Source organism: Marinicrinis lubricantis (assembly GCF_042658665.1).
Taxonomy (GTDB): domain Bacteria; phylum Bacillota; class Bacilli; order Paenibacillales; family KCTC-33676; genus Marinicrinis; species Marinicrinis lubricantis.
Window position 1 is genome coordinate 1 of the sequence record NZ_JBHSQV010000027.1, and the last position, 57,671, is coordinate 57,671.

A 57,671-nucleotide genomic window follows, 5' to 3' on the forward strand; every position below is an offset into this window, starting at 1 on the left:
GAAGCCCCCCTCAAGATGAGATTTCCCAGTATGTAAGACCCCTTGTAGACGACGAGGTAGATAGGTTCGGGGTGGAAGTGCAGCAATGCATGGAGCTGACGAATACTAATCGGTCGAGGGCTTATCCTACAATACCCAAAAAAGTGACGTGAAGCGCTGTAGCTTATTCAGATACTTTTTCGGGGCCCAACAAGAAATTTGATTTCTACCTTAACGTCACAACAAATACGAATCACATTTGATGTGACAATAGTTCAGAGAAATCAAAAGATACACCTTAATATGACCCTAAAAAGTGATTGTTAGACTTTGTAGTTTAATCAGGTACTTTTCGGGGCCCATACAAAGATTCCATCAGAAATCAAAAGATCGACAACATGTTGATCAACAAGCAACCTTACACTTTCGCATTCAGTTTTGAAGGAGCAAAAAAACGTACCCCACAAAGTGAAGAGAAATCTTCGAGGTGAACAGCCGATTACTTTACGGGGACCCCGAAAAGCTTCTTTAACGAAATATGGTTTGGTAACAATGGCGGAGGGGAACCACGCGTACCCATCCCGAACACGACCGTTAAGCCCTCCAGCGCCNAGAGGAAGAAACTGATGCCGACCTCGAAGTGAAGCGAAGATGGTAATGCTGGGTGCGGAAGGACGCCATCAAGCCAACCAAAGACCTGTGCATCTGCACAGGTCTTTTTTTAATTATTTTATTTTTTATTGAAGTCAGTTAGATTCCGTAATTTACAGTTGATACATAAATCTAATGAAGCACACAATAATTACACGATTTTGATAACTGAAAATCGATTCATTTATGACATCGTCTTTAACAACAAGGATTGTTCTTGACATGAAAAATACCCGTTTGATAAGATTGCAATAATATATAGCAGGGAAACGGTTTTATATATCAAGCAAGGAGGACATTTTCGTGTGGGAGTCTAAGTTTGTAAAGGAAGGGTTAACCTTCGATGACGTACTGCTTGTTCCAAGAAAATCTGAGGTTTTCGGTAAACAAATTGATATTTCGACGAAGCTGGGTGAGACGCTGCAGCTAAATATTCCACTGATCAGTTCAGCGATGGATACGGTAACGGAATCCAAGCTGGCGATCGCGATTGCTCGTGAAGGTGGAGTCGGTATTATTCACAAAAACATGTCCATTGAGCAGCAAGCGGAAGAAGTGGACCGCGTTAAACGTTCGGAGAGCGGAGTTATTACAAATCCATTTTCCTTAACGCCGAATCATCATGTATATGATGCTGAAGAATTAATGGGCAAATATCGAATTTCCGGTGTTCCTATTGTGGACGAGCAAAACAAGTTGGTTGGCATCATTACAAACCGTGATCTTCGCTTTGTTCATGATTTTTCGATCAAAATTAGCGATGTCATGACTAAGGAAAATCTAGTTACAGCACCTGTTGGAACTACACTGCAGCAGGCAGAAGTCATCCTTCAGCAGCATAAAATTGAAAAGCTGCCCCTTGTGGATGAGAATAACGAATTAAAAGGACTCATTACCATTAAAGATATTGAGAAAGCTATTCAATTCCCGAATGCAGCGAAGGATAAACACGGTAGATTGCTTGTGGGCGCAGCTGTCGGCGTATCGAAGGATGCACATGAACGTGCAGCAGCGCTGGTTGATGCAAGCGTAGATGTGATTACCGTCGATTCTGCACATGGTCATCATATTAACATCTTGAACCTTGTGAAGGAATTAAGGGATAAATATCCGGATCTTCCGATCATCGCGGGCAACGTTGCAACAGCAGAAGCAACAGAGGATTTGATCAAAGCAGGTGCTTCGATCGTAAAGGTTGGTATTGGTCCAGGATCTATCTGTACCACTCGTGTCATTGCAGGAATTGGGGTACCGCAAATTACGGCGATTTACGATTGCGCCACGGTCGGTCGGAAGTACGGTGTGCCAGTCATCGCCGATGGAGGTATTAAATACTCCGGTGATGTGACCAAGGCGATTGCAGCAGGCGCCAGTGCGGTAATGATCGGCAGCTTGTTTGCAGGTACAGAGGAAAGTCCGGGCGAGTCGGAAATTTACCAAGGCCGCCGGTTCAAAGTATATCGCGGTATGGGTTCATTAGGCGCGATGAAGGAAGGAAGTAAAGACCGTTACTTCCAAGAAAATGAAAGCAAGCTTGTTCCAGAAGGAATTGAAGGACGGGTACCGTATAAAGGACCTCTGGCAGATACGATTTATCAATTAATCGGCGGACTTCGTTCGGGGATGGGTTACACCGGTTCACATACGATTGAAGAGCTGAAGAACGATACGCAGTTCATTCGTATTACGAACGCAGGTCTCAGAGAGAGCCATCCGCATGACGTTCAAATTACGAAGGAAGCCCCAAACTACTCGATGTAATCAATAACTGCATACCTAAGACAGGGAATGTTTCCCTGTCTTTTTTTGCATCTTTGCATATGGTACAATTAGACCGTTGCAACCGAAAGGCCGTGAATGTCGTTATATTAGAGAGAGAATCGTTCAAGCTATGGCCACATGAACAGAACAGACGACACTGACAACACACAGCACATGGGCTTTCTTGGGACAAGCGTCACGGAAGACAATAATAATGCATAGGGAGAGGAAAAGGTTGTTACGAAAATTAAAAAAAGTAACGGTATCGATTTGCTTGTTGATCATGATTCAATTAATGGGACTGAGTATCTTGTCGCCGAGTACAAGCTTTGCAGCGGAAATTCCTACACCGAGTTTGCAGGTGAAATCGGCTATATTGATTGAAGCAAGTACGGGACAAGTTTTATATAGTTTGAACGCAGATGAAGCTAGACCGCCTGCCTCGATGGCAAAAATGATGACGGAGTATGTTGTCATGACGGCAATTAAGGAAGGCCGAATTACACCAGAAGATCAAGTGACGATAAGCCATTATGCTGCGGAGGTTATCGGTTCAGGACAGCAGCTAGCAGAAGGAAAACAGTTTACCGTTCGTGATTTGCTTCGTAATATGATTATTTATTCCGGTAATGACGCAGCGGTTGCTTTAGCTGAATATGTTGGAAATGGCAGCGAAACGAATTTCGTTCAGATGATGAATGAAGCGGCCAAAGAAATGGGTCTGTCGGATACGGCATACTTCGCAAATGCGACGGGGCTAAGCAACGCTGAGGATTTAGGACAATTTGCTCCTGATGTACCGGGTGAAACGATGATTTCCGCAGAAGACGTTGCAAAGCTCGCACGCAGATTGATAACGGACTTCCCAGAGTCTTTGGAGTTTTCCAGTATTCCAAGAACCACGCTTCATGAAGATGATCCGAATTCTACGCAAATTGACAACTGGAACTGGATGCTTGAGGGCTGGAAGGAATATAACAATAATTTCTCTGCTTATGCGTACGATGGCATGGATGGCCTTAAGACAGGTCACACCGATGAGGCGGGATACTGCTTCACAGGTACGGCAGAAAGAGACGGTATGCGTCTAATCAGCGTCGTGATGGGTGCAGCGAATGAACCAGAGCGATTTAATCAAACCCGTGTGCTGATGGACTATGGTTTTAATAACTTTGAAATGAAGACGATTCTTGCCGCAAAATCAAAAGTTGAAGCGTTGGAAACCGTACATGTGAAAAAAGCAAAAGATACCGATGTACCGGTTGTCGTTTCTGAAGGGGTTGTATTCGCAGTTCGTAAAGGTGAGGTAGATGACGCCTTTAAACTGGAAGCAAGCCCTATGGATGAAAAGGAATTAGTCGCCCCGATTAAAGAAGGGGATAAGGTCGGCCAGGTTACCGTAACCTATAATGGACCGAATGGTGAAGTAAAACAAACCGTAGACTTGCTGGCGGCTGAGGATGCCGATAAAGCGAACTGGTTTATTCTGCTGATGAGAGCCATTAAGGAGTTTTTCGTCAATTTGATTGACAGCATCAAAAATTTATTTTAAGAACTGACCGTTATTCCTAGCGAACAGGTTGTATAATTATACCTGTTGCTGTAAAATTTCATGTTAGTAGTTTATTCGAGATGGACATAGATCCGGATAAAAATCGGGAGGAAATGAACATGGAAACAGGTACATCCGTCGTTAAAAAAGGTATGGCCGAAATGCAAAAAGGCGGCGTCATCATGGACGTTATGAATGCGGAGCAAGCAAAAATTGCAGAGGCAGCCGGTGCCTCAGCGGTTATGGCATTAGAGAAGATCCCTTCAGAAATTAGAGCAACGGGCGGCGTAGCCCGCATGGCTGATCCTCGGATCGTAGAAGAGGTCATGAAGGTCGTTTCGATTCCCGTCATGGCGAAGGCTAGAATTGGACATTATGTAGAAGCTAAAGTTCTGGAAAGCCTGGGTGTGGACTACATCGATGAAAGTGAAGTTTTGACTCCAGCCGATGAAGTGTATCATATTGAAAAGTCCAAATTCACGGTACCGTTTGTATGCGGAGCGAAAGATATCGGCGAAGCACTGCGCAGAATTGGTGAAGGGGCTTCGATGCTTCGTACGAAGGGTGAGCCTGGAACAGGCAACGTCGTTGAAGCGGTCCGCCACCTGCGTATCATTAATTCGCAAATTCGCAAAATCCAAGGTCTTTCCAAGGATGAATTAATGGTTGAAGCGAAAAACCTGGCTGCTCCATACGATTTAGTATTGTATGTGCATGAGCACGGCAAGCTTCCTGTCGTGAACTTTGCTGCTGGTGGAGTTGCGACTCCGGCTGATGCTGCATTAATGATGCATTTAGGAGCAGACGGCGTATTTGTAGGATCGGGTATCTTTAACTCCGAGAACCCAGAGAAATTCGCTAAAGCGATCGTTGAAGCTACAACGCACTATGAAGACTATGAACTGATCGCAAGAGTATCCACGGATTTGGGTACACCCATGAAAGGAATTGAAATCTCCAGCTTGCAGGCTTCCGAACGGATGCAGGATCGCGGTTGGTAATCAAAGGACACAACGGTTTGACCAGGAAGAAGGAACAGCGATGAAGATAGGCGTATTGGCGCTTCAGGGCGCAGTTGCTGAACATATTCGTATGATCGAGCAGGCCGGTGCTGAAGGCGTTGTCGTGAAGAAGACGTCCCAATTGGACGATATTCAAGGGATCATTGTCCCGGGTGGAGAAAGCACGACCATCGGCAAATTAATGCGGACCTATGGATTTATTGATGCACTCAAAAGCTTCTCCGAGCAAAAAAAGCCGATTTTCGGTACATGCGCAGGCTTAATTGTGCTTGCAAAAGAGATCGCGGGCGGTGAAGAGCCTCATCTTGGCCTGATGGATATGACGGTTCAGCGCAATGCCTTCGGAAGGCAGCGGGAAAGCTTTGAGACGGATTTGGATATCAAAGGCATTGACCACCCTGTGCGGGCCGTATTTATTAGGGCACCGCTTGTACTGGATGTGAAATCGGAAGTAGATGTGCTTTCGATATACAAAGAACAGATGGTCGCGGTTCGTCAAGAACATTTGCTGGCCTCTTCGTTCCATCCCGAACTCACACAGGATGCTTCGATGCATCAATACTTCGTAGACATGGTTCGTCAGTATCAGACTTAAACGCTGGACGTACAGCATTTTAAGCGAAGCCATTTTTAAATATAGTTCGATGAAAGCACCTTGCAGATAAGGTGCTTTCTCGGTACATAGTTCTATTAAGATATAGATCAGTCGAAAAACATTGACCGTAAAGAGTCTCCTTGCAGGAGGGAACAATCGTGCTTGACGTAAAAAAAATTAGAAATGAGACCGAGGCGGTCGAGCAAGCCTTAGCCAATCGCGGGGCGTCGCTGGATGATATTCATCGATTTGTTGAACTGGACCGTCAAAGAAGAGAAATGCTTCAAGAAGTAGAGCAATTAAAAAGCCGCAGAAACTCAGTGTCTCAGGAAATTGCCCAAAAGAAAAAGGCAAAGGAAGATGCGGAAGATCTCATTACCGAGATGCGGGAAGTTTCGGATCGCATTAAAGCGATGGATGATGAAGTACGTACCATCGAAGAGCAGCTTGAACCGATCGTATTGTCGATTCCCAATATCCCTCATGAATCTGTGCCCGTCGGTGCATCAGAGGATGACAATGAGGAAATTCGGAAATGGGGCGAGCCGCTGGACTATGCTTTCGAACCGAAGCCGCATTGGGATATCGCAGAGGCGTCCGGAATATTGGATTTTGAAGCGGCTGCCAAAGTAACGGGATCTCGCTTTGTCTTTTACAAAGGACTGGGTGCCAGACTGGAAAGAGCGCTGATCAATTTTATGATGGATCTGCACAGCACCGAACACGGATATACCGAGATGCTGCCTCCGCTTATGGTTAATCGCGACAGCATGACGGGTACTGGACAACTTCCGAAGTTCGAAGAGGATGCGTTCAAAGTAGGGAATACGGATTATTTCATGATTCCGACGGCTGAAGTGCCGGTGACGAATTTCCACAGGGAAGATATTTTATCCATTGATGATCTTCCAAAATATTACGTGGCTTTCTCACCATGCTTCAGGTCTGAGGCAGGATCTGCAGGAAGGGATACACGGGGGCTGATCCGCCAGCATCAATTCAACAAGGTAGAGATGGTCAAGCTGGTGCTGCCGGAGCATTCGTATGATGAGCTGGAATCATTGACTGCGAATGCGGAGAAGGTGCTGCAGCTGCTTAAGCTGCCTTATCGTGTGATTACGCTTTGCACCGGAGATATCGGCTTCTCTGCTGCCAAAACGTATGATATTGAAGTATGGATGCCAAGTATGAAGACGTATCGGGAAATATCGTCCTGCAGCAATTTTGAAGATTTCCAAGCAAGAAGAGCAAATATCCGTTTTCGCAGAGAACCGCAAGCCAAGCCGGAATTCGTTCATACGTTGAATGGATCGGGACTTGCCATCGGCAGAACGGTTGCAGCTATTCTGGAAAACTTCCAGCAGGAAGACGGCCGTGTGGTCATTCCTGAGGTGCTCGTACCTTATATGGGCGGCGTAAAGGAAATTAGCATAAACTAACACTTGCTTCACAATCACCACATATGATAAAATGCTTTCTGTCACCAATTGTTGTGGCAGAAGCGATCACGGAGAGGTGGTCGAGTGGTTGAAGGCTCTGGTCTTGAAAACCAGCGAAGGGGTAACTCTTCCGTGGGTTCGAATCCCACCCTCTCCGCCATTACTTTTATATATTACATACCGAACAGTAAGGAGCGCGATGAGCGCTCTTTTTTTATCTTTTGTTCCGGCTGCATAAAAGAAAGGAATATACGGCAACTTATAGGTAGTGGAGGTGTTGTTATGTCTGAGAATCAGACCGTTCTATCTGTGAACCGAAATGAGCTGGTTGGGGCATGGCAGAGGATTTTGCCTGAGATGTTGAATGAATCGGATGAATGCAATATTATATTGGACCAAGCTGATCCGGACTGCTTAAGAATTACTATTGAAACGGCGGGTCACAGTAAATATTCATTTGACTTCAAATGTACGTATATGGATGAACGTGAAGTAAAGGTGGAGCTGGTGGATGTCGAACAAGACGGAGTCCACGTGGATGAGAGGCAGGAAATTATTCAATCGCTTATTGAAGACTATGTACGACATATTCATGAATGTGCGCAAAGCGTGCAGCAATTAACTAATGCTTGAGGAGGCACACGTGAATGAGCCGTTATGAAGAAAAGCATGCAACACCGCCGAACCCTCATGAAATGACGAATCGGCATGATGATCCAGAGCTGGTTACGAGTGAGGGTCCGATGCTTGGTTCAAAGCAAGTAAAGCAGGCGAACCATTCGAGACAGAAGCAGCAGAGCGAAGGATCTGGCGATCTTTAAATCGATATAGCGGATAAGCCTTTGGGTGTGATGGCCCAAGGGCTTTTTTATTTCCCCTTTAAGGTATAGAAGTGATTCAAACGCAATAAAATCCATCTCGATATTGGAAAATGGATGAGGGGATGGACCTTTCTGCATGGAATGGATACAACTTTTAAAGGACCATGTTCGTTATCATGTTAGAATATAGAAAAGGATGTCATCATGAAGGAAGGAGGGATGTATCCATGATTCGGATATTGGACGTATCCAAACAGTATGACCGAGAAACGCTCGTGCTGCAGCAAATTGAATTGCATATGAAGACCGGTGTAATGGGGCTGCTTGGCTTTAATGGAGCGGGGAAGTCGACCCTGCTAAAAATTATGGCTGGCATTGAGGAACCGACAGCGGGTGATGTGATGATTTGCGGTTATAGTGTTCGGTCAGAACCAGACGAGGTACGTTCCCGTATCGGATACCTCCCACAGCATTTTGAAATGTACCCTCATTTAACCGGCAGGGAAATGCTGGATTATGCTTGCACGTTGAAAGGCATTCGAAGCAGAAAGAAGCGAAAGGAAATCGTAACCCGACTGCTATATGAGTTAAACCTGGAAGCGAAAGCGAAGGATAAAATAAAAACATATTCCACCGGAATGAAACAACGGCTTGGATTGGCTCAGGCCATGATTGGCGAGCCCCCGGTACTCATCATAGATGAACCGACCGTCGGATTGGATCCGGAGGAAAAAATGAGAGTCCGCAAATTGCTTGCTGCTTATGGAAGAGAGCATACGGTAGTGCTCTCCACACATATTTTGTCCGATGTAGAAAACTGTTGTACACATGCTGCCGTATTAGATGAAGGGAAAATTCGGTGGTTTGGCATACCGGACTGCAAAAGCGAATACCGGGAAATCTTGATGGAGGGACATCATAGACATGCGTAAATGGTGGTCGGTGCTTATATATGAGCTTCGCTCCATTCCGTGGTATCTGCTGCCGCTTCCAGTGGTATACGGAATATGGATGTTCATTGAATTATCGTGGATTGAAACATACCCTTCGGAAAGTCTTCATTATCAGGCCTATAAATTTCATTATGCATATCAAAATTTAAGCTTAGGCATTGCGATGTTTTTAGGCATCTACTTGCTTAGAAGAGACATACAGCGTTCCAGCTATGAATGGTTAAGAAGCTATCCGGTTGGAGAGACGGCGATCATTTTCAGCAAATATGCGGCAGGATGGCTGTATCTTAGTCTTTATACGGCAGCGATGTCTTTGGTCTATGTGATCTATGCGTATGCATCTCAACGATATGGTTCTTGGGTTTGGCAAGAAGTGCTCCAAACGGCTGTTCAATATGAATGGTCTTATGGTGTTACCCTTGCTCTAGGGATGGCCTTGGCGGCCTGCATACCGAATCGGATCAGTTACATTATTGGATTTTGTGCTTGGATGTTCGGCACGTATTTTTTGGATCTCGTCATCCTTACTTCTTATCAGGAGCTGCAGTATAAACCATTTCATTTAAGCCAATTTACGATGGAGAGCCTTTATTTAAACTATGAAGTATGGTCACCCTCCTTTCTTCGAGAGGAGACAAGGGCGATCCGTTGGATTGTTGTCGCATTTATCGTCATGATGCTGGCACTTATGATTGTGCTGGAGAAGCGCAAAAGGGCGCAAAGACATAAAAAACGCTGGATCATCATGCTGACTGTAGTCATTGCAGCGAATGTCGCCGCCTATGTACCTTACTATGGTATTTGGAGTGAAAACGAGGCGAATGTTCAAGCCAAACGAAACACGGCACCTGTAACAGCCTCGATCGACGACCAAAAAGTGACCTTATTTTCGGTTGAGCGATATATATTGGAGGGTACGCGCACGGGAAACCGCAGTGTGCTGTGGCACGCAGAGCTGACAGTGAATAAGGCAGAGCTGCTGGAAAATGAAACGATCAAGTTTACATTAAATCGGAATTTCGATCTGCAGGCGGTCTGGATGGATAACAAGAAGCTAGATCACTATCAGCGTCAAGGGGATACCATCGAGATACCTTATCTGGTTAAAGCAGGGGATTCCGAGGCAATGAAGATTCACTTCTACTATAGCGGCAGTATTTATTCCAAATTGCATGATGGAAGCAAGGAATTAATGGAGGCTTTTATCGATGGAGATGATGTGCTGCTGCCTGCTCAATACGCGTGGTATCCGCTTCCCGGCGAGTATTCATTGTATAACAAATCACCCTTTGAGGGTGTAAGTGTGCAATCGCTCATCGAATGGATGCCGCGCAGCGATTTTGAGCTCCGATTGCAAGGATTCCCTGAACATTTGATTGTCACAGGAAATTCGGTTTCTTCGACCCCAGATTCGGATACGGACGGCTTTAAGCAGTACATTCAGTCGGATACACGGGGAATCCATTTGTTATCGGGTTCGTTCGAAGTGGTCCAGACTGCATCCGATCCGCTGAAGGTCATTGCTGCGCCAAGTCTCCGAAGCGAGGCCGAGCAGTTATTAGAACAGCTGCTGAGCAGAAAACATTACTTCGAGTCATGGCTTGAAGGAGATTTGAATCAAATTACGCAAGTGGTGATCGTTCCATTTTGGCAAATCGCCGGGTGGGAGCAGATTTCGGATTATCAGGTCATGGGAAATACACTCTTCATCTCCGAGCGATGGTATGGCCTGGACTCCTATTCAATGGAAAAGGCCATCTATGCGATACTTTTTGGAGATCCGCGAATAGAGTTATCGTATGCGTTTCCGTATGGCGGGGAGAATGCCTCACTGATCGGAGAAGTACGCCAGATGATTTCTTACATGTATTATAGAGACGCTTTAGGTGAATCGCCAGTGCAGATTAAGCGCAGAGGACTGTATTATCTTGAACGGGCCGTTTCGGAAACAGACGAAAAGGGAAAAGAGGATCATTTTCCGTTTCAAATGCTGAAGCGAATCAATGCAGAGATCGAAAATGGCAATACGCCTCGGGTGAAGCAGGTTTTAAATGATTTTTACAAGCAAGGGTTATGGATTGATCCTGTAGGAAGAGAGCCTTACGCTATCATTACACGAGAGCAATGGATGGAGCAGTGGCAGCACAGGTGAGGAAGGAAAACATCTCAGAGAAGCACAAGATGCATTACAATCATCGAAGGAGGGAAAGCCGTGCTGACAGATGATCAATTAGTAAAACGAATCGCAGCGGGGGATCAAGCAGCCTTCGAAACATTGATTCATCGTTATCATGCTCCCTTGCAGGGATATTTGGAACGAATGCTGCAGGATGCAGGAAAAGCGGAAGATTTTACGCAGGAAACCTTTGTAAGGTTGATACGGCAGCTGAGAACGGGGCGGATCCCCGAGCAAATTGTACCTTGGCTGTATCGGGTTGCATCGAATTTATGCAAGGATTTCTGGAAAAGCTTGAAATATAAATATGAGAATAAGTCAGAGTCGGTAGAGGATAAGGAGTACCGCGACAAGAAACCCTCCGTGGTTGAAATATACGAACGGCAGGAAACGCGCAAGGAACTGCTGGATATGCTGGGGCAGCTCTCTGAAACGCAAAGGCAGATTGTCATTCTCCGATTTTATCAGGATTTGAAAATACAAGATATCGCAGACATTATGGGCATGAATCTGAGCGCAACAAAAACAAGCTTATATAACGCACTGAAAAAATTAAAAAAGTATATGCTCCAGCACGAAGATCGATTAGAGGAGGCGGGATGGTATGAGCGGTAATATGGATCAAGAATTGCAAGGGATAGAAGCAGAATTGAAAAGCCGATTGGATCGATATTTGGTGAGGACGCCGAATCGTGAGGATACGCAGCGATTGATCGACAGTCTTCAGGACGAATTTGATCTATTAAAAGCACAGCAAGCAGAGATGGAAGCGCCAGAGTCGCCGCGTCCGATCTCGATATGGAAGCTGTGCAGCCTGCAGCTGTCTTCTTATTCGTATTCATTCTGGGCTTCCGCGCTGTTTCTGTTTATCATGATTACATTAATGATGAAAGTGAACATCATGCAGGGGTCGTTTGGCGATCAAGATGTCTATTCCTTGTTTGTTCCATTGATTTTTATTATTTCATTCTTGTACGGCAACCGGTCATGGAGCAAGGAAATGCGGTTGCTGGAGGCCGTAACACCTTATCCGCCTATCGTGACGCTGCTCGCGAGAATTACGATTGTACTAGGCATGTGTGTTGTGTTCGGTATCGTGGGAACCATTTATTTGGCATGGTCCGTAGAAGAGCTTAATTGGATGATGTTTATCTTAGGCTGGCTTAGTCAAATGCTGCTCATTTCCGGGATGACGACCTATTCCGCCTTTCGTCTGGGGGCTAAATGGGGGCTTATTCCTCCAGCAATGCTCTGGGTGGTCTTGAACTTTTTTCATTCCTGGTCATCCATGCAATCCTGGGAAGGATCAGGAAGTGGGGCTGTGGTCGACGCTTGTTCTCTGCTTGTAGGAGTCCTCTTATTCGCTGCAGCCTATCGGAGGGGCTTTAGGCCGTCTTTGAAGCAAAAGGGCTGGAGAACACCATGATTGCTATTCATGGCTTGAAATATCGGATGAAGGCATTCCAGCTTCACATCGAGCGGTTGGAGCTGATGACCGGTCTTACCCTGCTGGTTGGAAAGAATGGAGCGGGAAAATCGTCCCTATTGAAACTGCTCGCAACGGCATGCTCACCTGGGGAGGGACAGATCATATATGACGGGTATGAATCCAAGGGGCACATCCCTGTCGTTAGAAGCCAAATTGGTTATGTACCTAGTCATGTAGAGCTGTATGGAGATATGAATCCACAGCAGTTTTTGCAATATTTCGCTCAGCTGAAAGGAATCGATACCAGGTCTGATAAAGACCCGATTACGTATTGGATGGAAAGGTTAGAAATCGATCAGTATAAGCATAAGAAGCTGAAAAAATGTTCTTTAGGCATGCAGCATAGAGTATTGTTCGCTCAAGCGCTGCTTGGCAGGCCCCGATATATACTGCTGGATGAGCCGCTGAATTATTTGGATCAGCGGGAGCGGGAGAGGATGATGGACATTTTGTCGGAGCTTTCCCCAAATCGTCTCATTGTCGTGGCATCCCATGAGTTGAATGAATGGGCTCGTCTAGCAAGTCGTATTATTTGGCTGGATCAAGGGGAGATTCGTTTTGAGGGTTCACCGCAGCAATGGGTCATGCCTTGCAATAAGAATATATGGGAAGGCTGGATTGATCTAGATCAATCCTTTTCCTGTTTCGAAAAAGAGGGTTTGGTGTCTTACAGAGAAATTGGCGGCAGGGCACATTTGGTCTGGATTGGACAAGAGCCGCCATTCAGCGGTCTGGCCAATAAAATTCCGGACTGGGAGGAAGCCTACTTGGTCCGAAGCCGCATCAGAATTTGAGCCTTAATCCATAAGATATTAGGACAGAAGCCCCTTAGATTAAGGGGCTTCTAATGTCATATCGGTTACAGAAGGACTTGCTTCCTGCTCGGATCCCGGGGAATCGGAAAGGACATCCAGCGAGGCAAATTGGCTTCGAATTTGTTCCATCTGTGTCTCCTCTATATAAACATATGGCGATTCCCAAGTTCCTTCTACAGCAATGGAATGAATCGAGCTGCTGTCAAAGGTCCCGTAGTAATCCCGAATCATGGACATCATCTTCGTTTTACTTATATCCGTCTTAAAGTTAGAGGATACTTGATCCAGCAGATCAAACATCTTCGTTACACTGTTCCATGATGTCAGCTCATCGATTAAAGCGGAGATCACTTGCTGCTGCCTATTCCCTCTTTCAAAGTCATTCGAATAGTAGGCAGTACCTCGATTATCCTGCCGAAAGCGAGCGTAATTCAGTGCATCTCTTCCGTTCAATATATGGGTACCCGGCTCCAAATGAATATGTGTATCATCTGCCTGTGAGTCATAATGCATCGAACGTTCCACCTCTACCTCAATGCCTCCCACCGCATCCACTAATGAAACGACGGTCTCGAAATTGACGAGAAACGTATGGTCAATTTGAATATCCAGTACTTCTTCAACAGACTCCCGCGCAAGTACCATGCCGGAAGTAATATATTCTTCCGGAAGCTCGATTTCTCCCAATGTGACCTTGCTGCCAGATAATCGTTCCGGCTGTTCTCTTGCGATGTGTACGGCCTGCATATAGCCGCTGGCGAATACAGAGTTGATTTTTGCGGGTCCGTCCGAGAGCTCGACTCTAAGGTCACGGGGAATGGAAACCAGTTTGACGGTTTTGGTGTCTGGAATGACGTGAGCCGCAATTAATGAATCCGTATTCAGCGTAAGACTATTGCCCCGAGAATCAATACCTACTAATAATATGTAGAAATCCGTAGGTTTCTCCTCCACGGTTACGGTTTGCTTTACAGCGTCTCTATCTTGAATTCGCTGCGTCGTTTCTTCATTGAGCAATGTACGATCCGAATCGACTACCATTTCATCCAGGCTGGAATTAATCTTCCATGCGACTGCGATGACGAGGAGGACAAGCACGCATAAGCTGATCAGCGCAAATTTTTTCAGTTTCGTTTTCATCGTTCTCACATTCCTATCCGGGTGTATTTCATCTGATCTATGTTCTTTATTTACCAAAATTAGACGATTGATTTCCTGAAAAAGTTGCAACTTTCCAGCATATGGGACGTATAAGTTGTATAGAATTGGCCGATCCGTCCATAAAAAAACTGTTGCTTTTCTGAACTAACCTGTATAGGATGTAGATTGTAAATCTTTTTAAAATATGGGGAGGAGAAACCTTTGAGAAAATATTTCGGACTTTTTACCGCAATGCTGCTGGTATTTACACTTGTGCTTGCAGGCTGCGGCAGCAAAGGGGAACAATTAGAGCCGAAGGCTGCGCTAGAGAAGGCTGTTAATGCAGCGATGGAACTTGAATCTTACGGTTTCAAAGGGAAAATGAAGCTGAATATAGAGCTGCCGCCGGAAATATTAGAGGCGGATCCGGATGCTGGAATGGCGTTCCAAATGCTTCAAAGCACAGAGCTTGTTGTATCGGGGGTATATCAGAAAGAACCGATGCAGAGTGAGATCACTGTAGATTTGAACATGGGAGATATGAAATTCAGCATTCCAATGGTCATGAAAGAGAAAACCTTATACGTGAAGGTTCCAGATATCCCAATGATCAGCATGTTCCTGCCGCCGGATTTGATTGGAAAATATATCGAGATAGATCTGGAAGAGCTTGCTGAATTAAGCGGGGGAGAGCTTCAAACGGATAGCATCGATTGGGAGACCCAGCAAAAGCTGACGATCGATATGTTTGACGCATTGTTAAGCAGCTTTGATGAAAAAACGTATTTCAAAAACTATGCAGCAGATGACGTTGAACTGCCTTCCGGTGTGGAAGCAGAGCAAGTCGTTAAATTCCAAGTGAATAATGACAATTTTGATGATGCGGTAGAAACATTCATTACGAAAGCATTACCTGCGGTTATCGATGTATTGTCCAAACAAGAATACCTTGATGCACTTGGCTTGGAAAAATCGGATCTCGATCAAGTCAAAGAAGATATTGAATTGACGGATGAGGAAATTGCCGATGGTATTAGTGAAATGAAAGAGACGGTCAAAATCAATGATTTGAGCATTACGACGGCAATGGATGAAGACTATCATCTGCCATACATCGAGTTCAATATCGATACAGATGTAACGGATGCAGGTCAAACGGGAAATATTACTTTCAATTATTCCATGGAAATGACGAACATCAACAAAGAGCAAACCTTCGAAATCGGAGTTCCTAGCGGTGATGATGTGATCGATATTATGGAATTGGAGCAAATGTTCTACGAAATGGAATATTAATAAACAGCAGAGACGAGAGCGAGAACGATTTGCCTTCATTTCTGCAAATGCTCAAAACACGAGGCCCGCTTGAAGCGGGTCTTGTTGTTTTTGATGCTTGCTGCAGCGCGATCCGGTTAGAAACGTTTATATCGCTAACAGCGTCTATACATAGGAAGGGATAACGAGAACATTGTGAGCATGATGAAGAATAGAAGTGGGGGAACGAGGTTGAAAAGAACGTGGAAATGGTGGCTGAGCTTGATGATCATGTGCATCGTATTAGCCGCTTGCCAAAACGATGAGCAGCCGGAAAATGAATCGGAAAATCAAGTCGAAGTTGAAATGACGAACAATGAAGAGGCTGCCGCTGATCGGGAAGCATTGCGGCAGCAGCAGTTTGAAGATTCACTCGCAGCATCGTACCAAATAAGCAAGGAAGAAACATATCAGCTGCCGGTGTCCGCAATACTGCATGAACAGCCTGCTGCTGCTACCTCTTCCAGCTATGTTCATGAATTAGAGCAAGGGGATGAGGTCGCTGTCATCGGAGCACTAGAGGAAATGGTGCAGGTGGTAAGTGGAGACAAGTCCGGGTGGATTGCGGCATGGCTTTTGACCAGCGATGCGAAGCAAATCAAGCAAGTCGAACCTTATGAAATGATCGTGGGAACACCCGTCGTTTTCAGTATGTATCCCGATCAGGAAACACCGTATGGTTTTGAGTTAGCTGAAGGCAAAGTCGTCCAAGTACACAGAGAGTATGAGGATTGGGTCGACGTTCGTTATATAAGTGGTGAAAGTGCTTATTTGGATAACCACTGGATTCCTAAATCTGCTCTTGTCCCTTACGAGCCGGAATTGGCGAAGGATGGATTGGTAAAGCCGGGAACGGAGTATTGGCTGGATTTTCAATTTGGCGTATGGGTGACAGGCGCGACGGAAACAGAGCTGGAAGTTGAAGGTCCTGGAGGGGCAGGCGGAACGATCGCAAAGGAGGATTTCATTCCGAATCCTTTCACAAAACCGATGCTGTCCATCCGTTATATCCCCCCTATGAATATGACCCAAAACTGGCAGGTTGCCGGATTTGATGGCGAGCAGGTGATCTTGAAGCAGAACAATCTGGAGATTGGAGAAGGGGCTTCTTCGGAGGAAACGGCTGCAGAAGAGAAGAGAGAGATTTCAGCATTAATCAATCAAGTCACAGGTTTCGGATCGTATCCGTTTCAATTTTACTTGCAATTCGATACCGTGGAGATCGAGCTCTCCAGTTCTGAAGAATTTAAGCAGCAATTCGAGAGTGATGCTTCTTTTCGTATGATGTTGAATGAAATGCTGCATCAGCCATTGACTCATCTTCCGATAGATTTGACATTAACACCCGAGTACATGAGTGAAGCGCTGAAATAAAATAGGGAGCGGCGGCTTGGAAATAGCCTGCCGCTCCTTCTGCTTTTAACGAGAAAAGCAATGGATCGCAAATTGCTGGATGATTTCGCTGATTTGTTTCGGGTTCTCGTACATGCTCATATGTCCGCAGTTGTGCAGTACCGCATGACGCACATGTTCTTCCGTGACGGAGAGAGCCTTTTCGAGTGGAACGATGCGGTCTTGATCCCCTGCAGCCAGCAGAACTGGGACCTTCGCGTCTGCAATGATGCTGTTACGATCCGGGCGGCCGCGCATGGCCTCAAGCGTAGCTACAGCTCCTTCGGAGTCCGTGCCGTAGCCAATTTGAATGGCCGTGTCCAGCTGCTCCGCCATTGGCTGAACATGTGCTTCGGCGAACAGCTTTGGGATGAGCTGATCGACGTAAGCTTCAAGGCCGTCATGTCGGATCGATTCCATCGCAAGAAGGCGGTTGTTCTTCGCTTCTTCGGAGTCCGGATATGCGGTAGAATGAATTAATCCGAATCCTTTCAATCGTTCCGGATACGCTTCTGCGAAGGCCAAGGTGGTATAGCCGCCTAAGGAATGACCGAGCATGACGACGGGAGGGGCATCCAGCTGGTTAAGCAGTTCATGAATATCTTGGGCTAGATCGTTGATAGCATAAGGTCCTTGAGGTGCGAAAGAGCCGCTGTGTGCTCGCAGGTCAGGAGCAATGCAGCGGAATTGCGAAGACAAGAGCGGGATGACCTGATCCCAGTAGTCCGCACTTCCGCAAAATCCATGGATAAGGACGAGTAGTGGACCGCTCCCTTCATCGGCGTATGGATAAGGGCGTCCTGCGATCTGTACCGTTTTACGGTTTAGCATGAGGATCTTTCCTTTCCTTTTTTACTTATTGTAACCTAAAGCATCATTTTGGTGCATGCAAGCATAGAGCTTCAGCTTCAGGGTAGTTTTTCTTCGGATATGTAAGGAGTATGATAGAGAAGGTATGGAGTTATGCTAAGAGTCGGTAATGATTTTGAAGGTTGTGAAGGAAAAAGGAAATAAGAGAGGGGTGAAAGGCTTATGGCAGGTATTGATATTCCAGCGCTTACGCTGCTGCTGTTAGCGGCGCTAGGCATTGTCAGCAAGAATGCGACAGTGACGATTGCCATGGTTGTATTGCTGCTGCTTCGCTTGCTGCACGCAGACAAAGCATTTCCGTTTCTTGAAAAGCACGGCATTACGATTGGTGTCATTATTTTGACGATCGGCGTCATGTCTCCTATTGCGAGCGGAAGAATTACCTTTCAAGATATGGCCAAAAGTTTCACCAACATTCAGTCGCTGCTTGCGATTGGAATTGGCATTTTTGTAGCCTACATGGGTTCGAGAGGCGTCTCACTGATGAGTGCGAATCCGCTCATTGTGACCGGTATTTTAATCGGAACGATATTAGGAGTCGCCTTGTTTAAAGGAGTGCCGGTGGGACCGCTCATTGCAGCCGGACTCTTGTCTTTGTTGATCGGTAAGCAGTAGAAGATGTACGCAGCACTGGAAAGGATTTGGCAACGACACCATACATTACTTGCAGAGGGACCCCGTTTTATGCGCTGATTTCCGGTATAATGGAGGGAGCATAAAAGGAGGACTCTACCACCATGTATTCCAGTTACATATTCGATCTATACGGCACGATTATTGATATTCAAACGAGTGATGACGATTTAGCCGTCTGGGAGGATTTATCGATTTATTTATCTTATAACGAATGCGATTATTCTCCGATTCAACTGCGGCTTCACATTGAACAGGCCAAGCAGGAGCAGCTGCTTCGTCATGAAGAAGAGGGAAAAGTCGAGGTAGCGGATTATGATATGGAGGCTTGCTTTCAAACGCTGCAGAATCGGGATGGCCATCAGATAGAAACATCGTTAGCGGCTTCATGCACAAAGCTGTACAGAGCGTTAACGATGCATCGACTGCAAGTATATGATGGAGTTCCAGAGCTCCTCCGAACATTGAAACAGCAGGGGAAATCGGTTTACGTCCTGTGCAATGGCCAGAGGGCCTTTGTAGAACCTGAGCTCAAGCTGCTGGAGCTCTACGATTTGTTTGATGGCATTGCTATTTCATCGGATGCAGGCTGCGCCAAGCCGGACCCGCGTTTCTTTCAATATTTGTCGCAGACGTACGGCGTTGATTTAAGCCGGGCATTAATGATCGGTGATGATCATGTGACCGATCTGGCTGGAGCACAAGCGGCTCAGGTAGATATGTGCTATATTGATTCCGATGATTCGGCACAATCGCATCCCATTCCCGAATGGGCAAAGCATCGAATTGGACGCGGCGATTTGAAACAAATACTAGAACTCAAACCAGCTTAACCGAAGTATGCGGTTCGGATGAAAAACAATCCACCTAGGCAAAAAAAGGCCCTTTGAAGAAGATGTATCTTCCAAAGGCCTTTTTTTATCGAAACAATCATTCAAGTAGCTTTTAATGTATACCGCTTTTGTTGAAATTTCCCCCCAGCACATCCGATACGTGCTGAATGGAGATAAAGGCGGATGGGTCGATTTCTTGGACAATGGATCTCAATTTAGCCACCTCGAGCCTTGTGACGACACAGTAAATCATCTGTGTTTCCTCTTTGGAATAACCGCCGCGAGCATAAATATATGTGGTGCTGCGGCCAAGCCGATCGATGATCGCCTGCGAGACTTCCTCATACTCGCTGGAAATAATCGTGACTGATTTAGACTCTTCCAAACCTTCGACGACGATATCCATGACCTTCGAGGCAATATAGTAGGCGAAGATGGAGTACATCGCGGAATCCCAGCCAAATACGAAGCCGGCGGTAATAAAGATAAAGACATTGATCAGCATAATGATTTGTCCGACCGGCAGTTTAAATTTTTTCGATAAAAGGATTGCGACAATTTCCGTTCCATCCAGTGAGCCGCCGAAGCGAATGACTAGACCAACCCCTGCGCCTAAGATCAAGCCTCCATATAAAACCGCGAGTATTTTTTCATCCGTGAAGGGATCAACATGGTGCAGCATAGCCGTCGTGATCGACATTAAGGCAATGCCGTACAGCGTGGAGAAGGCGAATGTTTTGCCAATTTGCTTATAGCCGATGAACAGAAAAGGGATGTTGAGGAAGAAGATGAAAATTCCTAATTGAATCGGTGTGACTTCGGAAAGTACGATCGATATCCCTGTGATGCCTCCGTCGATGACTTGATTGGGTACTAAAAATAACTCCAAAGCGACGGCCATCATTACTGCTCCGATGGAAATAAAAATAAACTTTTTCAAAAAGTCTGCAAATGTCATTTTCTTATGCTTTCTAGGCATAAATTGTGCTCCTTTCCAGATTGGAAATGGTATATTTAGTGATTTCCACATGATATGGAATAAAGTGGCGGGGAAGAGAGGGAATAAAAAAACGAGCCATTCTTGAATAAAAAAGGTTCGTTCGGTGTCGTTGATAAAAACAAAAAAATCCTGCTACATCGCAAGCAGGGATCATGTCTTTATGGCTGATTCATTTGTCACCATCAGAAAAACACGCTGTGTCTGCTTGAATAAAGCGGTCTTCGTTCGCTCCGGGAATTCATAAGAAATGAATCTGGCGCGCCACGGCGGGATTCGAACCCGCGACGCACAGTTTAGGAAACTGTCGCTCTATCCTGCTGAGCTACGGGCGCGTGACTGTTTTATTATAGCAAATTTGTGAACATGATGAAAGGTCGGGCTGTGAAAAAAATCTTCCATTCCTGCAGCGGCGCAAAATGAAAACCAAAATCATGATGTGGAGAAAAAATTTTCCTAGAAGTACCAAATGATTTCTTACCAATGGAGATAAACTTTTCCTCAATTGGTGCCGATAAATGTCTTATACATCTATTATAAAATGAGATAGGGGAGGAAATATGAGTTTATCCAGTAAAACAAGTCGTTTTGTCAGTCTCCTTGTCGTTATGGCATTGCTTATGACATTGGTTGTGCAAATGCCCGTAAAAGCGGCTCCTGCAGCCTACTTTACGTTTCCGGCATACAGCAGTACACCTGATGGCGCAAAGAGCAATCCTGTTAACAGTAACATTATTAGTGAATTTCGCGCGACTTTCTCCCAAACCGTACCTACCACGTTATCCTATACGGTACAGCAAATGGTACTCGATTCCGGTAATCAATGGGTAGAGAATGGAACGCCAAGCCAATATCCAAACGCAACACCGGTGAAATCCGGACCGACAGGGCAGGAGTTTACGCTGAGTAATGTACAGCTCTTTGTCGGCATGAACAAAATTACAATTACGACTCCAAATGGAGTAGAGGGAATTTGTTACGTTTACTATGACAACGCACCTGTCATTCATAGTATTACGATCAATGACGGTGTTCCTTTAAATTCAACGAGTCCCGTATATGTAAACAATGCAACGCAGTTCTTCATTATTCAAACGGAGAATGCCGATGCCGTTAGTGTGAATGGGGTGAATGCGACAGCTTACGGGCAAAATTCATTCTCCATTTCTAATTTTGCTTTGACCCCTGGTCTGAATACGTTAATTATTCAGGCAACGTCGAATACAAGGTTGTATGAAATTAAAAGAAGCATTATTTACATTGATGGCCCAGGCGCAATGTATAACGTATTTATGCAGAGTGATGCAAACAATGCCGCGAATGATGCGGTTCAAATCGACGGAGGCAATGTCGTCTCTTCTGCCAACGGTCTGCCGCTTGGATTGAAGGGTGAAATTGCGATTCCAGCAAGTTCTGGCATTGATCCGGCTATGCAGTTTACGCAGATTGATTTAATTCGGGACAATGTTGGAGTATTCAGTATTCCGACGAGTGATCCGCAGTTGGCTGGGAAAATCACCATTTCAACACCGGTCGATGATGGCCGCGGCCATAAAATCTATACGTATTTCATAGATCTTTCGGCCGTTACTGCATCAGCTGGCTGGCCCATTAATACGAACGGAACGTATCGCTTCACTCTAAATGGTGACTATTATGATGGCGGTACGCAGCGTCAGCCGTTTAGCTCGATGGTCAGCTTTACTTATAAGGATAGCTCGAAGGCATCGATTGCCAATGTGCAGCAAATTTTCGGAGTCGATCCTTCCAACAATACGGGCGGTACAGCAGGGTATTTCTCCTCTTCGATTTCGAACCTGCCAATCTACGCGTTGGTATCTGTTCAGAACAATGCAGGAGACTTTACGCCATCCGTCTCTGTCACACAAGACGGTGTCACAAAGACATTGGTCTCTGGTACGGATTATGTGGTATTTGACCCTAACACGACACCAGGTCAAGGCTCTAAAAAGATTCGAATCAACAGCCTGCCGTTCACTGGCAGTATGACACTGAACTTCTCCATCCAAGATGGATCGAATATTGATAATTATTTGCCGATCTCGATCAATTACACTCCAGTACCTTCGATTGTACTTTACGGTATATATGATGGAGACAATTATACGCTTCCAACCTTGCCGAATTTCACAGGGAAGCTGTTCAATTTCGTTACCAATGCGGAGAAGCAAAGCATTGTCGTTCGCGTAAACGGGATTGCCGTGCATGCGAACATTGACATAACGAATAGTACGTTCAGTGTAGTGAATGCTGATTCTACTAACCCGAATCAGCTGACGAATATTTTGGCTCAAGGGCCGAATGAGGTCGTCGTATCCGGTACGGCTCAAGGGATTCCGGTAGAGACACGTATTACGGTTTACTACTATACGGACGACGCACCGGATATTAAGAAGCCGTACCCTGTCCCTGTGGTCACAACAGGAACAAAGAATATCAGCGATCCGGATCAAAAATTCGTGCAGGATGCATCTGTAACCGATACGTACAATACGACCGAGAAGACTGCCGATATCTTAATCGGTACAGCCGATACGGATAAATTAATCGTCATGCTGGACGGGGAGCAGTTCTTCGTAATCTCCTTCAACAGCGACGGTTCTATACAAACTCCACTGCCTATGACGGTGGACGGCATTCAGATTACTACTGAATCCAGATTGCCGGGCTATTTCCGCATCACCAATCTGCCTTTGAATATGGGTGCGAACTCGATTGTCGTTAAGGCGACAAAAGGTCCAGTGAGCACTTCGGTGCCATTGACGGTGGTACGCAGCAATGCGCCATACCAAATCTTATCGCCGGTACTGCCTCAGGAGCGGGTTATTAATCAAAACTTCTTGAAGGTAGAAATTTCCGCGGAAGGTGCGGACAGCGTTATAGTTGGCAAGGATACGGTACTTGAAAAAGTGACCGAGAACAATACGGAATACTTTACAGGTACGATTTATGATTTGAAAAAAGGCTCTAATACGATCGAATATACGATTATTATTGGAGAGAACGAGATTGAAGATGAATTTGAAGTCGTATATGCGAATTCGAACACTATAGGTGCGCAGTACAGTGAACAAATCGGTTCGAGAGGGAAAATTGATATGTTCAACAAAGCGGTAAGCATTCAATTCCCTAAAGGCACGATGCTGACGCCGGTGAACGATACGACGCAAAAAGTAGAGCTGTTTGATTCGCAAAGAGTATTGGCTGGAATTGCAGATCCTGTGGATGGACGGACGAAAAAAACCGTCAGCCACCTGGGTTCGATTTCAGAAATTCATACGATGGGCAATTTTATGAGTTCCATGCTGACCGTTCCTTACCATTTCGGTTATGCCAGCAATTTGTATTGGATTGACGCCGGTTACTATGACAGCACACAGCCTGGCTATGTACAGCAGAACGGCATGCATCCATATTACGGACAAGAGCTGCAGATTACGAATCCAAACGGCAACAACACGACATATAATATTTGGAATCGCCAAGGGAACTATTGGCTGAAGCCAACGGTGCGCGGAACGATTACGCTGCAATACGATTCCAATATTCGCGATGTGGCAGCCAATCAGCTGTCGATCTGGAGATTCGGTTATGACCAAGATGCACGCTCGATGAAGTGGACGAATATTGGCGGTAAAGTCAATGCCAAGTCGCACACCATTACGGCATCCATGGATCAATTTGGCTATTATGCGGTGTTTTATAACAACTTTGGCTTCGACGATACACAAAATCACGGCTTCGCCAGAGATGATATGGAGATCGTGTTTGCAAAAGGCATTATGAATTCGAAGAGCGGTGGGGAATTCGGCGCTTATGAGCCTACGACCCGAGGAGAATTTGCGCAGGCGCTTGTGAAGGTGCTAGATATCCCATTGGACTACGATCCAAACAACCGTTTGTTCTATGATGTTCCACCATATATTTATGCAAGCCCATATTGGGATTATCGTTATATTGAGACTGCCGGACAGAATGGATTCGTCCGCGGTGTGGGTATTCAGCAGTTCGCACCGGATTCCCCGGTAACGCGTGAGCAAGCTGCGATCATGATTGCCTATGCGATGAACTTGAAAATGAATACCAATTATGATGCGGCGAAGACAAAACTGGATAAAGTATTTACGGATTCCGGTACGATTAACTATTATGCGAGAGCAGCGGTAGAAGCAGTTTACAGCAAGAAGCTGATGCAGGGTAAATTGGTTCCGAATTCGGATCCTGAGCAGGATCCGCTGTTGATCTTTGATCCAACCGCTAGAATTACACGTGCAGAAACGGCAAAGCTGCTTGTTAATTTGATGAGAGCGAATAAACTGCTGTAATATGCAACATACGAAAAACCGTCTCGAGAATATTCTCGGACGGTTTTTTTGTATTTTTCTCTATGTGAAGCTTCCGCTGGTCTGGAACTGTTTCCGCGCCAGTTCTCGGTAAAGGGAATGTGTAGCAAAAAGCTGATCATGCGTTCCGGCCCCCGTTACTTTGCCATACTCGAGTACGATAATTTGATCGGCACCGACTATGGTGGAGAGGCGGTGAGCGATAACGACCGTCGTACGATTTTCCATTAAGGCTTGCAGCGCCTTCTGTACTTCGTGCTCGGAGGCACTGTCGAGGCTGGAGGTTGCTTCGTCTAGGAGCAGGATGCGTGGATTTCTAAGAATAGCGCGGGCAATAGCGATGCGCTGCCGCTGTCCGCCAGACAGCTTCATGCCACGTTCCCCAACCTCGGTATCATAACCGCGCGGCAGCTGTGCAATGAACTCATGGGCGTTCGCCATCCGTGCCGCTTCTTCTACCTCTTCCAATGCGACGCTTCGCTCAAGGCCGTAGGTAATATTTTCTCGTATCGTGCCTGCAAGCAGAGGACTTTCTTGAGACACGTAACCGATTTGTTCACGCCAGGCCTTTAAAGAGAAATCCGCTATCGATCTTCCGCCGTACAGAATCGTTCCTTCTTGAGGGGAATAAAATCTCTCTAGAAGCGAAAAGATCGTTGTCTTCCCGCTGCCGCTTGGACCGACGATGGCGGTTACTTTCCGTTCGGGAATCGTAAAGGTGATGTCTTTCAAGACACCCTCTTCTTCTTCTCCGTTATAGGCGAACCGAACGTGGTCAAATAGGATGGAGCGATCCGCCGAATGAGGAATTTCTCTCCCTTCCTGCTTGACTTCCTCAGACATATTCATCATTTCGATGAGACGTTCGGAGGCACCGTGCACCTTTTGAAGCTGGGTGAAGAAGCTGGCGAATTGGCTGAACGGAACGACGATTTGGAAAACATATAAAATGAAAGCGACTAAATCGCCTGCGCTTAACGCTCCGGATGCGACACGGTAGCCGCCGTAACCGATAATGATCACCATGACTGCCATCATAATAAGCGTCATGAAGGGGGCAAGTACTGCTTGTACGGTTGCTTCCTTTCGTCCGAAACGGAACAGCTCTTCAATGCGATGAATACCGTTCGATTTCTCCTTCGTCTCTGCATTGCTCGCTTTCACTAAGCGAATTTCAGATACCACTTGATTGAGATCGGAGGTTAAGGAGGCCATCTCCTGCTGCGTCTTTTTTGAGATCCTGTACATTCTCCGTCCCAGAGGTTGAACGATGAGCAGCGCGAAAGGGGTAACGATGACGATAATCAAGGTCATCTGCCAATCGAGGAAAAATAAAATACTGACGGCACCGATAATGGAAATGATATTCGTAAAAAATGAAATCAAGTGCTGTGTGACCAGGTTCATGACGACCGAAGTGTCCTGAGTAATGCGGCTTACGGGCTCGCCCGAACGATTTTGGTCAAAGTAAGACAGCGGCAGGGACAGCACCTTTTCCCATAGACGAGACCTTAATCCCGCCACCATGCGCTGTCCCACGTACGACAGCATGTAATGAGACAGACCGGAGGAAACGGCTTGTACAATAAAGGCACCGATCAGAAAATAAATGACGGACGGCTCCAAGGAATCTAGGCTCAATTTGTCGACTAGGTTTCTCGTAAACAAGGGTACGATGAGGCTTGCCCCTGTATTCAACAGACTGAGGATCAAAGCGAAGCTGAACAGCATTTTTGGAAACGTCATATAGCGCATGAGCTTCAAAATATTTGCAAAACCGAAACCAGGAGAATTGCTCGTTTTTGTCATGGGCATCACCTTTACTAGGAATAATACATCCATTGTACCATATGGAAAATTATGACTTCATGCTTCTTAAGTCTTGAGATACAATTTCTTTTGGCTGATGAACGAATAATTTCGTCAATCGTTTCCTTATTGAAAATATATTGAATCTTGTATAGGAGAAACAACATGTGGAAATCCATCATTCTTGTCTTATTAGGTGGCGCGAGCTACGGTATTCTTTCCACCTTCGTAAAGCTGGCATATAGGGAAGGGTATACGGTCGATCAGGTCATCGGCAGTCAAATGCTGTACGGAGCGCTCCTGCTGTGGTGTATCGCACTGCCGCTGAGTCGGTGGAGCTTCAACTTACGGCAGTGGCTGGCGCTAGGTTTGATTGGCTGCTTTACAGCATCCACAGGAATGCTGTATTACGCCGCGCTGCAGTTTATTCCAGCTTCCTTTGCGATTTTGCTCCTGTTTCAGTTTACATGGATCGGTGTGCTGATCGATTCGATTTGGTCGAGGAAGCTTCCGGCCAAATCGACATATCTGTCTTTGGTTTTCCTGCTCTTGGGCACCTTTCTCGCCGGAGGCATCTTGGAAGGAAATATAGAATTCCATATTTGGGGGACGCTTCTTGGGCTGCTTGCGGCCGTAAGCTACAGCTTTTTTATCTTATTAAGCGGAAAAATAAAATCCAGTCTTCCTTCCGTCAGCAGATCTGCGGTGACCGTTACAGGGGGGCTGCTGTTGGCATGGATTGTGTTTGGACCGGCATATCTATGGGACGGATCCTTGGCTTCGCCGCTTTCCTTTTACGGACTGCTTTTAGGGTTATTTGGTATGGTGATCCCAACGTTATTTTATGCTATAGGTGTGGCCCGTATTGGCGGAACCCTGGCATCGATTTTAAGTGCAGCTGAGCTCCCAGTTGCGGTGCTGATGTCAACGATCGTGCTAAAAGAACATGTCAGTCTTCTACAGTGGATTGGCGTGCTGTTGATCTTGTTCGGAGTTGCTTTTCCACAACGGGTGTGGAGAAGGAGGAAAACGGCACAGGGGACATCATAGACAAATAGAATATTCACATGTGTATAACCGTATATGTCATGAAAAAAACTTCCTTATCTTCAGCGACAGCTGTGGATAGAGGAAGTTTTTGCGTTTTGCTACTGATACATGTTCTCGTTTTCTTTGTAGCCCTTTTTATTTTTGAGCGCCTGCTTTCGGTTATCCATATGATCTTGGTTCAATTGCTGCGCTTGATGGCTGTTCACCGCCGACGTTTCCAGCTCATTAACGACGTTCTGCAGGTTTTTGTCGTTATGAATTTGCTTCGTCATCAGAATGGCTCCCCCTTCTATACCAAATAGAATAGCTGAAGTGCTTTCGTTAGTTTGCCGGGAAGCCGGAAGGATTATTCTTCGGCTGCTTCTGGGGATTGCCTCTGCTTCTGTTTCAGCACTGCTTTCTGGTTTCGAATGCGCCTGAAGAAAGCGGACAGCAGTTCTGAGCATTCTTCTTGCAGTATGCCAGCGGTGACCTCGGTTTGGTGATTAAATCGGGGCTCTTGAAGCAAATTCATCAGAGTGCCTGCACAGCCGGCCTTGGGATCACGGGTACCAAATACGACACGGGGAATTCGGGATTGAACGATCGCTCCGGCACACATCGGACAAGGCTCAAGCGTCACATACAGCGTACAGTTCAGAAGACGCCATGCTTGCAGCGTACGGCTGGCCTCTTCAATAGCGATCATTTCGGCGTGCGCAGCCGGATTATGGGTTGTTTCCCGCAAGTTATGGCCGCGTCCGATAATAATGCCGTCTTGAACAATCACTGCACCGATCGGAACCTCTCCCAATTTTTGAGCGGCAAGTGCTTCTTCCATGGCGATGTGCATCCAATATTCATCCATCAATTTATCCACATGTGGACACCTCAAAATGGCGGTTTATGCGCCGAACATAGATTCGTTGTGAACAGGTTGTGTATAATTCTGTGGATAACAATGAATTTATCCACATTACCCACTGTGTGTTCAATCTGAAACAGCTATCATTGTATAGGATAATGGTGGAAACATCAATGATGGGACAAGCATGATCGATAAACTTCAGAGCTCGGCTGTCATTGTAACCTGATGATGAATACTTTAATGTTGAAATATCAAAGCCAGTTGAATATAATATACGTATTAGGTTCTATTTTCCTATTCTCTTTTTCTGTCCTAGGTTCTCTTTTCCTACATGTAACTTTGTCGAAAGAAGGCATATTGTCGAATGACAATCATGCTAACGTTTCTGGAATTCACTAGCAGTTCTTAACAACGTATGGGATCCAGATCGCCAAATCGGATACAGCTTACATACTTTTCTTGTGTAGGACTTGGGAATCAAGGTAATAGGCTAATCTGGGCGAGCTGCTTAGGTTAGCTTTTTTGTTTATATGCAGGATCAAATCTAATAAACAGGTGATGTCATGAGTTTATCAACCGTTTCCCCAATGCGCTCTTCATCCTCTACTGCGAGCAGCGGTATATTATTGGATTCAAGGACGGTGCTCGAAACGAAGGATTTCGTGACTTCCGGAATGCTTACGTATGCGGAAGGGGATATCGTCGAGATTGAACTGTCAGACTCCAATAAATTTGAATTAGGTCAGCCCGTGAAGCTGAGTATTTACTCCCTAGGTGGAATATATACCTTCACGAGCAGTGTTGTTGCCATCGATATCGATGTTATCGTTGCGCTGATTCCGCCGGAGACGCAGAAGAAATTTTTGAATCGCAGGGAGCACCCCAGAGTAAAGGTGAAAGAACAAGGATTGATCAAAGCTCATGACAAACGGGAACCGAAGACAGAGCTTGAGCCGCTGAATATCGATATTCAGGATATCAGCTTGGGGGGAGTCGGTTTTATGCTTCCCGCGAGTGAGCCCGGCTTATCCGGCAAGAGACTTCAGCTTGAGTTAACGACAGGATTAGAGGTGCAATTCGAGGTAGAGGTTGTCCGTCACACTGCGAAGGATGGAGGCATGTTTTACGGGTGTAAAATTTGTTCCTTTCCACAGGATAAAATAACCTCTTTTCAAGCGTTTATATTGACGAGGCAAATCCATATCCGCTCCGAGCAGCGCAAGCAAATGGCCAAAGCTAGACTACAGCAAGGTCTGCCGGCAAAAGCGTAAAGCCATTCTAGACACACGACCTGCACAAAGCGTGTGTTTTTTTGTTGATTGTACTAAGGAGCGCACTGCTATATAATAATGAAGTTACAGCGTACTATAGTTCTGTGAGGAGTTGACATAGATTATGGCTTTAAAGGCAGGGATTGTAGGACTGCCCAATGTGGGGAAGTCTACACTGTTTAATGCAATAACGCAGGCGGGAGCAGAATCGGCGAACTATCCGTTCTGTACGATTGATCCGAATGTCGGCGTCGTCGAGGTACCGGATGAGCGTCTTGGAAAGCTCGCTGAGATTGTAAACCCGAACCGGATTGTACCGACGGCATTTGAATTTGTCGATATTGCAGGTCTGGTCAAAGGGGCAAGCAAAGGTGAAGGTTTAGGCAATAAGTTCCTCGCGCATATTCGCGAAGTAGACGCCATTGTGCATGTTGTGCGCTGCTTTGAGGACGAGAATATTACGCACGTGGCGGGAGGAGTAAACCCGCTGGAGGATATTGAGACGATTAATCTGGAGCTGATCTTAGCAGACATTGAAAGCGTCGAGAAGCGTATTGACCGTTCCCGTAAAAATATGAAGGGCGGCGATAAGAAGTATGCGCAAGAGGTGGAATGTCTGGAAAAAGTAAAGGCGACCCTATATGAGGATAAGCCTGCAAGAAGCTTGGATTTAACGGATGATGAAAAATTGCTGATCCGGGATCTGCATCTTCTGACGATGAAGCCCGTGCTGTATGCGGCGAACGTCAGCGAGGACGAAGCAGGCAACGCCGATGGCAACCCTTACGTACAGAAGGTACGGGAGTTCGCTGAGGCGGAAAATGCAGAAGTCGTCGCGGTTAGTGCGAAAGTAGAATCGGAAATTGCGGAGCTGGAAGGCGAAGATCGCGAAATGTTCTTGGAAGAGCTTGGACTCTCTGAGTCCGGGCTTGACCGTTTGATTCGCGCAGCTTATAAGCTGCTCGGCTTGCAGACATATTTCACCGCAGGGGTACAGGAAGTTCGGGCATGGACGATTCGCCGCGGAACGAAGGCCCCTCAGGCCGCGGCCGTGATCCATACCGATTTTGAGCGCGGATTTATTCGTGCCGAAGTCGTTGGTTATGAGGATTTGATCACCAGCGGTTCGATGGCAGCAGCGAGGGAAAAAGGGCTGCTTCGATTAGAAGGTAAAGAATATATCGTGCAGGACGGCGACGTGATGCACTTCCGATTTAACGTATAATGAGGTCCATTCGTAAGCTGCAATAAAATCAACAAATCAGATGAAATCTAAGATTTCATCAGAGAGGAGTGTATGGCATGCTGGATAAATTACAGGCTGTTGCAGACCGTTATGAGAAAATTAGTGAACTGTTGTGCGACCCGGATGTAACGAATGACACGAAACGCTTAAGGGAATTGTCCAAAGAACAATCCAATATGCAGGAAACATACGATGCGTATCAAGAATATAAGCAAGTGATGGAACAGCACGAGTCCGCGAAAAGCATGCTGGCCGAGAAGCTGGATGATGAGATGCGAGAACTCGTTAAGATGGAGCTCGAGGAGCTGAGCGAGCGCAAGGAGCAGCTGGAGGAACGGCTGAAGGTGCTTCTGCTGCCGAAGGATCCGAACGATGACAAGAATGTCATTGTTGAAATTCGCGGAGCGGCAGGCGGAGACGAAGCGGCTTTGTTTGCCTCGGATTTATTTAAAATGTATACGCGCTATGCCGATATGCAGGGGTGGAAGACGGAAATTATGGAAGCGAGCGAAAGCGACCTCGGAGGCTTTAAGGAGATCATCTTTATGGTGAAAGGGAACGGCGCCTTCAGCAAACTGAAGTATGAGAGCGGTGCTCACCGCGTACAGCGTGTTCCTGAAACAGAGTCCGGCGGTCGAATTCATACTTCGACGGCTACGGTGGCGGTGCTGCCGGAGGCAGAAGAGGTCGAAGTGGATATTAGTGAAAAGGATATTCGTGTAGATACGTTCTGCTCCAGCGGACCTGGCGGCCAATCCGTCAACACGACCAAATCCGCTGTACGGCTCACGCATATCCCGACAGGCATTGTGGTTTCCTGTCAGGACGGCAAATCGCAGAACTCCAACAAGGAAATGGCGATGCGAGTGCTGCGCGCACGCATCTATGATAAAATCCGCCAAGAGGAAGAAGCGAAATATGCCAGCGAGCGGAAAAGTAAGGTCGGCACAGGGGATCGAAGCGAGCGGATTCGGACCTACAATTTCCCGCAAAGCCGTGTGACCGATCATCGTATTGGCCTGACGCTGCATAAGCTGGACCAAGTGCTTGCGGGAGATATGGACGAAATCATTTCCGCCCTGACCATCGCCACTCAGGCAGAATTGATGGAACAGGCGCAGTGAGGGGAACCCGTGTGGAAAAGCCGTTAACGATTAGAGAAGCCTACTTACAGGCTTCTTCTTTTTTAAGCACGACGCGAAATACGCAGGATGTGCAGCACGTGTGCAGATTGCTGCTGGAGCATGTACTGGAGATGGATCGAAGCGAGCTGCTGCTTTCATGGCAGGAGCCCTTCCCGATGGAGCGGATGGAAGCTCTGCAGCAGGCGCTGCAAAGAAAAGCGGAGGGCGTACCGGTTCAATATATTACCGGTGAGCAGGAATTTTTCGGTTTTACGTTCCGGGTGTCCCCTGCGGTACTCATCCCCCGGCCGGAAACCGAGCTGCTAGTGGAGCGGGTACAGTATTGGGGCAGAAGGCTTTCAGATCGTCTTGGAAAGCACTCGCTAAAGACAGCCGATATTGGTACAGGCAGCGGCATTATCCCGATCACACTGGCACTGCTTGAGCCCGATTGGCAATTTTATGCGGTCGATCTATCCCCAGATGCGTTGGGCATGGCAAGCCAGAATGCTGAACTACACCATGTTCGGGACAAGCTCGAGTTCATCGAAGGTGATCTGCTTCAGCCGCTGCTCGAACGCCAGGTGGATATCGATATTCTGATCTCCAACCCTCCTTATATACCTTCAACAGACGTGCTGGAGCTGCAGCCGGAAGTGAAGGATTACGAGCCGCTGCTTGCTCTCGACGGAGGAGCGGATGGACTGCGCTGCTACCGCGAGTTAATTGAAGGTGCGGGACAACTAGGAAGACCGCCGCACATCATTGGCTTTGAAACGGGGGCGGGACAAGCCGCCGATGTGGCGGACATGCTGCGTGCCGCAGGGAATTGGGACCGGGTGGAGATCGTTAAGGATTTAGCTGAAATTGAAAGACACGTGATTGGTTTAGGGAATGAATGGGCACTTTAAGTAGCAGGAGGTGTCATGAACATGAAAAAGACCTTACTGCAAACGATGCATTCCTTGATGATCGCTGCTGTCATGCTGTGCGGTGCATTCGGATTCACGACGTCGCATGCTTTCGCCGAGCCGTCTCCGCCCTACGCTTCGGACAAACCGAATACGAATGTGGATATCAGACCTGTAGAGGTTTTTGATGTTACGAAGGGGAAAGTGGTTAAGAAAATCCCGTACACACCTGAAATACAAAAGGAAACGATCTCGATTCTAAAATCGATTGACGGTCTCGTCACGAGTCTGAAAATTGATCCAAAGAAAGGGATTGCATTGCGGATTCCTGTCGATCCAGCTGTTCAATTGAATCATTCTTTCTTCAAGGATCAAGTATCCGATGCATTCATCTTTCTCGCACGCGCGGAGAAGCCGTATATGCTGCTGTTTACCAGGGACAATAAGCCGGTGCTCGTTCATTTCAAGCACGACGTGCAGCCGCTGGTCAATCTCTTGCAAATACAGGATCTGATCGACGGGCAGAATGGACAAAATGCCAAAGCGGCAAAAGAGAAGCATTAAATGTCATAGTTTCATAGATTGATAGGTTTAGCTCCCCTAAATCTGGCCATACTGTGAGTATGAGGAGAAAGGGGAGCTTATCCATGCAAAAAAAAACTTGTTCGGTCTCATTTTTAGTCTTTTTTATATGCTTTATGCTCATGGTGAGCTGGGAACAGCAAAAAAATAATGTCGCTTTAGCCGCGGGGGAAATTCCAGAAGAATCGATCCGCTTGCGTATATTAGCTCATTCCGATGCACCGCAGGACCAGTGGATTAAACAGAAGGTGAGAGATGCGGTCACCCAGCAAATGAATACATGGGTGAGCGGCCCATCTACGTTGGAAGAAGCGAGAGAAGTCGTGTCTGGCAAACTTCCGGAAATCAAACGCATCATTGAAGATGTGCTTCGCACCTATCAAGTGAGCCAATCGGTGCAGGTCGAATTGGGAGAGGTGCATTTTCCGACGAAAATGTACGGCGGGAAAGTATATCCGGCGGGATTGTATGAAGCGCTGCGTGTAACACTGGGTTCTGGAAAAGGACAAAACTGGTGGTGTGTTCTATTCCCGCCGCTGTGCTTCGTTGATGGGGAATCGGGGGAGGCGGCTGACGCGGATACCGCAGCGGGAGAGGACGGATCAGTCCAGACCGCATCCGCCGAGGCTGGTGAAGGTGAAGAGACTCAGATGAAATTCTTTTTGTGGGAGCTGCTGGTGAAGCTGATTCATTGGATTCAAAACTTGTTTGCGTAAAATGAAGAGATGATTCCATGAAGCTGGGTAAGACGAAGTGACTGTATTCCGAATCGATAGATCCACTAGATTAAGGCAATACATTCCTTCCTAAATCACGGTTGTGATAAAATGAGAATATTGCTTATGAATGAAGAGGAGGATCGGCATGAAGACATATTTATGCCAAGTAGACCGCGTCGATCCCGCCCGTTCTCCCTGCTTGAGGGAGGCAGCGTCGCTGCTTCGATCAGGCGGGGTGGTTGCATTTCCTACCGAAACGGTGTACGGCTTAGGGGCGAATGCCGCGAACGATCTTGCGGTGGAACGAATTTTTCAGGCCAAAGGCAGGCCTTCGGACAACCCGCTCATTGTGCATCTGTCCGATGCGTCGAGGATCAGCGAATGGGTGGATGATGCGCACCCTTATGTCTCTAGGTTGGCGGAAAGATTTTGGCCGGGACCGCTTACGATGGTGCTGCCGCTGAAAGAAGGACGTATCTCCAATAAGGTCACAGCGGGACTGTCAACCCTTGGTATTCGAATTCCCGAGCATCCTGTCGCAAGAGAATTGATTTCACTCGCTGGATGTCCCATTGCAGCGCCAAGTGCCAATCGATCCGGCAGACCGAGTCCTACGCTTGCTGCACATGTACAGGAGGATTTAGAGGGATTGATTGATGCGATTGTGGATGGTGGTCCGGCTGGAGTGGGACTGGAATCGACTGTAATTGAACTGGATGAGGACCGGATTCATGTCCTAAGACCAGGAGGCGTGAACATCGAGCAGCTGAAAGATGCCATTCCCGAAGCATACATCATATCAGGTACCGAGAACATATCGCATACAGGCGAAGCACCTCGCGCTCCTGGGATGAAATATACCCATTATGCTCCGAAAGGAAGAATGACGGTCGTATTGCCAAAGGATTTGGACAAGCTGGACAAAGCGGATCAAGCGGCAAGCTACGGTGCCGTAGTCTCATATATTCGGTCGGAGCTCCAGAGGGCATCGGAACAAGGGGAGAAAACAGGTCTGCTTTACTTTGATGAACATACAGGTGACTATCATCGCTGCGCGGACGTTGCGATCTCTTTGGGAAGCTTGTCCATGCTTGAGACGGCCGCCGCAAGACTGTATGACGCGTTAAGAACCTTCGATCAGCAGGGTGTGAAGGTCATCTATGCGGAGGGATGCGCCCAAGAGGGCGTAGGACTAGCTCTCATGAACCGGCTGCAAAAAGCTGCCGGCCATCAAATCGTCAGAAGATAGACAGACAATACATACGAATGATTCATCGCCTGTCCGCATATGTTGGGTAGAGAAAAGCGGACAAGGGGAGATGCTCGGTATGTATCCTGTAATGGAGACAGGACAGCTCGTTACGATTCTATTTATGGCGATGGCACTCGGGATGGATGCCTTCTCTGTCGGTTTAGGCATAGGGATGAAAGGCGTCCGATTATTGGATATACTAAAAATAAGCACTGTCGTTGGAATGTTCCACATCATCATGCCCGTCATCGGTATTGCAACCGGCCGTTATTTGGGAGGTTTGCTGGGCAGCATTGCGATCATTACCGGCGGCGGCTTAATGGTTGTTCTTGGCTTACATATGATATACAGCGCGCTGAAGGGGGATGAGGTTCGATCCTTTAATCATCAATCTCTCCTCGGTATTCTGCTGTTCGCTTTTGGTGTAAGTATTGATTCATTTTCCGTTGGCATTTCTTTGGGCATCTTTGCTTCCGATTTGCTGCTTAGTGTATTTACGTTTGGTGTATTTGGCGGAAGCATGTCATTGATCGGATTATATTTAGGCAGAAGGGTGCATGCTTGGCTGGGTGAGTACGGGGAAGTATTTGGAGGCGCGATATTATTCGTGCTGGGCATGAAGTTTATTTTATGAGGCTGACTGACTTTGAGTATTTGGAGCAAGAAGTACGGGGATAACGAACAGACGGTTGAATGATCGTATCAAGCTTGGGGGTTCTGATCTGTTGAAACGGATTTTATTCATATGTACGGGCAACACTTGCCGAAGTCCGATGGCGGAAGCGCTGCTAAGGCATTTGGCGAAACATCGCAATCTGCAAATCGAGGTTCGTTCTGCCGGAGTTGCTGCCGCAAACGGAATTCCGATGTCAGAGCATACACGGACGATATTGGAGCGAAAAGGCATACGCGAGATGCATCATTCCAAGCCGCTGTCACCGGACTGGATCGATTGGGCTGATTTGGTGCTGACGATGACGATGCATCATAAACAATCGCTTGCGGCGCAATATCCTCATGCGGTAGACAAGTTGTATGCGCTGAAGGAATACGTCAAGCAAACGCCGGAGCAGCTAGAGGCTTTGAATCGCTTCAATGCTTGGGAGGCGGAGCTGCAGATGAAGCTGGCGATGGGGCAGAACGTGACGGAAGAGGATCTGGAGCATCTGCTTGCGCTTCAAAATGAACTTGGTTCCTACGATGTGGCCGATCCTTTCGGCGGGAGCCTCAATGACTACGAGCAGGCGGCAGAGGAGATCGAGCAGGCGCTTTTGCAGCTGTTGGATAAATTGGAGCGGGAATAAAGGCAAAACGGATCTTTACAGACAGATAAAGCATCGGTTATGATATAGCTAAATAGAAGACTTGATGTGACTGGCGACAAGTGGAATGAACCACGGTGGAGCATCAAGGTATACGGCCGGTCGCCTGGGCAAAGAGCGTAGATACGTCATGGACGTGATATGCTCTTTTTTTGTTGTTGAAGCAGGACCATTGCTTGAAGATCAGACGAGTAATCGAATACGGCACAGAAGACCTGAAAGAAGACAAGGAAAGACGATCCGTACGGTTTCGCAACTTGTCCATTAAAGGGTATACTAAAATTATGAGGAAAAGGAGGCATTCTGAAATGAAAGTAGTGATCGGAGCCGATCATGGCGGTTTTCAGTTAAAGGAGCAGCTAAAGGATTTTATTGAAAAAGAGCTTGGACATACCGTTGCAGACGTAGGCTGCGATTGCCCGGATTCCGTCGATTATCCCGACTATGCGAATGAAGCGTGCAATCAAGTCATTTCCGGCGAAGCGGATCGCGGCATTCTTGTCTGCGGTACAGGGATCGGAATGAGTATCGCGGCCAATAAAATGCCAGGCATTCGCTGCGCTTTGGCTCATGATACGTTCTCCGCACGTGCTACTCGCGAGCATAACGATACGAACGTGCTTGCACTGGGCGAACGGGTTGTGGGACCAGGCCTGGCGATGGAAATCGTCAAGATTTGGCTCGAAACCGATTTTTCACAAGGCGAGCGCCATCATCAAAGAATTCAAAAAATCAAGCAAATCGAAGACAGCCATGCCATTCATCCTTAAACTGCAGCAGCAGTCATTTGATTCGAGGTGAGCTTAATGGATGGACTTCACCATATTTCAGATCAAGTACGTTCGATAGCTGAACAGCTTGCTGTTCAAGCAAAGCTCGGACCGGGCAAGCTCCTTGTCATAGGTACCAGCACGAGTGAAGTGATGGGCAAGCATATTGGAACGGCCGGAGCGACAGACGTTGCGGAACAAATTTACCGGGGATTGGCAGACGTGCAGAAAGACTGCGGCTTTGATTTGGCTTTTCAATGCTGCGAGCATTTGAATCGCGCGCTTGTGGTCAGCAGGCAGACGCTTGAGCGGTACCGTTTGGAAGAGGTCGCAGCGATACCTGTTCCGAAAGCGGGCGGGTCGATGGCCTCTTATGCATACCGTCATATGGAGGATGCTTGCTTAGTCGAACAAGTACAGGCCGATGCCGGCATCGATATTGGTCTTACATTGATCGGAATGCACTTGAAGCGGGTGGCGGTGCCGTTCAGACCGAAGGTAAGACAGATTGGGGAAGCGCTGGTGTCTGCAGCATATACCCGACCAAAGCTGATCGGCGGGGAAAGAGCGGTGTATCGTCTAGAGAAGACGGCTTCTGAAGAAAGTGGAAACTGCAGTTAAGCTTGTATAGAAGGCATTTCATATATCATTTTCAAAATCGAGAGGAGTTTCAACGATGAGCGAACATTTGCGCAATCAGGATCAGGACGTATTAAAGGCGATTAATTTAGAGCTGCAGCGCCAGCAGGATAACATTGAACTTATCGCATCAGAAAACATTGTCAGCCGTGCGGTGATGGAAGCCATGGGCACAGTGCTTACCAACAAATACGCGGAAGGGTATCCTTCTAAGCGCTATTATGGCGGTTGTGAATATGTAGACATTGTGGAAGACTTGGCAAGAGACCGCGCGAAGGAATTGTTCGGTGCTGAACATGCCAACGTTCAGCCGCATTCAGGTGCACAGGCGAACATGGCGGTTTATTTAGCGGCGCTGAAGCCGGGAGATACGGTTCTAGGGATGAACCTCGCACACGGCGGACACTTGACGCACGGCAGTCCGGTCAATGCATCCGGATTGCTTTATAACTTCGTCGCTTACGGCGTACAGGAAGACAGCTTCCGCATCGATTACGACGAGGTGCGCAAGCTGGCGTTCAAGCATAGACCGCGTCTGATCGTTGCGGGTGCAAGCGCGTATCCAAGAATCATTGACTTCGAGAAGCTGGGCCAAATTGCCAATGACGTAGGCGCGCTGTTCATGGTCGACATGGCCCATATCGCAGGATTGGTAGCCGCTGGTCTCCATCCAAATCCAGTGCCTCATGCTCACTTTGTCACAACGACGACGCACAAAACATTGCGCGGACCAAGAGGCGGAATGATCTTATGCCGCAAGTCCTGGGCCCAAGCGATCGATAAAGCGGTATTCCCAGGATCACAAGGCGGCCCGCTCATGCATGTAATTGCTGCGAAAGCCGTTGCGTTGGGAGAAGCGCTGCAGCCTGAATTCAAGACGTATGCCAAGAACGTTGTCGAAAATGCAAAGGTGCTGTCAGAAGCCCTTACAGCTGAAGGACTAAATCTTGTATCGGGCGGCACAGACAATCATCTGATGCTGATCGACCTTCGCAATCTGAACATTACCGGTAAAGACGCAGAGCATGTGTTGGATGAGGTGAAAATCACCGCCAATAAAAATGCGATTCCTTTCGACCCAACAAGCCCGTTCATCACGAGCGGAATCCGCATCGGTACGCCAGCGGTAACGACACGCGGCATGGATCAAGAAGCGATGAAGACGATCGCTCAGGTCATTGCCATGACGTTGAAAAATCCACAGGACGAAGCCGTGAAGGAGAAGGCGAGAGGACTGGTTAAGCAGTTGACGGAAAAATTCCCTTTGTATGAGGGATTGAGCTATTAATCGTACAATGGAGCCCTGTATGCACGAACGATTGTCGTGCTGCAGGGTTTCTTTTTTAGTTCTTATGCATGCCGCCAGACAGCGGTATCGAGTAAATTTTAAAAAAATGATTGACATGGAAATGAAAGCGTTATTATAATCTTATCAAAGAAATATCATAAAAATTAGAAAATGGTTGCTTGCGTGGAAAGGGTTATTTTCGTTCATCTGAAACCGATTCATAGCTAACATAGGCAGCAATTCTTTTTTGAAATTTGTGCAAACGATTGCACCAACATGCCATTATGGTTTTCAAACAAATCGAGGTAGCCAGGGGTATTTGCCCTGACTATACATAAACCACGCAAAGGAGGTGTGAGATATGTGCGCAGGGTCCCACTACTTGTATACTTATTGCACGGATAGAGCGTGCGGCGGAGGAAAGACCTACAGATGTCAGCGCTATCATGATGGATGTGAAGTTTGCAGATGCGAGTGCTAAGCAGCACATAAGGATAAGGTCTAGGCCTTATCCTTCTTCCCTTTTTATTATTGCTAACGATGCACGCCTCTAAAAACCATGAAAGTTGGGTGATGTGTTGTGAATGCTGTAATTCAGATTCAAATCCTCGTGCTCGCCGTGTTTTTCTTTTCTGCGATAACTAAACTATTCGATTTGAGATCGTTCAAGGAAACGATCGTTCAGTTAAAAGTGCCTACCAAGTTGGCCGAATTTGCTGCGCTGACCCTGCCCATCATTGAACTCACAGCTTCTATATTATTCGTATGGGAAACAACGGCCATGATCGGCGTGATGGTGATCATTTGTTTGCTGCTTTGCTTCGGCTACGCCGCACATCGCGCAAGGGGAAGATATGTTGAATGCAATTGCTTTGGCAGCTTGGTACAGGAGCAATTCGGAACACTTACATATGCGAAAATCATCTGTTTATTGATTCTATCGATGGTTCTGCTCATGAGCGGAAGCATGGTGACGATCTATACGCTGTCGTTTTCTGAAATCGCAGCTGCCTTGTTGAATTCGATTGGAATCGTTCTGCTCTATTCATTAGCGGTGACTTGCTGGCAGTTTAAGAAAAGTCTTTCTTCTGAAATGTGAGGAGGAGCTGAGTGGATGATGTCTTCATTTTATTTATTTTCTCATCTGGTTTTATGGTCCATCGTATTCCTATTGTCATATATCGCCATGATCATCATGAAGGAAAATATCAAAATCAAAAGCATGCTTCACGAGGAGCATGAAGGATTGCCGAAGGGGATCGTATTCCCGCTGGAGAGGCATATTTCACCGAAGCAGGAATGGACCGTAATCGCACCGGAAAAAGATGGAACTTTGATCTTTTTTACTTCTTGCTATTGCGATGCTTGCAAAAAACTATACCCCATCATCAACGAGCTTTATAACAAGCTGCCCGTATACCAGTATTTCGTGTACATATCCGGACCGGAGGAAGAAGTAGAACAGCTGCTTCAAAATCATAGGCTGGACGCACCCATCGTTCGTGTCGATAACTTTAAGGATCTGCAGACACCCGTTGTGCCTTTTGCTTATTTTATTTCTTCGGACGGTATTATTCAGGCGAAAGGGATTGTAAACAGCGAAAACCACATTCATACGTTAATTTCCAAGGGGACTAGACAGGCTTCAGCATCGTAATCTTCATGTTCAGAAATGGATGGGATAAATTTTGAAGCTCGGAAACATAACAGAGAGCCTTTTCCTCAAGGTCATACCGCTGATCTGGAAGGTTGCACCGGTAAAATTGCTGTTGGTCTTTGTCATCCGTTTGTTAGAGGCGCTTCAGCCAGCGGTACAGATTTACTTGACCAAAGCATTGGTGGATGAAGTCTCGAGCCTCATTCAAGGAACGTCTGATTCGTTTCAAATGGCCATGATGATCTTATTGGCACAGGCACTTCTCTATTCCGCGGATCTTGGGCTGAAATCATTAGGACACTTGTTTATGTTTGATATTAAACAGAAAGCCAAATATACCGTTGATCATCAGGTCGCAGAGAAATGCGCAAGCATAGCCTATATTTATTTTGAACAACCGCAGTATTATGATAAACTCCAGCGGGTGTCTCAAGGATTAGCATATCGAGGGCTTGCTATTTTGGACCATTTCTTTCAATTGTTTAAGGGGATGGTTACACTTGTTTCATTAGCGGCTGCATTAGCTGGGCTGCACTTTTCATTTATTTTCGGGATGATATTTTTCATTGTCCCTACCTTCTGGATTCATGTGCAGTTAGGTAAAAAAAGATTTGCGCAGATGGTTCACCAGACCCCCACGAGCCGAAAAGTACACTACATCATGCGATTGTTGACTGAAAGGGAATCCGCAAAAGAAGTGCGCATGTTTCGGTTGTTTTCATATTTAAAGGAAAAGTGGTCGGTATTATATTGGAACAATGCAACAGAGCAATATCGTCTTGAAAGAACAGGCGTCGCATATCAACTTTTTGCCGATATTATATCTTACGCCGTGACGCTGGCTTCTATCATTTACTTCATCTATCTTTCTTCGGAAGGTGTCTTAACTCTGGGTTATTTCGTAGCGCTGATCGAAACGATCGCCGTAGCGAAGACCAATACGCAAGCGGTGTCCATTCATTTATCACAAATTTACGAGGAGGCGTTGTTTACGAATGAATTGTTTGAGTTTCTGGCACTTCCGGAAGGAGGGTACGATCGGGACCAGCGTCCTCTAAGGAATGGCGATGAGAGCGGGTTGAAAGTCGAGGGACTCACGTTCTGTTATCCGAATCAAGACGATCCAGTGCTGAAAAATATATCTTTTCATATTTCCCCTGGACAGAAAGTGGCGATTGTAGGCAAGAACGGAGCGGGTAAAAGTACCCTTGTCAAGTGCATCATGGGGCTTTACGAGCCGAAAGAAGGGACAATTCTGTACAACGGCGTTAATATTCAAAGCATCGAAGGTTATGAACAGAAGGTAAGTGCGGTGTTTCAGGATTTTATGAAATATCAGTTGACGGTGAAGGAAAATATCGGTTTTGGCGATATTGACTCGCTTGATGACAGAGCGTCGCTGGAGTCGGCTGCTGCACGTTCGGAGCTACAACCTCTGATTGATTCTCTGCCTTTGCAATATGATACCGAGCTGGGACCCGAATATGAAGGCGGACGTGAGCTGTCTCACGGCCAATGGCAAAAGGTTGCGCTGAGCAGATCTTATATGAACGTTCAGGCGGAAATGGTCATTTATGATGAACCGACCGCGGCACTGGACCCGATGGCCGAAGCGGCGATGTTTGAGAAGTTTGCCGGTCTGGCTCGAAATAAAACCAGTATTATAATCTCTCACCGGCTCGGAAGCTGCCGCGATGCGGATGTCATATTGGTATTGAAGGACGGGTGCCTGATTGAGAGTGGGACACATGATCAATTAATGGCCCTGGGTCAAGAATATGCTGCGATGTTCAAGGCACAGTCGAGGTGGTATGAAGGCAGCCCGTTGGGGAAGGAAGCGTTCGGACGATCATAATCGGAGCGGATATTCCAACATATGTTGTTAAAAGGGGCCGCCTGACGGATTCGCGGCGTAAAAAACAAAAAGCCACGATCTTGTGGCTGAACATCGTGGTGCAAAGCGGGGGAGAAATATGAGTAGGATGAATGTGTTTGTGCTTATCGTCGTTTTGCTCATCATCACTGCAGGCTGTACAGACGATGACCATGAGATTGTATACGAAGCGGATAGCGCGATAGAAGGAACGATCAAAGTCTTATATTACGACGATCAAGCATTTTTCAGGGAATACGGTGATTTGTTTCTGGCAAAATTCCCTAACCTTGAAGTAGAGGTCGTGGAAGGCTCGCTCCAGGGAAGCGGCTGGGAGCGTATATTGGAAGAGGAAAAGCCTGACGTCCTGGCATTGGATATGCGCGCTTACGATCGGCTCATTCAGGAAGGAAGACTGTATGAACTAGATCCTCTTATGGCACACAGCGAATTTGATCTCGAACAGGTTCATTCGGGCATTGTCCAATTTTTGAGACAGATCGGAGAAGGAAAGCTGTATGGACTGCCGCCTACTTTTATTAATAAAGCCGTATATTATAATGCCGAGTTGTTTGATGCATACGGCATCCCCTATCCGCAAGACCATATGACTTGGCAGGAGCTGCTGGAACTGGCGGCAAGGTTTCCGGCTAATGAGGAGATATATGGACTGTATGTGCCTAGGTTTGTGCTTCTGCTGGAGGAAATGGGCTATACAGAGGGAGTCACGTTCGTGGATTCGGACGAGATGAAGGTCACGATTCAAGACGGCACGTTTCATGAAATCCTGAAACAAATACTGGACGGCTACCGAGCGGGTGCAATTGTCTCACCTGATTTTTCAGAAACGCTGGAGGGACCAAGCGATCCGTTTATATCTGGGAAAAGTGCTATGATGTTCAATTATTCCTACTACATCCATAACGAACTGGGACGGTTTACCGGTGAAAAGCAGCCTTTTAGATGGGATCTGACTGCATCCCCTGTTCATGCCAATAACCGACAGGCAAGCACGACATATTATTTTAATTATATTTTTGCAGTGAATGCGGAATCCGAGCAAGTGCAGGCCTCGTGGGAGCTGGTGAAATGGATCAACAGCAAGGAAGCGGCGAACCTGAAATCAAAAGCGTCCCAGCTGGAATTACCGACACGCACCTCGTATCTGTATAACCCTGAAGGAAAGCATATGGAGGCTTTTTATACCTTAGATCCGGATTTTCACCATATGCTCGTGGAGTATGACCGATTTCCTAAAGGATTTTTCGGGCAGCTGGAGGCGATGATTTTACAGGAGAGCAAAATGGCGTATGTTGGTCAAAAATCGTTGGATGAAGCACTGCAGTCTATACAGACTCGGGGGGAAACGGAACTGAGAATGCTCCGTCAAAATTAATAATCGAAGAAATAAAAGGAGATGTCATTCATGCGGTGGTGCTGCAGCTGTAAAATCGAAGGTAAGCGTCTTTGAACGAGGGGGTCTGGGGTCAGATTCCCCTTTTTCTTGTCTTCAGAGTCCCGGGTGGCTTCGTTTATAAAAAATTCGAACATAACGGTTTTGTCGAAGTGTGGAATATCACGGGAAAGGATATGCTAAGTTCGATGAATTGATTCGTGCAACGAAGAATGGACAATGATATAATAGACGGAGTTTTAAGTTACCTACAGGAGGATTTTATGGGAAAGTTGACAATTTGCGACCATCCGCTGATCCAGCATAAATTGACCTACATTCGGGATGAGAATACGAAGACAAAAGATTTTCGCCAGTTGGTTGACGAAGTGGCGATGCTGATGGCATATGAAATTACCCGGGATATCCCTTTGGAAAATGTCGAAGTGAAGACGCCGGTGACGACAACGAAGAGCAAAGTCATTTCCGGAAAAATGTTAGGACTCATACCGATTCTGCGTGCCGGGCTTGGCATGGTTGACGGCATACTAAAGCTGCACCCTACGGCGAAGGTGGGCCATGTCGGATTGTACCGTGATCCGGAAACATTGATGCCTGTGGAGTATTATGTCAAGCTGCCGACGGATGTAACGGAAAGAGAGCTGATCGTGATCGATCCGATGCTGGCAACCGGCGGTTCAGCCAATGCGGCCATTGATGTGTTAAAGAAAAGAAACTGTTCCCAAATTAAGCTGATGTGTCTCATCGCTGCACCGGAAGGGGTTAAAGCGGTACAAGAAGCCCATCCGGACGTTGACATTTATGTCGCGGCTGTGGATGAGCGTTTGGATGACCACGGATATATCGTACCTGGTTTGGGGGATGCGGGTGACCGTTTGTTCGGAACGAAATAAAAGCGGCGGTTAAACCACTTTTAGACGTGAGGAATGAGGAGAATGAGCAAATTAAGAATCATGTCGATTTTCGGCGTTAGGCCGGAGGCGATCAAGATGGCACCGCTTGTGCTTGAACTGCAGAGAAATGATGAAATTGAATCGATCGTCTGCGTGACTGCCCAGCACCGCCAGATGCTTGATCAGGTGCTTGATTTTTTTCAAATCACACCGGATTATGATCTGAATGTGATGAAGGATCGCCAGACGCTGAATGAAATTTCGATTCGTGTGCTGCACGGTTTGGAGCCTGTACTCAAGGAAGCGAAGCCGGATATGGTGCTGGTGCATGGGGATACGTTGACGACGTTTCTAGCAAGCTATGCGGCCTTCCTGCAGCAGATTCCTGTCGGTCACGTGGAAGCGGGATTGCGAACATGGAACAAGCTGTCGCCTTATCCCGAGGAGATGAATCGGCAGCTGACGGGAGTGCTGGCGGATCTCCACTTTGCGCCGACGGATTGGTCTACGGGCAATCTACGCAAGGAGAACAAGCCGGACAGTTCGATATTCACAACGGGAAATACGGTGACAGACGTATTTCAGTATACGGTGAAGCAGGATTACACCCATCCGGTGCTGGACAAATTGAAGGGAAAGAGACTTATACTGATGACGGCTCATCGCAGGGAGAATCAAGGTGAGCCCCACCTGCAAATCTTCCGTGCTGTGCGGCGCATTGTCGATGAGTTCGAAGATGTTTCGGTCGTCTATCCCGTTCATCTCAGTCCTGCCGTGAAGGAACCGGCCTATGAGATGCTCGGCGGTCATGACCGAATTCATTTAATCGATCCACTCGATGTAGTCGATTTGCACAATTTCTATCCATTCACGCATCTGATTTTGACCGATTCGGGAGGGCTTCAGGAGGAGGCGCCTTCCTTCGGTGTTCCCGTGCTGGTGCTCAGGGATACGACCGAGAGGCCGGAAGGTATTGAAGCAGGTACACTAGAATTGGTAGGAACGAATGAAGAAGACGTATATGCGAGAAGCAAGGCGCTTCTTACAGATCAGGGCTTATATGAACGAATGAGCCGCTCTGCCAATCCTTACGGCGATGGACAAGTGTCGAAGCGGATTGTAGAAGCGATTCTTTATCATTTTGGCCGGAGGGACAAGCGGCCCGAGAAGTTTAGTCCGACATCTTCGTCTTCAATAGATTGAGGGAATCGTCTGCATTTCACACGGATATATCCCTTTGTTAGATAGCAGTCCCAGTGAAAATGATTCAACATATTGACACAGTTTCTTCATGAAATGCTAGTATCGGTTCAGAGCTTCAGTCATATTTTATAGAGAAGCAGCAAGCATACAGTTATACTGTATGGTTTGTGAATAGGCAAAACCCTTGATACATAAGGGTTTTGCCAAAAATGTTCACTAAATGTTTGATATTTCCCGAATTGACAAACCGGACAATGCTTCGATAAAATGAATGAGATTGCAGGCGGTGGTGTAAATGCCCAATTCACCCGACAAAAGCAAAAAGTACATTGCAAGAGCGGCCACCTTAGGTGTGGAGGTCATTTTTTATATTGTACTTGGGTATTGGGCTGGGAAGTACTTAGCAGAGAAAACCGGCGTTGCTTTCATGGCTGTTGGCGGCATGTTGACGGGGTTAGTACTGAGTATTGTAAGCGTTGCGTTTTTCATCAAGAAGTATCTGGAGGATACAACATGATTGAGTTACCTACCCAAATCAGATGGTTATATCGTTCCGCATCGATGTTTATGGCGGTTTGTCTGATGGTTTGGGCGATATTCCCAGATATTCGCGCTTACGCTGCCGGACTATTTTTAGGTACTTTCGTGAGTTTGATCAATTCTATTCATTTGGCCCGAAAGGTCGTTCAAATCGCCGATATGGCGGAAGGAAAGATGAAGAGGGCGGGAATTGGATTAATCTCACGGTTTTGTTTTGTGTTAATCGCGGTCATGATCGCGAATAGATTGTCGCAAATTGACGTCATGTTTACGGCCATTGGGTTCTTTTTTGCACCGCTGGTTTCCATTGTGATTGGTTTGGCATTATCTTTGTCGAAACAGGAATAAGCACTTGATGAACGGAAAGGGGTGAAAAGTATCCAATGCATGATCTACCCATTATTAAACTCGGAGGCATTCCTGTCGATTTGTCTTCGATCATTATGATTACGGTTACTTTCATAGTTGTCTTTGTGCTTTGCTTGCTGGCGACACGCAGGCTGTCTGTTACGGCACCTTCTAAGCTTCAGAACTTTATGGAGTGGGTTGTCGAATTTGTACAAAACATTGTCGCTAGTGCGATGCCGCTGAAGAAAGGCAGACCGTTTATCGGTTTGGGATTGACACTGATTTTGTTTATCTTTGTCTCGAATCTACTAGGCCTTCCATTTGCGATCGTTACAGAGCATGAAGAGGAATTCACATTGTTTGGCACCACGATTTTCTCTGCTGCGGATGTTCATCACGCGCATGAGACAGGGGAGCACTTGGCGTTGTTGTGGTGGAAGTCCCCTACGGCCGACTTGTCGGTTACGATGGGACTTGCGTTTATCATCTTCCTGATGATCCATTATTTCGGTGTGAAAAATAACCGTAAACATTATCTGAAGCATTACGTTGAACCATATCCGATCTTTTTCCCGCTGAATTTAATCGAGCAGATCGCAAGACCTGTTACGCTTGGTGTTCGTCTTTACGCGAATATTTACGCGGGGGAGATTTTGATCGCAACGATCGTAAGTGCCGGTTGGTTCGGTCTTCCGCTGATGATGGCTTGGCAGGGCTTTAGTTTGTTTGTCGGTGGTCTTCAAGCATTCCTGTTTACGATGCTCGCGATGGTGTATATTTCACAAGCGACTGTGCATGAGGAACATTAGAAGTTCATAGGCAGTAGTTTCAAACCCAGTAATCTGGGATGAAATATATCGATTAATAAACCTTAATTTATAGGAGGAATAGTGAGTATGGAATTTTTAGCAGCAGCTATTGCAGTAGGTTTGGGTGCGCTTGGCGCAGGTATTGGTAACGGTATGATCGTAAGCAAAACAGTAGAAGGTATTGCTCGTCAACCAGAACAACGCGGTGCTCTTCAAACAACGATGTTTATCGGTGTTGGTATCGTAGAGGTTATTCCTTTGATCGCTGCCGTTATCGCGTTCTTGATCTTTGGTCAAGCGTAAATCGAATAACTATGCGGACAGGCGGGGAGGCCCTATAGCGTCCACGCCTTCCTTTTGTTCGATGCATTTGGGTCATTGAAATTACAGGTTTGCTGACAAAGCACGCCTTTTGTTTCCGATAACTTCGAACTTCGAAGGGAGTGAAATGAATGGAGTTCAACTTAGGATCATTTCTGTATGCCATCGTGGCATTTGCGATTCTATACTTTTTATTGCAAAGATATGCATTCGGTCCATTGTTCAGCGTTATGGAAAAACGCCGGGAGCAAGTGCTGGGCGAAATGAAAAATGCCGAAGAAAGCCGAAAGCAAGCGGAGCAATATTTGGCTGAGCAAAAACAGGCGATTGATGAGGCTCGCAAAGAAGCACTTGAAATCGTGGAGCAGGCTAGAAAAACGAGCGTGAAGCAAGCGGAAGAGATTATGGCTCGTGCGAATGAGCAGTCGGCAAGAATGAAGGAAGAAGCGCTTGTTGAGATTGAAAGCGAGAAGAAGAGAGCGGTCGCTGAGCTTCGTAGTCAAGTGAGCGCGATGTCTGTGATGATTGCCTCTAAAATTATTGAAAAGCAAGTAGATGAGAAGTCGCAAAAAGAATTGATTGACAAATACCTGAAAGAGGTAGGAAACAATCTATGAGCAGCTTAATGTCTATCGGTAAAAGATATGCCAAAGCATTGTTCGAAGCGGCACATGAGCAGAAAGCTGCCGAGCAAGTGCATGAAGAACTGGAACAGATTTCGGTCCTGTTTGAACAAGATCAACAGTTGGCGGACTTCATGAATCATCCAAGCGTGGATGAGTCAGCAAAACTGGAGCTGGTGAAGAAGGCTTTTGAAGGCAAAGTTCATCCGCTCTTAATGAATACGCTGCTGCTTCTCGTGGAAAAAGGCAGAGACAACATTATCCCTGCTATGCGTGCGGCATATGCGGAAATCGCGAACGAAGCGCTGGGTCAGGCGCAAGCCAAGGTTTATACGCCTACGGCGTTAACGGAAGAAGAGGTTGCTGCTGTAGCCGAGCGTTTTGGAACATTAACCGGCAAAAAGGTGAAAGTCGAAACGATCGTCGACCCAAGTCTGCTGGGAGGGCTTGTTGTACGGATTGGAGATCGACTTTACGATGGCAGCTTATCGGGAAAGTTGCAGCAATTAAGAAGATCATTAACCGAAAAAGCAATGTAGATAGGGGTGAGGTTCATTGAGTATCAGACCTGAAGAAATCAGTACGCTGATTAAACAGCAAATTGAAAAGTATCAATCTGATGTGCAGGTCACAGATGTTGGTACAGTCATCCAAGTCGGGGACGGAATTGCCCGCGCTCACGGGCTCGCCAATGTAATGGCCGGGGAGCTGCTGGAATTCTCAAACGGCGTCATGGGTATGGCGCAGAACCTGGAAGAGGACAATGTCGGGATTATTATCCTTGGTCCTTATACAGATATTCGTGAAGGTGACCAAGTTAAACGTACGGGCCGTATTATGGAAGTCCCTGTTGGGGAACAGCTTCTAGGCCGTGTCGTAAACTCCTTGGGTCAGCCTGTTGATGGCAAAGGACCGATTGAAACGAATCAATTTAGACCGATTGAGAATCCAGCGCCGGGGGTTATTGACCGGAAATCGGTACATGAGCCTCTGCAAACGGGAATAAAAGCGATCGACTCGATGATTCCTGTGGGCCGCGGTCAACGGGAATTGATCATCGGAGACCGTCAAACCGGTAAAACTTCGATTGCGATCGATACGATCTTGAATCAAAAAGGCAACGGCATGATCTGTATTTACGTTGCAATCGGACAAAAACAGTCCACTGTTGCACAAGTGGTAGAGACGCTTCGCCGCAACGGTGCGATGGATTACACGATCGTTGTTACGGCTAGTGCATCTGAACCTTCTCCACTGCTGTTCTTGGCCCCATATGCAGGTTGTGCAATGGGTGAGTACTTCATGTACAAAGGTCAGCACGTACTGGTTATTTACGACGATTTGAGTAAACAGGCAGCAGCATATCGTGAGCTTTCGTTGCTCCTCAAGCGTCCTCCAGGCCGTGAGGCATTCCCTGGTGACGTATTCTATCTTCACTCCCGCCTGCTCGAAAGAGCGGCGAAATTGAGCGACAAGCTCGGCGGCGGTTCGCTGACGGCATTGCCGTTTATCGAAACGCAAGCGAGTGACGTATCCGCGTACATTCCGACGAACGTGATCTCCATTACAGATGGACAAATCTTCCTCGAGTCGGATCTGTTCTATTCCGGACAGCGCCCTGCGGTGAACGTCGGTATTTCCGTATCCCGCGTAGGGGGTTCCGCGCAAATTAAAGCGATGAAAAAGGTTGCTGGTACGCTTCGCTTGGATTTGGCATCCTATCGTGAGTTGGCGGCATTCGCCCAATTCGGATCGGATTTGGATAAGTCGACGCAAGCCCGCTTGAACCGTGGTGCACGCACCTTGGAAATTTTGAAACAGGGTGTCAACCAGCCGATGCCGGTTGAAAAGCAGGTCGTGAGCATTTACACGGCAGTGAAAGGCTTCCTTGATGATTTGCCGTTAGCTGACGTGCTTCGCTTCGAAAAAGAATTCCTGGCTTTCGTGGATTCCAATCATCCAGAAATCTTCGCAAGCATTACAGAGACAAAAGATATTACGGCGGATAACGAAAAAGCGTTGGTTGCTGCGATCGAGCAGTTTAAGAAAAGCTTTTCTGTATCCAGCTAATTGACCATAAAAGTATCGTGATTGGAGCCTGCGGGAAGCAGGCTCAGTATTTGCGGATGTCCTGATCCGACAAGCTGGCCCGAAGGTGGTGAGAACGAGTATGGCAAAAGGAATACGCGAAATTAAACGACAGATCAAAAGCAAGAAGAATATGAAGCAAATCACAAAGGCAATGGAAATGGTCGCAGCCTCCAAGCTGAGAAAGTCCCAGCAGGCAGCGGAATCAGCCCGGCCTTATGCTGATAAAATTCGAGAAGTGATCGGAAGTGTCGCTTCTTCCTCTACCGATGTGAAGCATCCGATGCTTCAAGCGAGAGAAATAAAGCGGACGGGGTATTTGATTTTCACATCCGATCGCGGTTTAGCTGGCGGATTTAATGCGAACGTGCTTCGTACATTAATGAATGTCATTCAAGAAAAGCACAAGTCTCCAGACGAATATGCGATTATGGTCATTGGTCGAAAAGGCCGCGACTTCTTTAAGCCAAGAAACATTCCTGTAGAGGCGGAGATCACCGGTTTGTCGGATTCACCGTCCTTTGCAGATATTAAGAGCGTTGCTAGATCTGCGGTCGAACAGTTTGAATTGGGGAAAATTGATGAATTGTATTTGGTGTATAACCGTTTCATCAATGCACTGAGTCAAACACCGGTCGTAGAACGCTTGCTGCCGCTCAGCGATGTAGACTCCAAACAAGGCGTTAAATCGGATTATGAGTATGAGCCATCTGCGGGAGCGGTATTGGACGTACTACTGCCGAGATATGCGGAGACGCTTGTATACAGCGCACTTTTGGAAAGCAAAGCGAGTGAATTTGGTGCCCGGATGACGGCGATGGGTAATGCGACACGCAATGCCAATGAACTGATCAATTCACTGACGCTTCAATACAACCGTGCTCGTCAAGCTGCAATTACGCAAGAGATTACGGAAATTGTTGCTGGAGCAAATGCTCAGAGCTAGCACGTAGAGAAGTTCTAAGGAGGGAAAACGATGAATAAAGGACGCGTTTTGAGTATTATGGGCCCAGTCGTTGACGTTGAGTTCGAACGCGGTCAACTGCCTGATATCCTTAATGCGATTAAGATTGAGAAGAAATCTGGCTCCGATAATGAACCGGCTATTAACCTGACACTCGAAGTCGCCCTTCACTTAGGAGACAACGTTGCTCGTTGTATCTCCATGTCCTCAACCGATGGACTGGTACGTGGAACGGAAGCGGTAGATACCGGCCATCCGATCGCAGTTCCAGTAGGTGATGCGGTTTTGGGGCGTGTATTTAACGTACTTGGTGAACCAATTGACGAAGCTGGCGAAGTAAGCCGCGAGAAAGTGTCTTACATTCATAAACCGGCACCGGGCTTTGACGATCTTTCCACGCAAGCGGAAATTTTAGAAACCGGTATTAAAGTTATTGACCTGCTTGCTCCATACGCCAAGGGTGGTAAAATCGGTTTGTTCGGCGGCGCGGGTGTAGGTAAAACCGTATTGATCCAAGAGCTGATCAACAACATCGCTCAGGAGCACGGCGGTATCTCCGTTTTCGCCGGCGTAGGGGAGAGAACTCGTGAAGGTAACGACCTGTATCACGAGATGAGAGATTCCGGTGTTATTAACAAAACTGCGATGGTGTTCGGACAGATGAATGAGCCTCCTGGCGCGCGTCTTCGTGTTGCCTTGACAGGTTTGACGATGGCAGAGCACTACCGTGACGAAGAGAATAAAGACGTTCTATTGTTCGTCGACAACATCTTCCGCTTTACTCAAGCGGGTTCCGAGGTTTCCGCATTGCTAGGCCGTATGCCGTCCGCGGTAGGTTACCAGCCTACGCTTGCAACGGAGATGGGTCAGCTGCAAGAGCGGATCACTTCGACGAAGAAAGGTTCGGTAACTTCGATCCAAGCGATCTACGTTCCTGCCGATGACTACACAGACCCGGCTCCAGCAACGACCTTCGCGCACTTGGATGCAACGACAAACCTGGAGCGTAAAATTTCCGAGATGGGGATTTATCCAGCCGTAGATCCACTTGCATCCTCTTCTCGTATTCTGACTCCTGAAGTTGTGGGAGAAGAGCATTACGAAGTGGCTCAAGGTGTGAAGCGGATTTTGGCTCGTTACCAAGAACTTCAGGATATCATCGCCATCTTAGGTATGGACGAGTTATCGGACGAGGATAAAATGACCGTTGCTCGTGCGCGTAAAATCCAACGTTTCTTATCCCAACCGTTCCACGTTGCAGAACAGTTCACGAACATTCCTGGACGTTATGTTCCAGTTAAAGAGACGGTTCGCAGCTTTAAGGAAATTCTCGAAGGAAAGCATGATGATCTGCCAGAAGCAGCTTTCCTGTTAGTCGGAACGATTGAAGAAGCAAGAGAAAAAGCGAAAACAATGGAGTAAGCATAGAGAGGATTTAGCCCCCTTTGCGGCGCTAATCCTGAAGAGCCGTGACAGATACCGTTATATGTGTTTCGGTATACTGTCCGCGGCCCTCATAGTAAAGTTTCGATAGAAACTTTCCGGGAGGAACAATCATGAGTACAATGGTATTGGAAATTGTGACGCCCGAACGCAAAGTGTACGAGAAAGAGGTTGAAATGGTTCTCGTCAAAGGAGTGGAGGGGGAATTAGGTATTTTCCCGAACCACGTCCCCCTCGTCACTCCACTAAGCATTGCTCCTGTGAGAGCAAAAGTTGGCGGAAAGGAAGAAGTGCTGGCGGTCGGCGGAGGTTTCATGGAAGTACGGAAGGACAAGGTTGTCATCTTGGCCGAATCCGCGGAATTCCCGAATGAAATCGACGTAGAGCGTGCGAATGCGGCGAAGGTTCGTGCGGAGCAAAGACTTTCGCTATCCAGTAAAGCTTCTGATGAAGTGGACTTTAAAAGGGCGGAGCTCGCATTGAAGAAGGCGCTGAATCGGATCGATGTAGCGCAACGACGTTAGTTTCGTAATTGAAAAACCCGGCTGTGCATGAAATAGCGCAGCCGGGTTTTTATATGGAAAAATTCATTTTCTCACATACCCTAGACCGCAAAGAATAAAATGCAGCGTATCTTCAACAACGTCCTCAAAGGACGCCTCTCCCTCGGTCATGAGCGGTGCGAAATATTCTTTTTGCTTATGAATGAATACGGTTCCGAGGACCATCAGCAGCGTATGATCTAGAGAACGAAAATGAAACAAGCCCTGATTCCTGCCGTTTTCCAGCAGCTGACGCAGCTTGCGCCAAATCGGAAAGGCATGCTCTCGAATCACTTCGACTCGTTCCGACATCAAAGCAATTTCCTGCTGCATGATGCTGATCAATTGAGGATCGCTGAGCCGCAGGGTCGTGATTCCTTCGATCACGTAGCGGAGACCGGCCACCGGATCCATTTGCTCGGGAGAAAATTGTTGGATCAATCGATTGGGCAGAAAAGTAGCAAACAACGAATAGAACAGCTGCTCCTTGCCGCCGAAATGGTAGGAGACCAGAGCAACATTCGCATCCGCAGCTTCACATATTTGACGGATGGAAGTACGGTCATAGCCTTGTGCAGCAAACAGCTTTTTTGCCGCCAGCAATATTCTCGTTTTAACATCATGCTCAGTTGCTGTCATCTGGATCTCCTCACCAATTCGTTATCTTCGATGATCGTGATAGTTTAAGTATGAGTGAATGTTGAATTTAGTGCAAGTCTGCTGTTCTGACCGCAGGTGTCTTTTCGCGCTTCAGCGCGGTACCCAGCAGACCGATAACCACAGCGCCGGCCATAATCAGAAGCAGCTGGAGAACACTGCCGAAAGCGGATGGACCGCCAAATAAGATATTCATGCTGCCTTCCACCGCGTATGTTGCTGGAAAAATGCTGCTGATCGCGGTATAGAAATCAGAGAGCAGCTCTCGAGGCACCATGGCCCCGGAGGACACTAACTGAGCAGATAACAAAATAATATTACACAGCATGCCGGCAACGCCGAATAAAATCACAAAAATCTGTGAAACGAACATGAAGGTCATCAGGAACAAGCCTTGAAACATCCATAACGAGAGGAATCCTTGCTCTACATGGGCTCCTAAAGCGACAACTAATGAGGAACCTACGAGTGAAATGACCGCTGCGGATATGATATTGATGAGGCTGCGTACCCCAAATTTCCGCCATTTGCTGATGGATTGGCCCAGCATCATGGAGGACTGCTCTAGATTCATGGCCATGATCATGGCCCCGACGTATGATGCGAGCACCATCATCATCGGAATCATCTGGCTGGACATCCCGGGCACGGTATTGGTGTATTGAAACTGTGACGTCACTCTTTCGGAAATGCCTTGAGAGATCGGCGTTAGCTGGTCTGCGGGAACATTTGCAGAGGACAGTACGATAGCTGCACTGCTTGCAATAGCCTCTTTGTTCACGGCAGCCGTGATCCTTGCTGCTGCTTCCGACATCATGCTTTTGATTAATGCGGGATTCGATTCGTTGATGTAATACGCTAGCTGAACCGTTTGTCCCGGCGTTTGCAGCTGATGAGAGAAGTCTCCAGGGATGTGGACAACCATTTGAACTTCCCGATCATCCAGACGGCTTTGTGCTTGTTCCAATGCGGTTTCAGTTTCAACCTGAAAAGGCAGAACCGTCTTTAAATTGTCGACCACGGCTGCACCCATCGTCTCATCCTCATTGACAACAGCGATCTTGAGCTGGTCGACGTTGTTTGTGACCCCGTCATAGCCTGTCATCCACACGATGCTGAATATAATTTGAAACATCATCGCCGTCATCATGCCTATCATCGTCGTTTTCTGCTTGAAAAAAGCTTGAAATGCTTGTTTCATGTACATTCCACTCCTATTGTAAATTTTTTGTTAAACAATCATTTTAAACATATGTTTAAATTAAACGATCGTTTAATACGATATCAAGTTCTATTTTCTGTGTCAAGAGGAAACATATTTTTGCTTATCTTCCGCTAATCGGCATTCACATAGAAACTGCGGGAACAAGCCTAGTATTACGTACGGCGTATCTACATGAAGATCGCGGTAGTCACGTTATGCAATAGAGAGCCAGTATTCGGGTTTTGTTCCAATTCAGGCTGCAGCCGACTGGATTTCAAGAAAAACAAAATTGCAGCATAGGTCATCCTTCGCCTAGAATGAGAGAAGAAACGAAAAACGCCGAAGATTTAAAGCGAAAGAATAAAATTAGATTTGATCTGGGTTACAGCCTGATTGGAAAAACTTTTTTCTATGAAATTTTGAAAAAAACAGAACAAAACGCACATTTGAAACGTCAACAATATAAGGGCTTTTTACATAAACCCCATTGTGTGCCACAGTAAAATGAATCAGTTTCCGCGAACAACACTCCAATCGCAGATGAATTGGATATTTTTTATATACCACCCTTAACACCCCTTTTAGAGGGAATTCATTTTATTCGTTTGGATTCATTCGAATGAAGCAATCATATAGCAAATGAGGCATTCGTGATGCGAAAAGGTATAACAACTAAATTGATGCTGATTGCGATTCTCAGCGTATTACAGCTGCATCTGTATCCGCTCGTATTCGCTGTGTCTGCTCATGCTGCTTCATCAGCTGCAGCGGAAGCCGGCAGTGACTCCTTGGATATTTCTACGCTGATGGAAGCTACTGAATGGATTGTAGGATGGGAAGATGAACCTCCTGCATCTTTTTTTGAGGAGTCTGTTCTAGTCGCTTCTTTTCCTGAGATTCGGGCTTATACGGTGAAGCCGGCGGAAGGATGGACCCGCGAGGCATGGCTGAAGACATGGTGCAGTCACGAGGGAATCAAATATATACAGCCGAACAGGACGGTAAGGGTGCAAGCGGCACCGAATGATTCGTTATATTCGAAGCAGACATATTTGAAGCAGATCGGGGCGGAGAAGGCATGGGACATTGCAACCCAGAATACGTCGATCAAAATTGCCGTTGTGGATACCGGAGTCGATTTGTACCATCCGGAGCTGAAAGACAATTTGGTGGAAGGTGTCAATCTCGTGACGCCTGGCGCGCTGCCTATGGATGATAACGGCCACGGGACGAATGTGGCAGGTATACTGGCGGCTATCGGCAACAACCAGACCGGTACCACCGGCGTACTCTGGAAGGCGAAAGTGATGCCCGTTAAAGCGATGGAAGCCGACGGTTCCGGAGACGAAACAAAGCTGGGGCAAGGGATTCGCTACGCCGTGGAGCATCAAGCCAAAATCGTTGTATTGTCATTAGGACTATATAAATACTCTCCATTTTTGAAGGACATTACGCAGTATGCGGAG

55 protein-coding genes, 2 tRNA genes, 2 rRNA genes and 1 riboswitch (1 of these 60 running past the window's edge) are annotated in these 57,671 nt (G+C 46.8%); of the genes, 50 read left to right on the plus strand and 9 right to left on the minus strand.

The window, feature by feature from the left end:
- The 15 genes from ACFPXP_RS03320 to ACFPXP_RS03390 all read left to right on the plus strand — a co-directional run.
- Nucleotides 1–129 (plus strand): 23S ribosomal RNA (locus ACFPXP_RS03320); the annotation flags it as partial.
- A gap of 392 nt (nt 130–521) precedes the next feature.
- A 5S ribosomal RNA gene (rrf, locus tag ACFPXP_RS03325) occupies nt 522–614 on the plus strand.
- Nucleotides 615–933: 319 nt separating this feature from the next.
- Complete coding sequence (gene guaB / locus ACFPXP_RS03330) at nt 934–2,391, plus strand: IMP dehydrogenase (protein WP_379892336.1); 1,458 nt, start codon at nt 934–936, stop codon at nt 2,389–2,391.
- A 235-nt stretch (nt 2,392–2,626) separates the two neighbouring features.
- The gene (locus ACFPXP_RS03335) at nt 2,627–3,943 is read left to right on the plus strand and encodes a D-alanyl-D-alanine carboxypeptidase family protein (RefSeq protein WP_379892338.1); all 1,317 of its coding nucleotides are present in this window, start codon (nt 2,627–2,629) and stop codon (nt 3,941–3,943) included.
- 119 nt (nt 3,944–4,062) lie between these two features.
- Nucleotides 4,063–4,944, plus strand: a complete 882-nt coding sequence (gene pdxS / locus ACFPXP_RS03340; RefSeq protein WP_379892340.1) for a pyridoxal 5'-phosphate synthase lyase subunit PdxS — start codon at nt 4,063–4,065, stop codon at nt 4,942–4,944.
- Between the two features lie 40 nt (nt 4,945–4,984).
- Nucleotides 4,985–5,560, plus strand: coding sequence for a pyridoxal 5'-phosphate synthase glutaminase subunit PdxT (gene pdxT, locus ACFPXP_RS03345; protein WP_379892342.1), 576 nt, complete (start codon nt 4,985–4,987; stop codon nt 5,558–5,560).
- 158 nt (nt 5,561–5,718) lie between these two features.
- Nucleotides 5,719–6,999, plus strand: coding sequence for a serine--tRNA ligase (gene serS / locus ACFPXP_RS03350; protein ID WP_379892344.1), 1,281 nt, complete (start codon nt 5,719–5,721; stop codon nt 6,997–6,999).
- A 70-nt stretch (nt 7,000–7,069) separates the two neighbouring features.
- Nucleotides 7,070–7,159 (plus strand) — tRNA-Ser (locus ACFPXP_RS03355).
- A 122-nt stretch (nt 7,160–7,281) separates the two neighbouring features.
- Entirely contained in the window at nt 7,282–7,632 is a 351-nt protein-coding gene (locus ACFPXP_RS03360) for a hypothetical protein (RefSeq protein WP_379892346.1), read from the plus strand.
- 14 nt (nt 7,633–7,646) lie between these two features.
- Entirely contained in the window at nt 7,647–7,820 is a 174-nt protein-coding gene (locus tag ACFPXP_RS03365) for a small acid-soluble spore protein P (protein ID WP_379892348.1), read from the plus strand.
- A gap of 227 nt (nt 7,821–8,047) precedes the next feature.
- Nucleotides 8,048–8,752, plus strand: coding sequence for an ATP-binding cassette domain-containing protein (locus ACFPXP_RS03370; protein ID WP_379892350.1), 705 nt, complete (start codon nt 8,048–8,050; stop codon nt 8,750–8,752).
- Nucleotides 8,745–10,925: an ABC transporter permease gene (locus tag ACFPXP_RS03375; RefSeq protein WP_379892351.1), complete on the plus strand. Its 2,181-nt coding sequence runs from the start codon at nt 8,745–8,747 to the stop codon at nt 10,923–10,925. Before ACFPXP_RS03370 ends, ACFPXP_RS03375 begins: the two co-directional genes overlap by 8 nt.
- A 60-nt stretch (nt 10,926–10,985) precedes the next feature.
- Nucleotides 10,986–11,564, plus strand: a complete 579-nt coding sequence (locus tag ACFPXP_RS03380) for an RNA polymerase sigma factor (protein WP_379892354.1) — start codon at nt 10,986–10,988, stop codon at nt 11,562–11,564.
- A complete protein-coding gene (locus tag ACFPXP_RS03385) occupies nt 11,554–12,375 on the plus strand; it encodes a hypothetical protein (protein WP_379892357.1) in 822 nt (273 codons plus the stop codon). The genes ACFPXP_RS03380 and ACFPXP_RS03385 overlap by 11 nt, the downstream gene beginning before the upstream one ends.
- Nucleotides 12,372–13,232, plus strand: a complete 861-nt coding sequence (locus ACFPXP_RS03390) for an ABC transporter ATP-binding protein (RefSeq protein WP_379892359.1) — start codon at nt 12,372–12,374, stop codon at nt 13,230–13,232. Before ACFPXP_RS03385 ends, ACFPXP_RS03390 begins: the two co-directional genes overlap by 4 nt.
- A gap of 39 nt (nt 13,233–13,271) precedes the next feature.
- Here ACFPXP_RS03390 and ACFPXP_RS03395 read toward each other — a convergent pair whose 3' ends face one another.
- A complete protein-coding gene (locus tag ACFPXP_RS03395) occupies nt 13,272–14,393 on the minus strand; it encodes an LCP family protein (protein WP_379892361.1) in 1,122 nt (373 codons plus the stop codon).
- Nucleotides 14,394–14,615: 222 nt separating this feature from the next.
- Here ACFPXP_RS03395 and ACFPXP_RS03400 point away from each other — a divergent pair, with 222 nt between their 5' ends.
- Together ACFPXP_RS03400 and ACFPXP_RS03405 are read left to right on the plus strand one after the other, a co-directional pair.
- On the plus strand, nt 14,616–15,689 hold the full coding sequence (locus ACFPXP_RS03400; protein ID WP_379892363.1) for an LptM family lipoprotein: 1,074 nt from the start codon (nt 14,616–14,618) through the stop codon (nt 15,687–15,689).
- A gap of 210 nt (nt 15,690–15,899) precedes the next feature.
- The gene (locus ACFPXP_RS03405) at nt 15,900–17,081 is read left to right on the plus strand and encodes a hypothetical protein (RefSeq protein ID WP_379892364.1); all 1,182 of its coding nucleotides are present in this window, start codon (nt 15,900–15,902) and stop codon (nt 17,079–17,081) included.
- A 45-nt stretch (nt 17,082–17,126) separates the two neighbouring features.
- On the opposite strand, the gene ACFPXP_RS03410 is transcribed toward ACFPXP_RS03405, so the two are convergent.
- The gene (locus ACFPXP_RS03410; RefSeq protein WP_379892366.1) at nt 17,127–17,930 is read right to left on the minus strand and encodes an alpha/beta fold hydrolase; all 804 of its coding nucleotides are present in this window, start codon (nt 17,928–17,930) and stop codon (nt 17,127–17,129) included.
- A gap of 201 nt (nt 17,931–18,131) precedes the next feature.
- Between ACFPXP_RS03410 and ACFPXP_RS03415 the strand changes: the two genes are divergently transcribed.
- Both ACFPXP_RS03415 and ACFPXP_RS03420 read left to right on the plus strand, forming a co-directional pair.
- On the plus strand, nt 18,132–18,584 hold the full coding sequence (locus ACFPXP_RS03415; RefSeq protein ID WP_379892368.1) for a DUF441 domain-containing protein: 453 nt from the start codon (nt 18,132–18,134) through the stop codon (nt 18,582–18,584).
- Nucleotides 18,585–18,706: 122 nt separating this feature from the next.
- A complete protein-coding gene (locus ACFPXP_RS03420; protein ID WP_379892370.1) occupies nt 18,707–19,435 on the plus strand; it encodes an HAD family hydrolase in 729 nt (242 codons plus the stop codon).
- A 112-nt stretch (nt 19,436–19,547) separates the two neighbouring features.
- Here the strand turns inward: ACFPXP_RS03420 and ACFPXP_RS03425 are convergent, their stop codons facing one another.
- Nucleotides 19,548–20,414: a YitT family protein gene (locus ACFPXP_RS03425; RefSeq protein ID WP_379892372.1), complete on the minus strand. Its 867-nt coding sequence runs from the start codon at nt 20,412–20,414 to the stop codon at nt 19,548–19,550.
- A gap of 275 nt (nt 20,415–20,689) precedes the next feature.
- Nucleotides 20,690–20,767: transfer RNA gene (locus ACFPXP_RS03430), tRNA-Arg, on the minus strand.
- Between the two features lie 225 nt (nt 20,768–20,992).
- On the opposite strand from ACFPXP_RS03430, the gene ACFPXP_RS03435 reads away from it, so the two are divergent.
- The gene (locus ACFPXP_RS03435) at nt 20,993–24,778 is read left to right on the plus strand and encodes an S-layer homology domain-containing protein (protein WP_379892374.1); all 3,786 of its coding nucleotides are present in this window, start codon (nt 20,993–20,995) and stop codon (nt 24,776–24,778) included.
- 60 nt (nt 24,779–24,838) lie between these two features.
- Here the strand turns inward: ACFPXP_RS03435 and ACFPXP_RS03440 are convergent, their stop codons facing one another.
- A complete protein-coding gene (locus ACFPXP_RS03440; protein ID WP_379892376.1) occupies nt 24,839–26,605 on the minus strand; it encodes an ABC transporter ATP-binding protein in 1,767 nt (588 codons plus the stop codon).
- 165 nt (nt 26,606–26,770) lie between these two features.
- Here ACFPXP_RS03440 and ACFPXP_RS03445 point away from each other — a divergent pair, with 165 nt between their 5' ends.
- Nucleotides 26,771–27,655, plus strand: a complete 885-nt coding sequence (locus ACFPXP_RS03445; RefSeq protein ID WP_379892378.1) for an EamA family transporter — start codon at nt 26,771–26,773, stop codon at nt 27,653–27,655.
- A 98-nt stretch (nt 27,656–27,753) separates the two neighbouring features.
- Here the strand turns inward: ACFPXP_RS03445 and ACFPXP_RS03450 are convergent, their stop codons facing one another.
- Nucleotides 27,754–27,927 (minus strand): hypothetical protein, encoded by a 174-nt coding sequence (locus ACFPXP_RS03450; RefSeq protein ID WP_379892380.1) that lies wholly within the window; start codon nt 27,925–27,927, stop codon nt 27,754–27,756.
- Nucleotides 27,928–28,001: 74 nt separating this feature from the next.
- Nucleotides 28,002–28,502 carry a tRNA adenosine(34) deaminase TadA gene (gene tadA, locus ACFPXP_RS03455; RefSeq protein WP_379892527.1) on the minus strand — a complete coding sequence of 167 codons (501 nt, stop codon included), beginning with the start codon at nt 28,500–28,502 and terminating at the stop codon, nt 28,002–28,004.
- Nucleotides 28,503–29,065: 563 nt separating this feature from the next.
- Between tadA and ACFPXP_RS03460 the strand changes: the two genes are divergently transcribed.
- The 28 genes from ACFPXP_RS03460 to ACFPXP_RS03595 all read left to right on the plus strand — a co-directional run bounded on the left by ACFPXP_RS03460 (nt 29,066) and on the right by ACFPXP_RS03595 (nt 54,326).
- Entirely contained in the window at nt 29,066–29,773 is a 708-nt protein-coding gene (locus ACFPXP_RS03460) for a PilZ domain-containing protein (protein WP_379892382.1), read from the plus strand.
- A gap of 124 nt (nt 29,774–29,897) precedes the next feature.
- Nucleotides 29,898–30,998, plus strand: a complete 1,101-nt coding sequence (gene ychF, locus ACFPXP_RS03465; RefSeq protein WP_379892384.1) for a redox-regulated ATPase YchF — start codon at nt 29,898–29,900, stop codon at nt 30,996–30,998.
- Between the two features lie 77 nt (nt 30,999–31,075).
- Nucleotides 31,076–32,143 carry a peptide chain release factor 1 gene (gene prfA / locus ACFPXP_RS03470; RefSeq protein WP_379892386.1) on the plus strand — a complete coding sequence of 356 codons (1,068 nt, stop codon included), beginning with the start codon at nt 31,076–31,078 and terminating at the stop codon, nt 32,141–32,143.
- 11 nt (nt 32,144–32,154) lie between these two features.
- The gene (gene prmC, locus ACFPXP_RS03475; protein WP_379892388.1) at nt 32,155–33,054 is read left to right on the plus strand and encodes a peptide chain release factor N(5)-glutamine methyltransferase; all 900 of its coding nucleotides are present in this window, start codon (nt 32,155–32,157) and stop codon (nt 33,052–33,054) included.
- 21 nt (nt 33,055–33,075) lie between these two features.
- Entirely contained in the window at nt 33,076–33,618 is a 543-nt protein-coding gene (locus tag ACFPXP_RS03480) for a hypothetical protein (protein WP_379892390.1), read from the plus strand.
- 83 nt (nt 33,619–33,701) lie between these two features.
- Nucleotides 33,702–34,352, plus strand: coding sequence for a stage II sporulation protein R (gene spoIIR / locus ACFPXP_RS03485; RefSeq protein ID WP_379892392.1), 651 nt, complete (start codon nt 33,702–33,704; stop codon nt 34,350–34,352).
- A 148-nt stretch (nt 34,353–34,500) separates the two neighbouring features.
- Nucleotides 34,501–35,604 carry an L-threonylcarbamoyladenylate synthase gene (locus ACFPXP_RS03490; RefSeq protein ID WP_379892394.1) on the plus strand — a complete coding sequence of 368 codons (1,104 nt, stop codon included), beginning with the start codon at nt 34,501–34,503 and terminating at the stop codon, nt 35,602–35,604.
- A gap of 79 nt (nt 35,605–35,683) precedes the next feature.
- Nucleotides 35,684–36,241 (plus strand): manganese efflux pump MntP, encoded by a 558-nt coding sequence (locus ACFPXP_RS03495; protein ID WP_379892396.1) that lies wholly within the window; start codon nt 35,684–35,686, stop codon nt 36,239–36,241.
- 91 nt (nt 36,242–36,332) lie between these two features.
- On the plus strand, nt 36,333–36,911 hold the full coding sequence (locus ACFPXP_RS03500; protein ID WP_379892398.1) for an arsenate reductase/protein-tyrosine-phosphatase family protein: 579 nt from the start codon (nt 36,333–36,335) through the stop codon (nt 36,909–36,911).
- A 56-nt stretch (nt 36,912–36,967) separates the two neighbouring features.
- Nucleotides 36,968–37,048: riboswitch (ZMP/ZTP riboswitch) on the plus strand.
- A gap of 189 nt (nt 37,049–37,237) precedes the next feature.
- Nucleotides 37,238–37,699, plus strand: coding sequence for a ribose 5-phosphate isomerase B (rpiB, locus tag ACFPXP_RS03505; RefSeq protein ID WP_379892400.1), 462 nt, complete (start codon nt 37,238–37,240; stop codon nt 37,697–37,699).
- A gap of 36 nt (nt 37,700–37,735) precedes the next feature.
- On the plus strand, nt 37,736–38,320 hold the full coding sequence (locus ACFPXP_RS03510) for a TIGR01440 family protein (protein WP_379892402.1): 585 nt from the start codon (nt 37,736–37,738) through the stop codon (nt 38,318–38,320).
- 55 nt (nt 38,321–38,375) lie between these two features.
- Complete coding sequence (locus ACFPXP_RS03515; RefSeq protein WP_379892404.1) at nt 38,376–39,626, plus strand: serine hydroxymethyltransferase; 1,251 nt, start codon at nt 38,376–38,378, stop codon at nt 39,624–39,626.
- Nucleotides 39,627–40,206: 580 nt separating this feature from the next.
- Nucleotides 40,207–40,725 (plus strand): MauE/DoxX family redox-associated membrane protein, encoded by a 519-nt coding sequence (locus ACFPXP_RS03520; protein ID WP_379892406.1) that lies wholly within the window; start codon nt 40,207–40,209, stop codon nt 40,723–40,725.
- Nucleotides 40,726–40,740: 15 nt separating this feature from the next.
- Nucleotides 40,741–41,283, plus strand: coding sequence for a hypothetical protein (locus ACFPXP_RS03525; RefSeq protein ID WP_379892408.1), 543 nt, complete (start codon nt 40,741–40,743; stop codon nt 41,281–41,283).
- Between the two features lie 31 nt (nt 41,284–41,314).
- The gene (locus ACFPXP_RS03530) at nt 41,315–43,138 is read left to right on the plus strand and encodes an ABC transporter ATP-binding protein (RefSeq protein ID WP_379892410.1); all 1,824 of its coding nucleotides are present in this window, start codon (nt 41,315–41,317) and stop codon (nt 43,136–43,138) included.
- Nucleotides 43,139–43,256: 118 nt separating this feature from the next.
- Entirely contained in the window at nt 43,257–44,552 is a 1,296-nt protein-coding gene (locus ACFPXP_RS03535) for an ABC transporter substrate-binding protein (protein ID WP_379892412.1), read from the plus strand.
- Between the two features lie 281 nt (nt 44,553–44,833).
- Complete coding sequence (gene upp / locus ACFPXP_RS03540) at nt 44,834–45,463, plus strand: uracil phosphoribosyltransferase (RefSeq protein WP_379892413.1); 630 nt, start codon at nt 44,834–44,836, stop codon at nt 45,461–45,463.
- Between the two features lie 42 nt (nt 45,464–45,505).
- Nucleotides 45,506–46,666: a non-hydrolyzing UDP-N-acetylglucosamine 2-epimerase gene (wecB, locus tag ACFPXP_RS03545; protein WP_379892415.1), complete on the plus strand. Its 1,161-nt coding sequence runs from the start codon at nt 45,506–45,508 to the stop codon at nt 46,664–46,666.
- A gap of 295 nt (nt 46,667–46,961) precedes the next feature.
- On the plus strand, nt 46,962–47,183 hold the full coding sequence (locus ACFPXP_RS03550) for a hypothetical protein (protein ID WP_379892417.1): 222 nt from the start codon (nt 46,962–46,964) through the stop codon (nt 47,181–47,183).
- A complete protein-coding gene (locus ACFPXP_RS03555) occupies nt 47,180–47,554 on the plus strand; it encodes an ATP synthase subunit I (RefSeq protein ID WP_379892419.1) in 375 nt (124 codons plus the stop codon). Before ACFPXP_RS03550 ends, ACFPXP_RS03555 begins: the two co-directional genes overlap by 4 nt.
- Before the next feature lie 35 nt (nt 47,555–47,589).
- Nucleotides 47,590–48,363, plus strand: a complete 774-nt coding sequence (atpB, locus tag ACFPXP_RS03560; RefSeq protein WP_379892421.1) for a F0F1 ATP synthase subunit A — start codon at nt 47,590–47,592, stop codon at nt 48,361–48,363.
- 87 nt (nt 48,364–48,450) lie between these two features.
- A complete protein-coding gene (atpE, locus tag ACFPXP_RS03565) occupies nt 48,451–48,666 on the plus strand; it encodes a F0F1 ATP synthase subunit C (protein ID WP_379892423.1) in 216 nt (71 codons plus the stop codon).
- A gap of 149 nt (nt 48,667–48,815) precedes the next feature.
- Nucleotides 48,816–49,301, plus strand: a complete 486-nt coding sequence (atpF, locus tag ACFPXP_RS03570) for a F0F1 ATP synthase subunit B (RefSeq protein ID WP_379892425.1) — start codon at nt 48,816–48,818, stop codon at nt 49,299–49,301.
- Nucleotides 49,298–49,846, plus strand: coding sequence for a F0F1 ATP synthase subunit delta (locus ACFPXP_RS03575; protein WP_379892427.1), 549 nt, complete (start codon nt 49,298–49,300; stop codon nt 49,844–49,846). Before atpF ends, ACFPXP_RS03575 begins: the two co-directional genes overlap by 4 nt.
- Nucleotides 49,847–49,862: 16 nt before the next feature.
- Complete coding sequence (gene atpA, locus ACFPXP_RS03580; RefSeq protein ID WP_379892429.1) at nt 49,863–51,377, plus strand: F0F1 ATP synthase subunit alpha; 1,515 nt, start codon at nt 49,863–49,865, stop codon at nt 51,375–51,377.
- Nucleotides 51,378–51,477: 100 nt separating this feature from the next.
- A complete protein-coding gene (gene atpG, locus ACFPXP_RS03585; protein WP_379892432.1) occupies nt 51,478–52,341 on the plus strand; it encodes an ATP synthase F1 subunit gamma in 864 nt (287 codons plus the stop codon).
- A gap of 30 nt (nt 52,342–52,371) precedes the next feature.
- Complete coding sequence (atpD, locus tag ACFPXP_RS03590; RefSeq protein ID WP_379892434.1) at nt 52,372–53,781, plus strand: F0F1 ATP synthase subunit beta; 1,410 nt, start codon at nt 52,372–52,374, stop codon at nt 53,779–53,781.
- 134 nt (nt 53,782–53,915) lie between these two features.
- Nucleotides 53,916–54,326 (plus strand): F0F1 ATP synthase subunit epsilon, encoded by a 411-nt coding sequence (locus ACFPXP_RS03595; protein WP_379892436.1) that lies wholly within the window; start codon nt 53,916–53,918, stop codon nt 54,324–54,326.
- 63 nt (nt 54,327–54,389) lie between these two features.
- Here ACFPXP_RS03595 and ACFPXP_RS03600 read toward each other — a convergent pair whose 3' ends face one another.
- Nucleotides 54,390–54,983 (minus strand): TetR family transcriptional regulator, encoded by a 594-nt coding sequence (locus ACFPXP_RS03600; protein ID WP_379892438.1) that lies wholly within the window; start codon nt 54,981–54,983, stop codon nt 54,390–54,392.
- 67 nt (nt 54,984–55,050) lie between these two features.
- Nucleotides 55,051–56,202 (minus strand): YhgE/Pip domain-containing protein, encoded by a 1,152-nt coding sequence (locus ACFPXP_RS03605; protein WP_379892440.1) that lies wholly within the window; start codon nt 56,200–56,202, stop codon nt 55,051–55,053.
- 656 nt (nt 56,203–56,858) lie between these two features.
- Here ACFPXP_RS03605 and ACFPXP_RS03610 point away from each other — a divergent pair.
- Nucleotides 56,859–57,671: the 5' end (the start) of a S8 family serine peptidase gene (locus ACFPXP_RS03610; protein ID WP_379892442.1), read on the plus strand. Its footprint extends 1,998 nt past the window's final position; only the first 813 of its 2,811 coding nucleotides appear in the window; its start codon is at nt 56,859–56,861; the stop codon falls past the right edge of the window.

Excerpts from the sequence above, each read along its gene's own strand:
- pdxT (WP_379892342.1), top strand. The coding sequence starts at position 4,985 with ATGAAGATAGGCGTATTGGCGCTTCAGGGCGCAGTTGCTGAACATATT.
- ACFPXP_RS03360 (WP_379892346.1), top strand. The coding sequence starts at position 7,282 with ATGTCTGAGAATCAGACCGTTCTATCTGTGAACCGAAATGAGCTGGTT.
- ACFPXP_RS03385 (WP_379892357.1), top strand. The coding sequence starts at position 11,554 with ATGAGCGGTAATATGGATCAAGAATTGCAAGGGATAGAAGCAGAATTG.
- rpiB (WP_379892400.1), top strand. The coding sequence starts at position 37,238 with ATGAAAGTAGTGATCGGAGCCGATCATGGCGGTTTTCAGTTAAAGGAG.
- ACFPXP_RS03460 (WP_379892382.1), top strand. The coding sequence starts at position 29,066 with ATGAGTTTATCAACCGTTTCCCCAATGCGCTCTTCATCCTCTACTGCG.
- ACFPXP_RS03555 (WP_379892419.1), top strand. The coding sequence starts at position 47,180 with ATGATTGAGTTACCTACCCAAATCAGATGGTTATATCGTTCCGCATCG.
- atpF (WP_379892425.1), top strand. The coding sequence starts at position 48,816 with ATGGAGTTCAACTTAGGATCATTTCTGTATGCCATCGTGGCATTTGCG.
- ACFPXP_RS03490 (WP_379892394.1), top strand. The coding sequence starts at position 34,501 with ATGAAGACATATTTATGCCAAGTAGACCGCGTCGATCCCGCCCGTTCT.
- ACFPXP_RS03445 (WP_379892378.1), top strand. The coding sequence starts at position 26,771 with ATGTGGAAATCCATCATTCTTGTCTTATTAGGTGGCGCGAGCTACGGT.
- ACFPXP_RS03525 (WP_379892408.1), top strand. The coding sequence starts at position 40,741 with ATGATGTCTTCATTTTATTTATTTTCTCATCTGGTTTTATGGTCCATC.
- ACFPXP_RS03410 (WP_379892366.1), bottom strand. The coding sequence starts at position 17,930 with ATGCTAAACCGTAAAACGGTACAGATCGCAGGACGCCCTTATCCATAC.
- ACFPXP_RS03450 (WP_379892380.1), bottom strand. The coding sequence starts at position 27,927 with ATGACGAAGCAAATTCATAACGACAAAAACCTGCAGAACGTCGTTAAT.
- ACFPXP_RS03495 (WP_379892396.1), top strand. The coding sequence starts at position 35,684 with ATGTATCCTGTAATGGAGACAGGACAGCTCGTTACGATTCTATTTATG.
- ACFPXP_RS03515 (WP_379892404.1), top strand. The coding sequence starts at position 38,376 with ATGAGCGAACATTTGCGCAATCAGGATCAGGACGTATTAAAGGCGATT.
- atpE (WP_379892423.1), top strand. The coding sequence starts at position 48,451 with ATGGAATTTTTAGCAGCAGCTATTGCAGTAGGTTTGGGTGCGCTTGGC.
- prfA (WP_379892386.1), top strand. The coding sequence starts at position 31,076 with ATGCTGGATAAATTACAGGCTGTTGCAGACCGTTATGAGAAAATTAGT.
- ACFPXP_RS03375 (WP_379892351.1), top strand. The coding sequence starts at position 8,745 with ATGCGTAAATGGTGGTCGGTGCTTATATATGAGCTTCGCTCCATTCCG.
- ACFPXP_RS03370 (WP_379892350.1), top strand. The coding sequence starts at position 8,048 with ATGATTCGGATATTGGACGTATCCAAACAGTATGACCGAGAAACGCTC.
- ACFPXP_RS03395 (WP_379892361.1), bottom strand. The coding sequence starts at position 14,393 with ATGAAAACGAAACTGAAAAAATTTGCGCTGATCAGCTTATGCGTGCTT.
- ACFPXP_RS03595 (WP_379892436.1), top strand. The coding sequence starts at position 53,916 with ATGAGTACAATGGTATTGGAAATTGTGACGCCCGAACGCAAAGTGTAC.
- ACFPXP_RS03550 (WP_379892417.1), top strand. The coding sequence starts at position 46,962 with ATGCCCAATTCACCCGACAAAAGCAAAAAGTACATTGCAAGAGCGGCC.
- ACFPXP_RS03440 (WP_379892376.1), bottom strand. The coding sequence starts at position 26,605 with ATGACAAAAACGAGCAATTCTCCTGGTTTCGGTTTTGCAAATATTTTG.
- pdxS (WP_379892340.1), top strand. The coding sequence starts at position 4,063 with ATGGAAACAGGTACATCCGTCGTTAAAAAAGGTATGGCCGAAATGCAA.
- atpG (WP_379892432.1), top strand. The coding sequence starts at position 51,478 with ATGGCAAAAGGAATACGCGAAATTAAACGACAGATCAAAAGCAAGAAG.
- tadA (WP_379892527.1), bottom strand. The coding sequence starts at position 28,502 with ATGGATGAATATTGGATGCACATCGCCATGGAAGAAGCACTTGCCGCT.
- wecB (WP_379892415.1), top strand. The coding sequence starts at position 45,506 with ATGAGCAAATTAAGAATCATGTCGATTTTCGGCGTTAGGCCGGAGGCG.
- ACFPXP_RS03575 (WP_379892427.1), top strand. The coding sequence starts at position 49,298 with ATGAGCAGCTTAATGTCTATCGGTAAAAGATATGCCAAAGCATTGTTC.
- atpD (WP_379892434.1), top strand. The coding sequence starts at position 52,372 with ATGAATAAAGGACGCGTTTTGAGTATTATGGGCCCAGTCGTTGACGTT.
- ACFPXP_RS03420 (WP_379892370.1), top strand. The coding sequence starts at position 18,707 with ATGTATTCCAGTTACATATTCGATCTATACGGCACGATTATTGATATT.
- ACFPXP_RS03425 (WP_379892372.1), bottom strand. The coding sequence starts at position 20,414 with ATGCCTAGAAAGCATAAGAAAATGACATTTGCAGACTTTTTGAAAAAG.
- ychF (WP_379892384.1), top strand. The coding sequence starts at position 29,898 with ATGGCTTTAAAGGCAGGGATTGTAGGACTGCCCAATGTGGGGAAGTCT.
- ACFPXP_RS03365 (WP_379892348.1), top strand. The coding sequence starts at position 7,647 with ATGAGCCGTTATGAAGAAAAGCATGCAACACCGCCGAACCCTCATGAA.
- spoIIR (WP_379892392.1), top strand. The coding sequence starts at position 33,702 with ATGCAAAAAAAAACTTGTTCGGTCTCATTTTTAGTCTTTTTTATATGC.
- ACFPXP_RS03480 (WP_379892390.1), top strand. The coding sequence starts at position 33,076 with ATGAAAAAGACCTTACTGCAAACGATGCATTCCTTGATGATCGCTGCT.
- ACFPXP_RS03415 (WP_379892368.1), top strand. The coding sequence starts at position 18,132 with ATGGCAGGTATTGATATTCCAGCGCTTACGCTGCTGCTGTTAGCGGCG.
- ACFPXP_RS03390 (WP_379892359.1), top strand. The coding sequence starts at position 12,372 with ATGATTGCTATTCATGGCTTGAAATATCGGATGAAGGCATTCCAGCTT.
- upp (WP_379892413.1), top strand. The coding sequence starts at position 44,834 with ATGGGAAAGTTGACAATTTGCGACCATCCGCTGATCCAGCATAAATTG.
- ACFPXP_RS03600 (WP_379892438.1), bottom strand. The coding sequence starts at position 54,983 with ATGACAGCAACTGAGCATGATGTTAAAACGAGAATATTGCTGGCGGCA.
- ACFPXP_RS03510 (WP_379892402.1), top strand. The coding sequence starts at position 37,736 with ATGGATGGACTTCACCATATTTCAGATCAAGTACGTTCGATAGCTGAA.
- atpB (WP_379892421.1), top strand. The coding sequence starts at position 47,590 with ATGCATGATCTACCCATTATTAAACTCGGAGGCATTCCTGTCGATTTG.
- ACFPXP_RS03435 (WP_379892374.1), top strand. The coding sequence starts at position 20,993 with ATGAGTTTATCCAGTAAAACAAGTCGTTTTGTCAGTCTCCTTGTCGTT.
- ACFPXP_RS03605 (WP_379892440.1), bottom strand. The coding sequence starts at position 56,202 with ATGAAACAAGCATTTCAAGCTTTTTTCAAGCAGAAAACGACGATGATA.
- ACFPXP_RS03535 (WP_379892412.1), top strand. The coding sequence starts at position 43,257 with ATGAGTAGGATGAATGTGTTTGTGCTTATCGTCGTTTTGCTCATCATC.